The sequence below is a fragment of the Nonomuraea sp. NPDC001699 genome, from assembly GCF_053596455.1.
In genome coordinates, this window is sequence record NZ_JBSFGF010000015.1 from 170,693 (window position 1) to 219,438 (window position 48,746).

Below are 48,746 nucleotides of genomic sequence, written 5' to 3' on the forward strand. Positions count from 1 at the left end.
TCCGGCCAGGGCACGGTGTGCTCAGTGATCGGTGTGGGCATCGTCGGCCTTCCTGGTGAGGATGACGGCGTCAAGCGCGATCAGACCTTGTGGCGTGAGCCGCAGCGGATTGACCTCGATCTCGTCCAGGAGCGGATTGGCGGCCAGCAGGCCGCCGAGCCTGGAGACGATCGTGCCGAGGTCGTCGGGGTCGAGGACGGGGCCGCCGCGCCACCCGGCGAGCAGGGCCCGCCCGGCCAGCTCGGACGGCATGCGGGCGGCCTCGCCGGGGGACAGCGGGGCGAGCCTGACGGTGACGTCGGCCAGGGCTTCGGCCACCGTGCCGCCCAGCCCCACGAGCACCAGGGGGCCGAAGACGACGTCGCGTCGCGCGCCGACCACCAGGTCGATCCCGGCCGGCGCCATGGCCTCGACCAGGTAGCGGCGCGCGCCGGCCGCGTCCAGCGCGTCGAGCGCCGCGTCCAGGCCGGCGTGGGTGGACACGCCCAGGTGCACGCCGCCGATCTCCGTCTTGTGCAGGATCTCGGCGTCCAGCAGCTTCACGGCGACCGGCGTCCCGACGGAGTCGAACGCGGCGTGGGCCGCCGCCCGGTCCGCGCAGGCATGGCGTGGCATGGTCGCCACGCCCAGCCGTTCGAGCAGCTCCTTGCCCTCGTGCTCGTCGTACCGGGTGGCCAGGCCGGTCGGCGCCTTCCACGGGTCCTGGACGGCCGGGCGGGGCGTGCGCGCGCGGGCGTCCGCCAGCAGGGCCGCGGTGGCGGCGGCGACGCCGCGGGCGTCGTGGGCCACGGGGACGCCCGACTCGCGCAGGGCCCTGCGGTCGCGGTTGACGTCGTCGCCCGTTCCCGCCAGCCCGAGGACGACGGGGACGCCCGCGGTCCCGCCTTCCGTGACGGCGGCGATGACGTCAACCGCGACCGGCTCGTGCAGGACGTACCCGGCGATGACGTCGACGCCGGGGTCGGAGCCGGTGGCGGCGAGCACCGCTCCCAGCTCGGGCCCGGGGCGGCCGGTGTCGACCGGGTTGCGCTGGAAGGTCAGCGGCGGCAGCAGCCCGGCCAGGCTCCGGCGGGTGCCGGGAGTGAGCTCGGGCACCCGGATCCCGCGTCCTCGCAGGTCGTCGAGGAGCAGCAGCCCCGGACCCGCCTGGGCGGTGACGACACCGACCCCCGGGTCGGCGCAGGGCCGGGCCCGCGTCACTGCGAGCGCGCCGACGGCGTCGACGAGTTCGCGTTCGTCATCGACGAGGACCGCCCCCGCCTGGGCCAGTGCGGCGCGCGTGGTGCGCCAGGAGGTCGCGAGCGCCCCCGTGTGCGACGCGGCGAAGGCTCCGACATCGTGGCGGCCGACGACCAGGGCGACGACCGGCCGGGTCGCGGTGAGCCGGCGCACGCTCGCGACCAGCCGGGGCCCGTCCGCCACCGACTCCACGTGCAGGGCGACGGCGGTGGTTCGGGGATCGCCGGCGAGGTGGTCGAGGACGTCGGGGGCCGTGACGTCGGCCGCGTTCCCGAGGCCGACGGCGAGGCTGACGCCGTGCCCCGCCTCGGTCAGCGCGAACGCCAGGGCGTGGTTGACGCCGCCGCTGGCGGCCACGACGGCGACGGCGCCGGGCGCCACCCGGTGGGCGCCGGGGACGAAGCTGGCGGTCAGCCGCGCGTGGGGGGCCAGGAAGCCGCTGGTGTTCGGACCGAGGAGCCGAAGGCCCGAGTCCCGGGCGACGGCGGCGAGCCGACGCTGATGCTCGATCCCGGCGCCGCCCGCCTCGGCGAACCCGCCGCCGCACACGACGGCGGCCCGCACGCCCGCGGCGGCCGCCTCGCCGAGCACGTCGGCGCAGGCCGCGGCGGGGACGCAGAGCAGCGCGAGGTCGACGGGCCCCGCGCCGGCCGCGGCGCCGACGGACGGGTGCATGGTGGTGTCGCGCGGGTTCACCAGTGCCAGGAACCCGTCGAAACCGGACAGCGAACGGGCCATGGCGGCGCCGAGTTTGCCCGGGTCGCGGGAGGCGCCGACGACCGCGACGCCGCGCGGGGCGAACAGCGGGCCGAGGTCGTTCGCGCGATCGCCCCGCCCGGTTCCGAGGCCGTTCACGTGAGGACTCCGACCAGGTCCGCGCGGCCGGACAGCACCGTGGTCAGCGCCCGGTCCCGGTCAGGTTCCCGTTCGACCAGCAGTACGGGGAGTCCCGCGCGCATCCGTGCCTCCTCGCACAGCCGGGTACGGGTCAAGGCCGTGCCGCCGTGCACGGCGACCAGCGCCGGTCCGGCGGCGATGGAATCGCACAGACCAGGCAGGCCGGCCTCGGTGTCCGGGGCCCTCAGCAGAGCCCCCCACGCGCCGGGCAGCGGAGTCGCCGAAAGCGGCAGCTCGCTCTCCCCCCGGACGGCGGCCGGGACGCCGTCCGCGGCGGCCACGACGTCGAGCAGCCGGCCGGGCGCCGACCAGCCCGCGGAGTCGAAGCGCGTCTCCAGGGGAGCGGCGCCGTGCAGGTCCCGCCACCGGCGGTGGGCCCAGCCGGTGAACTGCGGCGCGCGTCTGGCCAGCCGCGCGTCGGAGATGCTGCGGGACATGAAGTGGTAGGCGAACTGCCACGGCTCAAGGGCGTCGTAGTAGCTGCCGAAGCTCTCCCACCAGGCGAGGCTGGGCCGCGCCGAGTCCTGGATGTGCCGGACCGGCGGCTGGGCCGCCCGCTCGTAGCTCGCGAGGGCCGTACCGAGGTCGCCGGGGTGTCCGGCCAGCGCCCGCGAGAGCGCGACGGCGTCCTCCATGGCCATCTTGGTGCCCGAGCCCACGGAGAAGTGCGCGGTGTGCGCGGCGTCGCCGAGCAGCACGACGGGCCGCGGGGTCAGGGTGTGCCAGTGACGGGTGCGGCGCGTGCGGAAGCCGGCCCAGCGGGAGTTGTTGGTGAGCAGCCGTCCGCCCTCGATCTGCTCGGCGAACAACCTCTCCAGGTACGCCTTGGAGCGCAGGTCGCTCGCCCCGGGCGGCAGGCTCTCGTCGAACGCGTCGAGACCGGCACGCCGCCAGGACGCCTCGTCGGTCTCCACGATGAACGTCGACATGGTGTCGGAGATCGGATACCCGTGCACCGCGAAGACGCCGTCGGGGCCGCGTTCGTGGATGAAGGTGAGCCCGTCGAAGAGGTGGTCGGTGCCGAACCAGATGAACTTGGCCGTGGCGGTCTCCACCTGCGAGCCGAGGCCGGGGCCGAGCGCCTCGCGGATCCGCGAGGAGGACCCGTCGGCGGCCACCACGAGGTCGTAGCCCGCCAGGTCGTCGAGCGTCACCTCGGAGGAGAACCGCAGGTCCGCCCCGACCGAGCGGGCCCGTTCCTGCAGCAGCAGGAGCAGCGTGCGCCGGACGACCGCGGCCATGCCGTTGCCGCCGCACCTGATCCGCTCGCCCTTCAGCCGCACCTCGATGTCGTCCCAGTGCCTGCCGTGCTCGGTCAGGGCCGCGCGCAGCACGGGGTCGGCCTCGTGGATCGCCTCCAGGGTCCGGTCGGAGAAGACGACCCCGAAGCCGAAGGTGTCGTCGGCGCGGTTGCGCTCGAAGACGGTTACTGCGGACGACGGGTCCGCCTGCCGGATCAGCGCGGCGAAGAACAGCCCGCCGGGCCCGCCGCCGACCACCGCGATGCGCATGGCCCCCTACTCCTTGGTCGTCAGGCCGAGGATCCGGCCGAGCGCGGCGCTCAGCGCCGCCTCCGGATCGTCCGCCGCGGTGGCGGACCGCCAGGCGACCATGTGGTCGGGACGGACCAGGAGAGCCCCGTCCTCAGCGACCTCGGAAAGGGCGCGGTAGTCGCCGTAGCTGTCCTCGAAGTCGCAGCCGCGGCCGATCGAATGGACGCGGACGGGCACGCCGAGGCGTTCGGCGACGCGTCCGGCCGCCTCCCGCCAGGCCGCGCCGTCGAGGCCGGTGAGCAGGGTGAACCGGCCCCGGCCGCACAGGTCGAAGGTGGAGACGCGCTGCTGGTCCTTGGTCAGCCACACGTGCGGCAGGTGGCGTCCCGGACGGGTGGAGGCGAAGTGGTAGATCTCCTCGTCCCGCGGCGCGGGCTGCTCGGGCGTGCCGTCGGGGACGATCGCGCCGGACGTGTAGTGCTGGTTGGTCTCGACGCCGTGCGTGTTGAAGCACATGATCGTGGCCCGCAGCGCGGCGTCGAACTCCTGCCGCCGCTGGGCGCCCTCGGCCGTCGGCCGCAGCAGGGCGTCGAGGGCGTCCCGCAGTTCCCGCGCGCCCGAGGCGGGCGGCAGGCGCAGCGCCATGAAGATCGGCGGCATCAGCCCGTCGCTGCGCTTGGCGCGCTGGACGATCTGCTTGGCGACCGGCAGCCGCTCGTCCCGGTAACTGTCGAGCAGCGACGGCCCGGCTTCGCCGCGCAACACCATCGCGAGCTTCCAGCACAGGTTGTAGCTGTCCTGGATGGAGGTGTTCGACCCCAGGCCGTTCATCGGCGAGTGCCGGTGCACGGCGTCGCCGACGCAGATGACCCGGCCCGCCATGTTGTCGGTGGCGTAGACGTCGTTGACCGCCCAGATGGAGATCGACTCGACCTTCACCGGCACCTGGTCGTCCCCGATCAGCTGGTGCGCGATGCGGACGCCGTCCTCCTCGGTGAGCGAGGGACGCCCGGCGTCGACGTCGTATCCCCACACACCGACCCATTTGGTCCACGGGCGCACCATGCGCAGCACACCGATGCCGTTGCCGTCGTGACCGACGCCCGGCTGAACGAACCAGTACATGTCACCCGGGCGGTGTTCGACGAAGCGGGTCAGGTCCGCCTCGAACACCACGTTGATCGAGCCGCCCAGCCCCATCCTGCCGACCAGCGGCAGGCCCGCCTGCGCGGCGACGGTCGAGTTGCCGCCGTCCGCGCCGATCAGGTACTTGCTGCGGATGCCGTACTCTTGGCCGGTCAGCCTGTCCCTGACCAGGGCGGTCACGCCGTCGTCGTCCTGCGTGAACGTCAGCAGCTCGGTGTTGAAACGCACGGACGACCCGCGCGAGGCGGCGGCGTTGACCAGGATCGGCTCCAGCACGTGCTGCGGCAGGTCGCACACGGAGGTCGGGCTGGCCAGGTCGTGTTCGGCCTTGAAGTGCGGATGGGTGTACCAGGTGCGCAGGCGGCCGAGCTCCTGCCCGGCGAGGCTGGTGGCGTACACGTGCTCGCCCATCAGGTGCTGCGGGGTCGCGTTCTTCGTCACCTCGCCTTCCAGCCCGAGGTCGCGCAGCACCTCGACGCCGCGCTGGTTGGTGATGTGCGCGCGAGGTGTGTTCGAGACGCCGGCGTACTTGTTGAGCACCACGTTGGCGATGCCGTACGTCGACAGCAGCGCCGCGGCCGTCGCGCCCGCCGGGCCGGCCCCGACGATCAGCACGTCCGTCTCCACGACGGGGGTGAGGGTTTCCATGTCAATGGCTCCTAGAAGGGTGACGTCAGTGCCGGTGGCCCCAGAGGTCGGGGCCGGGGATCTCGGTGACCTCCCAGGTCGCGTCGTCGATGAGGACGCCGCCGCTGCCGAACTCGGTGTGCACCCCGACGGGGGACTGCGCGTAGAAGGAGAACATCTGGTCGTTGCTGTGCCGGCCGAGCGTCATGGTGACCGGGACGTCGCGGTCGAGCACGAGGTCGTAGGTCCGGCCGACCTGGTCCATGTCGGGGACCTCCAGCATGAAGTGGTGCAGGAACGGCTGGTGGATGCCGAAGAACGGGCCGTCCACGAAGGCGATGCTGTGGTGACGCGGGTTCGTGTGCAGGAACGTGGCCTGGAACGGCACGCGCATCGTGTCGCTGATCTTGAAGCCGAGGACGTCGGTGTAGAAACGCTGCTGGGCCGCCACGTCCGGGCTGGCGAGCACGACATGGCCGAGGCCGAGGTCACCCGTGACGAACCGTTCGATGTCCCGCGCCGAGGTGAACTGCCCCTCGCCCGGCGAGGCCCCGTGGAACAGCTCGACCCGGTTGCCCGCGGGGTCGAGGAAGTGCGCCATGCCGGCCACGCGGCGGATCTCCAGCTCGCGCTGCGTCGCCTGGTGGGCCACGACGCCGTGGTCGCTCAGCTCGTCGAGCGCGGCGCTCAGCGCGTCGGCGTCGGCGATCTCCCAGCCGTAGTACGCGCCGCCGTCCTGCTCTCCCGCCTCGACGGTGACGCGGTGGTGCACGTCGTCGATGCGGAAGTGGGTGGCGCCGTCCTCTCCCGCGACGCGCTGCATGCCGAGGATGTCCGTGGCGTACGTGGTGAAGGCGTCCGGCTCGCGCGCGGACAGGCCGAGGTAGCCGAGCTGCTTGATGTCCATGCCTGTTGTCTCCTGGTCGTACGAGGTCAGAACGCGTCGGTGAGGAAGCCGCGCAGCAGCGCCGCGTACTGGGCGGCGCGCTCGATCTGCACCCAGTGGCCGCAGTGCGGGAAGATGTGCAGTTGCGCGTTGGGCAGGTGCTGCTGCAGGAAGACGCTGGAGTCGGGGGTGACGAAACGGTCCTCGCGGCCGTGCACGATGAGGAACGGGTGGGGCATCCGGCGCAGCGCCGACGGCGGCACGGCCATCTCGGCGGGCGAGGAGGAGAAGAAGCGCTCGAAGGAACGCCGCACCTCGGGCCGCATGACCTCCTTGTAGCGCGTCTCGGTGATCTCCGAGATCGACGTGCCCAGCGCGTCCTCGTCATGGACGAACCACTTGGTGAGGTTCTCCAGCGCGCTGATCGTCGGGTCCTTGTAGAAGGACACCATCCGCATGACCTCGGGCGTCGGCTGCGAGTGCCCGCCCGCGCTGCCCATCAGGGAAACGCGGGCGAAGCGCTCCGGCGCCGTCATCACCAGGTGCATGGCGAGCGCGCCGCCCATCGAGTTGCCGACCAGGTGCGCCCGCTCGATCCCGCGGACGTCCATCAGAGCGAGCACCTGCTCGACCCGCATGCGCATCCATCCGGTCAGGCTGCCCGGCATGTCCTCGGGATGGTCGGTGCGGCCGTAGCCGACGAGGTCGGGAGCCAGCACGTGATAGTCGTCGCTCAGGGCGGGGATGAAGCCGCTCCAGTTCGACACCGCGTTGGCGCCGGGGCCGCCGCCGTGCAGCAGAATTACGGTCTCGTGGGCCTCGTCGCCGCTTTCCAGGAAGAAAGTGGAATAGCCATGGGTTTCGACGGTGCGCTCGGTCACTAGAATGGGCTCCTTCCCGTCATGCACGGGCATTGCTCAGGATGCGCAGTGATCGGGTGAACGGCCGGGATCAGGCCCGCCAGGCGACGGCGGGCTTGGCCTTTTCACCTCTCGCATTGCTAACTTGTGCGCTGTCGCACCACCGTAGACAGACACCCTGTTGAAGCGCTTCGTACGATCTGTCGCTATTTGTTGGTGCCGATCCGACGTTGTGTCGCAGGAGAGGAGCAACCCCGGTGAGCCTTGATGACGCCGTCCAAGATCTGGCCGATCGCCTCGGCGTGGCGCTGGTGGTGCTCGACCACGAACTGAAGATCGCGGCGTTCAGCGTCCACGACACCGACGCCCGGCTCGCCCGGCTCGCGCGGTTGCTCGCGGGCTCGACGGCGCCGGTGACGAAGTCGCTGGTCAAGGAGCATCGGCTGCACCACGCCAAGCACGGCGTGCGGGTGACCCAGGACGACGGGGAGCTGGTCGTCCTGCCGTTGCGTCACGAGCAGCAACTGCTCGGCTACGTCTACTACGTCGAGGACCGGGAAACGCCGTGCGCCGACGACCTCGAAATCCTGGAATCCGCCGCGCCGGAAATGGGCGCGCTGCTCTCGTTGCGGGTCTCCGAGCGCAGGCACGGCAAGGAGAATTCGAAGCACCTTCTCGCGGCATTGCTCGGAGGATCGCCGGAGGCCCGCTCGAAGGCAGCCGAAACCCTCGTCCGGGACGATCTCATCGACGATGTCGAGAATTACTCGGTTCTCGTTCTCCAGGCTCCGGAATCGTCCTCGAAGTCGGTGACGCGACTTGCCGTCGAGGCGACCCTTGAATTCACCACGAGATCGACGACCGTGAAGATCGTCGGTGCCGTTCTCGGGGCCGAGGGAATCGTTCTCTTTCCGCGTCCGGTCAATCACGACAGGCTTGAACGCGCACTCGCCGGTCCCGATCTGGAAGAGGTCGTGGCGGGCGTGGGCGGCGTGAAGCCGTCCTTGACGGAGGCGGTGCACTCCTACCACGAGGCCCAGCTCGCCTCCCGCGCCTCCCGGCTGGATCGGCACCGTTACGGCAAGCGGGTCTTCTGGGAGGACCTCGGCATCGACCGCCTGTTCCTGCAACTGCCGCTCGACCGGCTGACGCCGAGCCAGCTCCCCACCGGAGTGCGACGCCTGCTGAACGCGCCCCACGGCGTCGAACTCGCGACGACCCTGGAGGGCTACCTCGACAGCGGCGGCGAGATCCAGGGCACGGCACGACGTCTGCGCATCCACCGCAGCACGCTCTACTACCGGCTCGACCGCATCCGCGAGGTCATCGACTGCGACATCACGGACGGGTCGGTCCGCCTGGAACTGCACGCCGGCCTCCGCATCGCCCGCCTCGCCGGCCTATGGCCACACAAGTGAGCTTCCGGCGCCCACCACGTCGACCGCAGGCCGGGCCGTGGGCGAGCGGGCGCTCAGTCCGTCGCTGTCCCGGCGCCCGCGGGGAGCGAGGAAGCGTGCGCGTGCACCCACCAGGCGAGCGGGAGTGCGATCAGCACCACCGCCTGGATCGCGAGCAACGCCGGAACGATGCCCCAGCGGTCTGCCACCAGGCCGGCTCCCAGGGCGACGAGCGCGTAGAGCACGCTGCCGAGCAGCGACGCGAGCGAACCCATCGTCGCGCGTTCCCGGTCGGTGAACTCGCGCTGCAGCAACGTCTGCTGGGCGATCGTCGACATGCCGTAGGCCGGGGACCCGAGCAGCACGGGCGAAAACACCGTCGGCTTGACCAGCGCCAGGAAGTTCGCCACGTTGTCGAACAGCTCACCGAACAGCAGAGTGCGGGCCGCGCCCACCTGGCCGATCACCCAGCCACTGACGCGGAAGCCGATGAAGGCCACGCCATGGCCGAAGGTGCGCCACAGGCCCAGCGCCCAGAGCGGCCACAGCCCCGTCACGAACACGGGCGACAACTGGGCCGCGCTCTCGCTGCTGTAACGAAGCGCCGACACCAGCGTCATCCGGCGGAGCACCGGGTTGCGTCGGATGCCGCGCAGAGCCGATCCGAGATGCGCCGGCACGCTCGACTCCCGCGGGCCGTGCACCCGCGGTTCCCGGACCCGCAGGGCGACGAGCACGCACAGCACCTGCGGCACGACCGACAAGACGACCACCACCCGCGGCGACCAGGTGCCGGCGACCACGCCGCCCAGGGCTGCCGCCAGTGCGAGCGCGATCTGGAACATCGAGTTCACCCGGCCCGAGTGCCGGGGGAACTCCTCCTCCCGGCCGGCTTCGAGCAACGTGTCGTAGAGCAGAGACTCGTTGTTGCCGCTCCACAGCGAGGTCGCCAGCCCCTCCAGCACCACGGCCGCAAGGAGGAGGCCGTAGCCGGAAGCGCCGGCGTACCCGAGGTGGGCGGCCGTCATGACGACGGCGCCGGCGATCATCGTGCCGCGTCGGCCGAGGCGGTCGGAGAGCACCCCGGTAGGCACTTCGAACGCCGCCGAAGACAGCATCTTCACCGCCAGGAGGCTGGCGGCGGCGGCGTACGAGCCGGTGACCTGCGCGAAGTAGATGACCATGATCGGCCCGTACATGCGGAAGTCGCCGAGGAAGTTGAACCAGCTCAGCAGGCGGACATTCCGGCTGACAGTCTGGTCAGCGGGGCTCGGAGCCGACGTCGACGGTTGAGGTTTCCTGCCGAGCAGGCGTTCGACCAGGACACGAACATGGAGCAGTGAAGAATGACGAGCGGACACAGCAGAACTCCCGGAAGGGCGAACGGAGACGCCGAACAGCGCCAAGGGTCGGTGACACGTGTCACTTCGCCCCGGTGACCGGGATGTGTGCTGACTTCGCTGCTACACGCGCGGCGTCACAAGGCCGCGACTGCGGTCACCAAGGGGCGAACGGAAGCTCCGGTCATCGTCGTGGACATCAGGCTCCTCAGTTCCCCAGGCGGACGGGATTCCGCATCGGCTCCGACCCTAGCGGCCGAAGGACCCACATGTCCGCTGAATTACGGTCACACGGCGGCCTCGCGCGGTGCATATCGATCTAGCAGGGAGTGCCGCCCGTTTCAACCTCAAACGGGCCCTGATCTCCCCTCCGAGCGGACGGGTGCTTCCGCCGTTCGCAGGAAGGCCGAACTCATCTCCGGTGAGGAGTTTCCGGACAGCGAGCCACCCTAGCGTGGCCGTCATGAACTACGCATTGCTCAGACGGGGCGTGGCCGCCGCGGTCGCGGTCGGACTTCTGGTCACCGGGCCCGCCGTACAGGCCGCGTCGAAGCCCGTCACTGTGGCCCTGCCCAAGCCGACAGGTCCGCGCGAGATCGGCACCGTCGCGCTGCACCTGCGCGACAGCTCCAGGGCCGACCCGTGGATCAAGACGCACGACCGGCGTGAGCTGATGGTCAGCCTGTGGTACCCCACCCGTCGTCCGGACGGCCACCCCGCCGCGCCCTGGCTGCCGCCTCGCGCCGCCGAGGCCTTCTACCGCACCAACGGCCTCTCGCCCGCGGCTGTCAGCCTGCCCTTGACCCATGGCCGAGAAGGGGCCCCGGTGGCGGGCCGAGAGCTGCCCGTCGTGCTGTTCTCGCCCGGCAACGGCGCCGACCGTTCCATGAACACCGCCACGGTCGAAGAACTGGCCAGCCGGGGCTACATGGTGGTCACGATCGATCACCCAGGCGATGCGGGAGAGGTGGAGTTCCCCGACGGCACGGTCACCGGCCGGGTCCTGAAGCCGGTCCCGGTGAGCCGGCTGGAGGAGAAGGCCGAAGAGGTCAAGGTACGGGTGGCTGACACGCGCTTCGTGCTGGACCAGCTCAAGGAACTGAACAAGGGGCAGAACCCCGATGCCGAAGGCCGGAAGCTGCCGAAGGGTCTGCGTGGCGCGTTCGACCTGAGCAGGGTCGGCATGTTCGGCCATTCCGCGGGAGGAGCGACGGCCGCCGCGACGATGCTGGAGGATCGGCGGGTCAAGGCGGTGCTGAACCTGGACGGCCCCGCACTCGGCAAGGTGGCCGCCAAGGGATTGACCAGGCCGTACATGCTGATGGAGGCCGAGATCTTCGACAAGCCCATCCGCGGGCAGAAGGCCTTCTGGTCCCGGCTGAAGGGCTGGCGGCTGCACGTGAAGACCAAGGGCGCCAAGCACAATTCCTACACCGACCTGCCGCTGGTGTACGAGCAGGCGGCGCCGGTGATCGGCCTGTCGAAGGAGCAGTTGCAGGCGGTGAACGGGACACTGTCGGCGGCGCGTTCCGTGGCCGTCACCCGCGCCTACACCACGGCCTTCTTCGACCTGCATCTACGGCGCAAGGGCAACCTGCTCGACAAGCGTTCCTCGCGGTTTCCCGAGGTGCGGGTGATCGCCCGTTAGGGCTCACACGACCATCTGGATGGATCACCCCGGGGGCGGTGGGTCATCAGGCGCTGGGCCAGCACTTTCGCATCTGCGGGCGATATGGAAGGATCCTTCTCCGCATCGATCATGCCGAAGGATCACGTATGTCCATCAAGGCGATCGTGTTCATTGCCTTCCTCTTTGTTGGTGCCGGGGTGCTTGCTGGGGTGATGCCCCTTACCGAAGGTGGCTCGGAGTGCGGTTCGGCCTTCATCTCGCCGTCCGATTCCGCCGGTCAGGACCATGTGAACGCGTGCGAGGACGTTCGCAATCTCGTTCAGATCCCGACCACGATTCTGCTGGCCGTCGGCGGTGTGTTGCTCCTCGCGGCCTTCTTCGTGGATGTGGGTCTGACGATGGAGAGACATCGAAGAGAAGAGCAGTGAGGCCGGCCTGGAGATCCGTACGGGCTCCGGCCGGAGAACCCCAGCGCAAGCTCTCGACGACCGCCTGCCATCGCTCCCGATCTCCCCAAACCAGGAGGTGATGGCCCCTGTGCCCGCTCGTGAGGTGAGGCGGCGGATACAGGACGCCGCCTCAGCCGAAGTCGTCCGATGGTGACGTCGCACCGTATGTCGTCCGGCCGGACAACGCGGGAGTGTCTCGAAGAACAGCGAGGAAGTTGGCCGTCATGGGCTGAACGCGATCACGGTTCCACACCACGGCGATCTGCCACTCCGCCACCGGATGAAGGACCGGGGTGACGGTGACCGGCGGGGGCGCGATGCGGCCGGCGCGGGCCGGGACGAACGCCGCGCCCACCCCGGCTGCCACGAGCGCCAGCACGGTCTGCAGGTCGTCCGCCTCCTGGACGACGTCGGGACGAACCGTGAGGGCCCCGCACAGCCGTTCGATCTGCCCGACCAGGCCCGGCCCTCTGTCCTTCCTCAGTTGCACGAACCGGTGACGAGCGACCCAGCGCGGCAGGTCTGACGCGTCCTGCGGCGGCGAAGTGTGCTCGCCGGTCGAGGCGAGGGCGAGGCGATCGGTGTCCAGCACCATGTGGGCCCAGGCGTCCCCCTCGGGAAGCCGGACGAAGCCCACATCGAGTTCCCCGGTCGCGAGCCGGTCGAACTGCTCCTGGGAGGACATGTCGTCCAGGGTGACGTGCGCGTCGGGATGGCGCCGACGGAAGGCGGCCACGGCGCGCGGGGCCAGATCGATGCTCGACAGCCCGAAGCCGACCGACAGGCGCCCGATCTCCCCGGCGGCCGCCCTGGTGATGCGCAGAACCAGGGCATCGGCGCGCCGCACCAGGTCCTGCGCCTCGGGCAGCAGGATCGCCCCCAGGTCGGTGAGCGTGGCACCGTGCCGCCCGCGGTGGAACAGCCGGCCTCCCACCCGTGCCTCCAGGGACTGGATCTGCTTGGTCAGCGTCGGCTGCGTCACCAGCAGCTTCTGCGCGGCCGAACCGTACCTGCCCAGCTCGGCCACCGTCAGGAAGGCGCGGAGCAGCATCAATTCCATTCCTGGAGTCTATAGAAAGCCATATGGAATTCATTGGACGCATGGAAGACGCGTATGGTCACCTGCTGTCGAAACGGCGACGTGGAGGAGTCAGCAGTGGAACAAGGTGACGTGGCGGTGCGCGGCGCGACCGTTCAGTTCGAGCCCCGGCCCGACGACAAGAGCTACAACCTGGCCAGGATCGAGCATTACGTGCGCGAGGCGACCGCCGCGGAAGTGCGGATCCTCGCCTTCCCGGAGATGTGCCTGCTGGGGTACTGGCACCTGCGCCGACACCCCGTCGACCGGCTCCGCGAGCTGGCCGAGCCGCTGGCCGGGCCGTCGATCTCGGTCGTCCGGCAGCTGGCGGCCGATCACGGCATGGCCATCGGGGCCGGCTTCCTGGAGATCGACGAGCAGGGTCGCCTGTTCAACAGCTACGCCGTGTGCATGCCGGACGGGAACGTCCACTGTCACCGCAAACTGCACGCCTTCGAACACGAGGCGATCAGCAGTGGCGATTCCTACACCGTCTTCGACACCCCCTGGGGCGTACGCGTGGGCGTGCTCATCTGCTGGGACAACAACCTGGTCGAGAACGTCCGGGCAAGTGCGCTGCTGGGTGCGTCGATCCTGCTGGCCCCCCACCAGACCGGCGGCACCGACTCACGCAGCCCCCACGGGATGCGGCCGATCCCCGCGCAGCTCTGGCACGATCGCCGCCGCGCCCCGGAGGCGATCGAGGCCGAGCTGCGCGGCCCCAGCGGACGCGGGTGGCTGATGCGCTGGCTGCCCGCCCGCGCCCATGACAACGGCCTGTTCATCCTGTTCAGCAACGGCATCGGCCAGGACGACGACGAGATCCGCACAGGCAATGCGATGGTCATCGACCCCTACGGCCGCATCCTCGGCGAGACCTGGAAGGCGGGGGACGACATGGTGATCGCCGACCTCGACCTCTCCCTGCTGCCGCTGTCGACGGGCCGGCGATGGCTCCAGGGACGACGCCCGGAACTCTACGACATCCTCACCCGCCGGTTCGGAGACGAACGCGAGCCTCGTGCCGCGCGATTCGCCACCGATTCGGTGCCACTCCACCGCGCCCCCACCGACCACGACGGGCCGGCCACCTGAGCCACCAGCGGGGCGACACCCGGTCATCGGCCGCGTTCGTCCTGGCGGTGGCGCTCCGGCAGCTCACGGGCGGCACGTAGAGAGGGTCGGAGGTGCCGTGCGCGGACATGGCCACGTTCGCAGCTCGCTCATTTCGCCATGGTCGAGCCGCTGCTCGCCGCCACCACCCCGGAGGGTTCACCCGGGTCACGCAACAAGACCACCGCGACAAGGGCGGTCAGCCAGAGCGACGCCGCGACACCGGAGCGACGCCGCCACGGCGGACCGGCGCCCCCAATGCTTTGCCAGCAAGGGCGCCCCAGCCGCACCCACCGCGTTCGCCGCGGCCGGCGGAGCGAGCGCCAGCCCCGCTTGGAGGGGAGTGAACCCGTCCACGAGCAGCGCCACGCCTGCGGCCCCTGCCAGCGCCGTCCCGGCGGACGGGTGGTCGCCCACCTGCTTCCGGCGTAGACCGCCAGCCCGAGGCCGGCGATCAGCGCGAAGGCCACGAGGGGCACGTTGACCAGGAAGACCGCGCCCCACCACCAGCGCGCCGCCGAGAACCGGCCCGACGGTGGCGCCCGCGCTGTGCGCCGCGGCGGCGGAGGCGACGCCGAACACGGCGAACCCGGCCGGCACCATCCGTTTCCTGCCGAGCCGGTCGCCCAGCGTTCCGCAGGTCACCAGGAGCGCCGCCACCGTGAGCGAGTAGACGTCGACGATCCACAACACCTCGGTCGCGCCGGGCATCAGCTCCTCGGTCAGGCTCGGCAGGGCGACGTTCAGCACGGTCAGATCGATGCCGACCAGGAACAGGCTCGCGCACATCACCGCGAGAACCGCCCACCCCTCCGAGGCATGCACCACGTTGCACGGACGCCTGGCGTGGGCGCTGCCTGGCGGACGTCATGACTCCTGTCATCTCCCGCTCGTGATTGCGGCATCTGACCCGAACGCCGCACCTCCGACAGGATCGAACCATGACGAAGAACGCGAAGAACACCACCCCGAACTGGATCGTCGGCCTGGCCGCGGGCGTCGCGCTGGGCATGGGCCTCGGCGTGACCCTCCACAACCTCCTCCTCGGGCTCGCGATGTCGGTCTGCCTCGGCGCGGCCCTGGCCTACGCGCTCCCCGCGAAGCGCACGCAGGACCAGCAGTAGGCGATCCCGCGCACCGGGAAGGCCGTCTCGGCCAGGTGACGCCACGAGCGACGGGCCCCGCGACCATGCGAGGGCCCTTCCGCTCTCTCCGGAGCCGTTCCCGTCTCCCGAACATCGCCGAGGCCCCCGCCCGGTCGGCGCGGCCGTCAGCGACCAGCATCTGAACGAGCTCACCCGCGCGCCGCCGCCCTCGGCCTGGGGACGCCGTCCGGAACGGCCCGCGGCGTCCGGCCAGCGCTCAGCCACAGGACGGTGAACACGGCGCAGGCCAGCGTCACGGCACCCGCCACGAGGAAGGCGCTGTTGAGGCCGGATTCGAAGGAGGCGCCGCCGGACTCCCGCGTGTGAACGATCGCCCCGAGCACCGCCACGCCGAGCACCGCGCCGATCTGCCGGGTGGTGCTGCTGACGCCCGAGGCCAGGCCGCCCTCCTGCGGGCTGACCGCCTGGATGGCGGCCCCGGTCAGCGGCGACATGGTGAGAGCGAACCCGACGCCGACGACCGCCAGCCGCCACCACACGTTCCCGTAGCCGGTGTCGGCGTGCACGAAGCCCAGCGCCAGCAGCCCCAGCCCGGCCAGCGCCAGGCCGAGGCCGGCGACGACGCGGAAGCCGTACCTGGCCGCGAACCGGCCCGCGTACGGGCTGACGATCACCATGGCCAGCGAGACGGGCAGGGTCCGCAGCCCGGCGACCAGGATCGAAGTGCCCTGGACGTAGACGAAGAACTGGGAGAAGAAGAACGACGACCCCATCAGCGCGAACCCGACCACGACCATCGCCGTGTTGGACACCGTGAACAGCCGCTGACGGAACAGCCGCAGCGGCAGCATCGGCGTCGACACACGACCCTCGACCACGACGAACGCGACCAGGAGCACCAGCCCGGCGGCGAAGCTGCCCAGGATCACCGGCGAGGTCCAGCCTCGGGAACCGCCCTCGATCAGGCCGTAGGTCACAACGCCCACGCCCGCGACGGACAGAACCGTGCCGGGGACGTCGATCGGCGGCGCGCTCGCGTTGCGGGATTCCCCCAGCACGCGCAGCCCGGCCAGCAGCAGGACCGCCCCGATGGGCACGTTGACCAGGAAGATGGCGGGCCAGCCGAAGGACTCCACCAGGATCCCGCCCGCCAGCGGTCCGGCGGCCAGGCCGATGCCGCTGAACCCGGCCCACAACCCGATCGCTCTGACGCGCTCCCCCGGGGCGGGATACGCGGCGGCGATCAGGGCCAGCGAGGCGGGGCTCAGCGCCGCGGCCCCGACGCCCTGCAGCACCCGCCCGGCGATCAGCCAGCCGATCGAGGGCGCCAGGGAACACACCACCGACGCGGCCGTGAACACCACCACCCCGGCCAGGAACACCCGCCTGCGGCCGAACCGGTCGGCGAACACGCCGCCCGACAGCAGCAGCATGGCGACCAGCAGCACGTAGGCGTCGACGATCCACTGCAGGCCGGTCAGCCCGGTGTGGAGCCGCTGCTGCATGTCGGGCAGGGCGGCGCCGACGATCGTGTTGTCGAGCAGCACCATGAACTGACCTGCGCAGGTCAGGGTCAGCAACGCTTTCACGCAAATCCTTCCTCAGAGCAGTTGATTCTCGCGCTGTGAACGCGGTCAAGGGTGTGCGGAATCTTCTCCAAGCTCGGCCATCGGTTAGCGCCCGCTTCGCCGACCTGGACGCTCCGCGATCAAAAAGTCGATTCCATGAATGTGCACCCTAATGGCACGCCACAAGCGCTCAAAAAACCGAAAAAACTGCCTCTGGGATATCTTTTCCCAGGTCAGATGGGGTGTCGGCGGTGAAGCCACAGAATGGCGCTCCGCACAATGAGATAGATGTCTCTCTGCTCGTCGGTGCGTAGCCATATCGAGCGAGATTTGTCCAGTAGTGAAATCTGCGGGCTTAGAAACGGGCCACTAAGAGGAGAGGCCGGCTTTTGGGCCCTCCCTGATGGCCGAACGGCGCATCAGGACCCGCCGCCAGGTCGGCCGCGACGCCGTCGCCGCCATGGCCGCGATGGTGCCGAGAGCACCCTGCCGTCTCTAAGGCGATCATCGGCTGGGCTGCCAACTCCGGGGCAGCGGTTGATCGGCCGTTCCGCCTCCAGTTCCGTCCACGGAAATGTGGCCGTCCTCCGGTGCGCCGGAGGACGGCTGCGGCAGCCGTGCCGGATCCAGTACCGGCGAGATGCCCCAGGAGGTCAGCCGTTCCACGCTGAGGGTGAAGGCGGGGTGGGCGGCCGGCGCCACGTTCGGCCACGGCATCGCGACCAGCGGCAGCCCCAGGCCGATCGCTTCGTTCAGCAGCCCGAGTGCCGGCGTGTCGGAGATCCCGCCCGCCCATTTGTGGATCGTCGCCGGGACCACCGCCATCGCGTCGGCCGGTGGCAGCACGTCCGCTCCTCCGGCCGTTTGCAGTCCTGCCGGACCGGATGGCCCGTCAACCGTGGTGCTGGGCGGCGGTTAGCGCCGCTGCGTCCGGCCTGCAACCGACCTGGCCGCGCCGATCGACCCCGGACGCCCCCTGGCGGACCTAGCCGAAGACCACCTCCTTGTAGTTGCCCACCTTGCGCTTGGTGTACAGGTAGGTGCCGCCGGCGGGTACGTTGCGCTCCTCGACGACCCCGGACGTGTTGAGCTCGGCCAGCGCCTGCAGCTGCTTGGAGGTGTCGCCGCTCTGGGTGCCGAACCCGATGGGCAGGAACGGGTGGCGCCAGCCCTGCTGGGAGGCGGCGTCGGTCACGGTCTCGCCTTCGCGCTGCGCGGGCCGGAAGCTGTAGGGGATCTCGTAGTGGTCGAGGACCACCTTGCAGAAGTCGCAGACGGGCGCGCAGCACTTCAGGTACTTGATGGACGACAACTTCTTCTCGCCCACCGCGGCCAGGATGCACATCTCGGCGTGGTTGCTGACGTTGTCGCAGAACGGGCCGGCGATGCACACCAGCCGGTCGGTGTTGAGGCCCCGGGACTCGATCTCGCTGACGATGGCGTCCGGGCCCTCGCCGGTGACGCCGCCGAGGCCGTTGGACTTGGTGAACCAGAGGTTGTCGTCGACGATGGCGAGCGTGTAGTTGGTGGTCTTGCCGAACTTCTTGCCGGCGATCCACTCGACCAGGGAGTCGATGTCGGACTTCTGCAGTGTCATGGGGCCCTCCTCCTCGTGACTGTCCACTCGGGTCGGAGGGCGTACGGGCGCGGAAAATACCCCGGGAAGCGATCCCCCACCCGCACCCCGCCTCCGAGGACTTCTCCCGCGTGCCGGCTCAGGTGCCCGGGGCTTTCGTGTTCCTGGGCGCGCGCCCGGCGCGCCTGAGCCGCGACGAGGCGGAGGAGAACCACTCGCCACGCGCCGAGTTCGACGACGTGGTGCTGAACGACGGCGCGCGGCTCCTTGCCGAACTCGCGGTACGGCGACTGAACGCGTACGCGATGAATGCGGCGATGCATTTGCAGGCGACGCATGTCGCGGGGTCGGCTCCGGTGCATGCGGGCGGCCCCCGGAGTGGTTCTCCAGGGGCCGCGAGGGCGGGCGGCGCCAGGGGCTACGGCGTGATTTCGCGCACGAGCCTGGTGGTCCAGCCGCACCAGACGAGGCCCGGCAGGAACGCCCCGCCGGCCTCGTCCAGGTGATCCTCGACGTAGGGGATCGTCGCGTCGCAGACCTCGATGAACTGGTCGAAGAAGTCGATGGTGTCGGCGTTCAGGTGGTAGCTCCAGCGCGGGTTGAAGTCGGTCTGGCGCTTGAGGATGCGTCCGACGACGTGCGGCCGGTCCATGGTCTCGCCGTTCACCAGGTCGCGAGCGTGTTGGATCTTCGCGGGGTCGGTGAGCTTGACGATGAACTCCTCGCGGGTGATGTCGGTCATCACGAAGTAGGCCGCGTCCGCCGCCTGGGCGGGGGCGGGGGCGGTGACGCCGAGGGCCGCGACGGCGACGAGAGCTGTGAGGGTCTTGGTCAGGATGCTGCGCATGGGGTCCCTTCACCAGGTGTGACTGCGTTGCGTAGCGAGTCGCAACGTTAAGTAATCACATGGCTTGCCGCGCAGCACCTGACGTCACCGTGACAACGCAGTCACCCCGGCCGACATGAGCGCCCCGTTCAGCCCCGGCGCACCGGTCCGTCAGTGACGGACTGGCAGGTGGTGCTCTCGCTGGTCGCGGCGGGCAAGGGCGTCTCGCCGGCCGGCGTCTGGGCGGCCGAGTACCACGTCCGGCCCGGCCTGGTCTTCGTGCCGTTCCACGACGCACCGCCGATCGAGTCGGGGCTGGTGTGGCCCACCGCCAGGCAGACTCCCCTGGTCGAGGCGTTCGCCCAGGCAGTCGCGGCGGTCGAGGTCAATGCCTGAGGTGATCAGGGACGTCCGGGGCCGGGCCGCAGTGGCCGACGGAGTAGGTTCTCTCCCGTGACTGACATTCGACTTCTCGCTCCAGCGGAACTGCCCCTGTGCCGGCGGCTCGAAAGTGATCGCGAGTGGTCCACCGACGAGGCCAAATGGCGGCTGATGTTCGAGGTGGGCGAGGTGTACGCCATCGACGCGGCCGACGGCGACGGCCTGGCCGGGTGCGTGGTGGTGACCCGCCACGGCGACGCGCTGGCCGACGTCGGCATGATGCTGGTCGCCGCCAGGTACGGCAGGCAGGGGCTCGGCACGCGGCTGATGGAGCACGCCCTGGAAGTCGCCGGGGACCGCGTCGTGGAGCTGACCGCGACCCGGTTCGGGCGCCCCGTTTACGAGCGGCTGGGCTTCCGGCCCACCGGCAGCCTGACGATCACCATGGGCCCGATGGAGGGGGCGTCGTCGTCCGGGGTTCGCGTGGCGACACCGGAGGACCACGCCGCGCTCCTCGCCCTGGACGCCGAGGTCACCGGCGCCGACCGGAGCAAGGCGCTGACCGCGCTGCTGGCCACGGCCGAGCGCACGGTCGTCACCGACGGCGGCTTCGCCGTGGCCTGGAACGCCGGCCCTCACCGCGTCATCGGCCCCGTCGTCTCACCCTCGGAGGAGGCGGCCCGCGAGCTGATCCTGGCCGCCGCCCACGGCTCCGACCGCGACGTGCGGATCGACCTGCTGGACGCCTACCCGGGCCTGCGCCCGTGGCTCACCAAGCTGGGGCCCACGGAGGGACCCGCGGCCCTGCCGACGATGGTCCACGGCGCCCGCCGCCACCCGGGCGACCGTGGGCGATACGTCGCGCCCATCCTCATCTCGATGGGCTGACCGGCCGCCGCCCGCAGCGGGGGAGGAGTCGGCACGTTCGTACAAGTGCCGCCGTGATCCACCGGAGCATCCTGGGGACGGACGACCGTTCCCGGGAGAGGGTCACGATGCTCAATTTGTCGATCGTTCTGGAAGACAGCGCCCGCAACGCGCCGGACCGTACCGCCCTGGTCCTCGGTGACCTGCGCCTGTCGTACGCCGTGGTGGACTCCGTCGCGAACCAGGTGGCCAACCTGCTGGTGACGCGGGGGATCGGCAGGGGCGACAAGGTGGCGCTGCTCTGCCCGAACCTCCCCTACTTCCCGTTCGTCTACTTCGGCATTCTCAAGGCCGGGGCGACCGTGGTCCCGCTCAGCGTGCTGCTGCAGCCGCGCGAGATCACCTACCACCTGACCGACAGCGACGCCAAGGCGCTCTTCTGCTTCGAGGGCACTGATGAGCTGCCGACGGGGGCGCGCGGGCGGGAGGGGTTCGACGGCACGCAGGGCTGTGAGCACTTCTTCGTCCTGCCCGCCACGCCGCTGGCCGCCGAGTCGGAGCACGGCGAGTCGTTCTGGGCGGCGCTGGACGGCATGCCCGGGAAGTTCGAGACGGTTCGAACCGGGCCGGAGGACGTCGCGGCCGTCCTCTACACCTCCGGCACCACCGGCCCGCCCAAGGGCGCCGAGCTCACCCACGCGAACCTGCTGATCAACGCCGTCGTCAGCGACCAGATGTTCCCCGCCGATCCCGAGGGTGACGTCTCGCTCGCCGTACTGCCGCTCTTCCACTCCTTCGGCCAGACCTCCGTCATGAACGTGAGCCTGCGCCGCCGCGCCACCCTGGTGCTCCTGCCACGCTTCGAGCCCGGCCAGGCCCTGGAGCTCATGCGCCGGGAGAAGGTGACCATGTTCGCCGGGGTGCCCACCATGTACTGGGCGATGTTGTCGAAGATCCACGCGGAGGGGGCCGAGGTGCCCCCGACGCTGCGGGTGGCGGTGTCGGGGGCGGCCGCCTGCCCGGTCGAGGTGCTCAAGGATTTCGAGGCCACGTTCGGCATCCCGATCCTGGAGGGTTACGGCCTGTCGGAGACGTCGCCCGCGGCCTGCTTCAACCAGCTCAGCCGGCCCACCAAGCCCGGCACCATCGGCTTCCCCCTCTGGGGGGTGGAGATGCGGCTGGTGGACGGCGACTGGAACACCGTCCAGGGCGAGGGGCCCGGCGAGATCGCCATCCGCGGTCACAACGTCATGAAGGGCTACCACGGGCGACCCGAGGAGACCGCGGAGGTCCTGCGGGACGGCTGGTTCCGCACCGGCGACATCGCCACCCGCGACCAGGACGGCTACTACGCCGTCGTCGACCGCACCAAGGACCTGATCATTCGGGGTGGGTTCAACGTCTACCCGCGCGAGCTGGAGGAGGTGCTGATGACGCACCCGGCGGTCTCGCTGGTGGCGGTGGTCGGCGTGCCGCACGGCTCGTACGGGGAGGAGGTCAAGGCGTACGTCGTCCCGTCGGCCGGTGCGACGGCGAGTGAGGACGAGCTCGTCGCCTGGTGCCGGGAGAACATGGCGGCCTACAAGTACCCGCGGACCATCGAGTTCCGTGAGAGCCTGCCGATGACCGCGACCGGCAAGATCCTCAAGCGCGAGTTGCGCCAGGCGCTCGCCCGGGGGTCAGGGCAGCCAGTCGATCGCGGCGGCGAGCTCGGAGGGCACGCTGCCGAAGGTGCGCCGGAAGGCCCGGGTGAAGTGCGGGCCGTCGGCGAACCCGGCCGCGTGCGCGGCCGCCGTCAACGTCTCCCCGGCGGCCACCCGGTCGATGGCCCGCCGCAGGCGCAGCCACCGCACGTACGGCCGTAGCGGGAGCCCCACGTGCGCGCTGAACAGGTGCGCGAGCCGGCTCGGCGACAGGTGGACCGCGTCCGCGACCGCCCGCAGCCTTACCGGCCCTCCTGCCAGGAGCGCGGGGATGACGGCGATCGCCGCCTCCACCGCCGGGTGCGGCGGGACGCCGCCGGGGCCGCCGGGGCCGACGAGGCCGCCGGAGCCGCTCCATGCCTCGACGGCGCGCAGCGCGCCGGCTGCCTCGGCCGAGCGCGCGTGACCGACCGGCGGCTCGGTGAACATGAGCGGCCGTGTTCCCGCGCGGCTCGCCGGCTGCGAGCTCACGGGCTCGATCGGCGGAAGGCCGTGTCCGGCCCGGGTGGCGGACGGCGACCAGGACGAAGCCCCCGGCCCGGCGCCGGCGCGCGCGAGCAGGGACCTGCCCGGCGAACTGCGCGGATCCAGGTGGGCGAGCAGGGCGTCGCGCGCCCCGGTCAGCACCGTGTGGCCGGTGTCGGGCGGGACGACGGCGACGCGCGTGGTCAGCTGTTCGCCGTGGGCGTCGGCCAAGGTGACCGGCTCGGCGGCGATGATGAGCTGGACCGCGTGGTGCGCGTGCAGGTCGTTGCCGCCGATCGCGCCGCCGTACAGCATGAGGCCGGGCCGCAGGAGACACCAGCCGCGCCAGGCACGCGACATCACTCCGCCCTCCTTCTCAGGGGGTGGGCCCGCTGCGCCCGGCCGGTCCCCGAAGCCGGCCGGCGTCCACCCGGCCTGCTCCATCATCTCCCTGACGGGCTCCGCAGCCGGCTTGATGTCATGGATCAGGCCCCATCAGCCAAGGTGTCTCCTCCCGGTCGGCCTCCGCCTCCGGACCGCCGGCGGTGCGAGAGCGCGCCGGTCACGGCCTCGGCCGGCTCTACGCGCGGCTGCGTACTGCGGCAATCCGCTACATTCTCCGCAGCAGGGTCCTGTCCCAAGCGCGATGGCCAACGTCGGGAGAATCTGTGCTGACGTCTGCGGCGGAACACGTGTCCCTATCCATCCTCGACTTCGACGAGCCCGCCGCTCGGGACCACGTCACCAAGTGCGCGGCCTGCAAGCACTCCCTGCGCGCCGCGGAGTCCCGTGCTCTCGGCGTGGGCCCCGACTGCGCGTCCAAGCTCCTGGTTCAAGCAGGCAGCTCCGGACGGACGGCTCTTTGAGCGACCACCGATGTGAGCGCCCCGCCGACGCACACGCCGGCGGGCAGCCGTGGCGGTGCCTCGAATGCGGGCTGTCGTGGGAGCCGCTCCCCTTGTCGCCGGTCAGCCGCCCCCGGCGAAGGCTCGCAGTCACCAAGAACGGCGTCATCATCGCTGGTCTGGTGGTTGTGGGCGCGCTCGGCCCATGGAGGTCGCGCCGAGAGGTGATCGTCAGTGACCGTCACTGCCCCACGAGGCCGGTCGCAGCGGCGATCCGCCCCAGGATCTGGCGTAGGGCCGTCACCTCGGCGGGGTCGATGGCGCTCAGCAGGTCCTCGTCGTTCTGCCGCGCCAGCGAGAGCGTCTGGTGCCGCAGGTCCTGGCCGGTCGGTGTCAGCTCGATGAGCTGACGCCGACGGTCTGCGGTGTCCCGTACTCGTCGTACGGCGCCGAGCTTCTCCAGTTCGTCGAGCATGTCGACGACCACACTGGCGGTCACCCCGACGGCCTTGGCCAGCTCCAGTTGCGCCCGGGGCCCGCCCGCCAGGAGTTCGAGGACGGCACAGTGCCGCGGACGCAGGCCGAGCGGGGCCAGGCGATCCGCGAACTGCCCGTTCGCCTGCTGGCCCAGCTTGCCCAGCAAGAACCCCACCGTGTCGGTCAACGACCCTTCCGCTGTCACAGCATCAATGCTAGCGTGCCCATATGATTCGGCAACCGAATGATATGGCTACCTCACTAAATGCGCGTCGATTCGGCGCGCTCGTCGCCGTCCTCAACGTGATCGCCTCCGGCTACTTCGCGGTCACCAGCCTGGTGGACCCGGGCGCGCTGGTGCCCGGAGGCGATCAGGCCGCCCCCAGGACCTATGCCGCCTACATGGTGGTCCGCAGCGTGGTGCTGCTCGGCGGAATGGCCTGGTTGCTGGCCCTGCGCGCGTGGCGTGCCCTTGCCCTGCTGCTCGCGTTCAACGGCGCGGTCCAGCTCGGCGACACGGCGATCGGCGCGGCTCACCACCAGGTCCCTCAGACGATCGGCCCCCTGGTGTTCGCCGTCGCCCTGCTGATGGCCGCTTGGCTGCTCGCCGGCCGCAATCCGGCCCGGGGACGAGTTCAACCGGCCTCACAGTGAGACCGGCCGCCATCCGCCTCGTCCGCCCAGAGAAATCGACCAGACAGCCCACAGGCGCGCAGCGACCCCCCGGACTGGTGGGTCCCCAAGAGCTGAGAGTCCCGTTACCGATCACGTGCCTGATCGGTAACGGGATGTCGAAGGCGGTTACTACTTCAGCACGTCCACGGCGACAGGTGACTGGTTGCCCTGTGCGTCGACCGCGACGACCTCCGCGCGATACTTCACGCCGTCGCGCGTGACCGGGACCGGAATGTCCATGGAGCCGGCGGCGGGCACCACGTCGAAGCGGTTGGCGACCCTGGTGCTGAGCACCTCGTCGCCGTTGTCGGCCCGGGTGACGCGCACCTTGTAGTGGTACACCAACTCGTCGTCCGCGGCCTGCTCGACGCGCAGCGCCAACTGGCCGTCCTTGCCGGTCTGCGCCGACAGGGGGTGCGACGACGTCCAGCGCGGGGCCGTGCGGTTGCGGTTGGCGTCGGTGTAGGTGAAGTTCTCCACGACCTGGGCATCGCTACCGGCCGTCTTGATCTCCCAGGGCTTGCCGGCCAACGTCCCGTCGCTCTGGAACGGCGGCTTCCAGTTCGCCGACCATTTCCCGCCGGTGTACATGTCGTGGAGGTCGGCGTTCAGGTTGATGCGGTTGATGACCGTACGGCCCGGGTAGATCTCGACGGCCAGCCCCTGGGCGGTGGGGGTCTCGAAGCGATTGGCCAGTCGCCCTTCCGCGTCGAGCATCTGGTAACCGTGGTCGATTTCGATGTACGACGAACTGGAGTCGTTGACCGCGGTGAAGTTCTTCTGGTGGATCGAGCGCGGGTCGTTCAGGTTCAGATGCGAATGGCCCGAGAAGTAGATGGCGCGCGGGAACTTCGACAGATCCTCGGCCAGGCGCGGGTTGCTGGTCTGCTGGCCGTCCATGACGGTTCCCGGAACCGGCCGGTGCCCCCCGACGATGATGGGCAGGTCCCGGTAGGCGGGGTTCGCGGAGATCTGGCCGAGCTGATCGCGCAGCCAGGCGGCCTGGGCGGGGGAGTAGTCCTCGGTGTTGACCGTGACGATCGGGATCCCCTTGACGTCGGTGCGGTAGTAACCGGCACCGGAGTCCGGGAACCACTCCTTGGGGTAGCCCGCACGGACTTCGGCCAGGGTCGCGTCATGGTTTCCGTACGCCATGAGCACCTGGGTCGCGTTCATGCCCTTGCGTTCGAGGTTCTCCTTGAAGATGCGGGCGGTCAGCTGGTGATCCTTGCCGCGTCCGTCCCAGTTGTCGTTGATCATGTCGCCGTTGGAGAGGATGGCGTCCGGGGTGCCCAGGACTCCGGCGAAGGTGTCGAAGTAGGACGACCAACGGTGGCGATCGGCCTCGTAGTCGCCGATGTGCACGTCAGAGACGATCATCATGCGGGCGATCGGCTGCTCACCCTCGCGGATGAGGTACTCCTCGGACTTGAAGGCGCCGGCCTGGTTGCCCTTGAAGGCGCGTGCCGTCAGGTTCGTGTCCGCGGTGATGCGGATCGGCTTGCCGGCGTACGTCGGGCTGCTCTTCGTGGGAATGCTGCCGTCGGTGGTGTAGCGGATCGTCTCACCCTGCTTGGCCTTGAGCTCGACGGACACCGCCTGCTCGTGACGGCCGCCGTCGACGCTGAACGCCGGGGCCGGTGGCGTCCCGCCCGGGACGGCTGAGGCGGCTTGTGCCAGCGGGAAGAGTCCCATACCGAGGCCAACCGAGACTGCTGCGATGTGGCGCCAGGTTGCCGATTCCCGGCGACCGGTGAAGTTGGCATGTGGCATGTGGTTGCCCCGATCTCGTCACGACGCACTCGGCGCTGTGACGTGTGCTTCAAAAGTTAACGACTTGAACCTGGAGCACCAAGATGTACGGAAGCGCCGACCTGCATGAAGTTCCTACGACGTCGAAGGTAAGAAGTGACCGTTCGGCCGCTCGACGCACGCGCCGGCCGGCGGCTCTCGCCCGGGACGGGCTCCAGCCGCCGGCCGCTTCACCTGTCAGGCGGTCGTGAAGGAGATCCACACGTCCGGCGGGACGTCCGGCCGGTGCGGGACCGCGTGGCGTTCCTCCGTCCACGCCTCGCCGGCGATCGTGGTGGCCACGCGCCTCCAGAACGCCACGGCCGCCGTGTTGGAGTCCTGGAAGGCGATCTTCCACGGGCCGGGATGCCGGGAGATCACGTCCCGCACGACCGTCATCCCGATCCCGGACCGGCGTGCGCCGCGTACGACGAAGAAGCTGTTCAGCACCCGCTCCGGGCCGGACAGCGCGCGTACGAAGGAGAACCCGATCGGGTGGTCGTCGCTGGTGAACAGGTAGGACGCCCAGTCGTCGTCCTGGAACGCGGCCCGCAGCCGGTCGCTGTGATAGGTGGCGTCGGCGGCGGGCAGCCCGCCCTGGAACTCCGACATGTCGTGGCGGAACATGAGCCAGAGTCGTTCGATGGTGGGGAAGTCCGCAGCGCTCGCAGGCCGCACGCTTGCTTGAAAAGTGGTCATACAAGCACTTTCCGGCCGAAATCAACATCAGGCCGGAAAGGTAACAATACCAGAGGTTGATCATCAACGGCGCACGGTGCGATGCGTTACAGCTGCGGCGGCCACAGTTTTCCCACTCGTCGGTCGCGATCGAGTGACTCCTCCGCAGGGATCATCCCGCGCATGCTTCTGATCACGACCCCCTGTTCCACGGACCGACAGGAGATCATCATGCCCGGAGCACCCACGGTGGCGATCGCGCGCGGAGCGGCCGCGTGCCTGCTCCTCTTATCGGCCGCCCTGATGTCGGCGAACCCCGCCGGGGCGAGCACCTCGGCGGTGGCGTGCGGGGACGTCCTGACGACGAACACCACGCTCACCGACGACCTGACCTGTCCGGGCGGCGCCCTGACCATCGGGGCCGACGACGTCGACCTGGACCTCAACGGGCACACGATCACCGGCTCGGGCACCGGCAACGGGCTGCTGGTCGCCGGCCGGCGGGGCACCACGGTCCGCAACGGCACGATCGCCGGCTTCGCCTACGGGATCTACGTCGACTTCGGCGGCACCGTCCTCACCGCCACCGACGTACGGCTGCTCGCCCCCGTCGACGTCTGGCGGGGCACGGTCACCTTCACCGGCACCCGCCGGGACGCCTGCCTGCTGTCCGGCATCAGGCTGATCGACGGGCTGCTCACGGCCGACCGGTGCACGGTGACCGGGCAGACCGTCCTGGTGCGCAGCTCCGGCTCGACGATCCGCGACAGCGCCCTGACCGGCGGAAGCCTCACCGTCAGCGCCACAGACCGGAGCGTCTTCACCGGCAACGTCTTCGACGCCTTCCCCATGGGCCTGTCGAACGACAGCCGCCGCAACCTCGTGAAGACCAACGTCTTCAAGAACTCGCCCACCGCGGGCCTCGGCGCCAACGAGACCTTCCTGCCGCAGGACGCGAACACCATCGAGTACAACGTGTTCACCGGCAACGACATCGGCCTGCACTCCAGCTCCATGCTGAAGCACCTCATCGTCCGCAAGAACGTGTTCAACGGCAACAAGACCGTCGGCATCTTCGTGGAGAACCCGTGGGGGACAAACCGGGCCGGTCCTGATCCCGTCTCCGACAACGTGTTCGTCGGCAACGGCCACAACCCCAGTGGACTCGTCGACCGCCTGGGGCAGATGGTCCAGGGCGGCATCCACCTGACGTCGCGCGCGGCTCTCACCCCGCCGGTCACCTTGAGGAACAACGTCGGCACCGGCAACGCCGGCCATCTGATCTGGGCGCCCCCGGGCACGGTCGCCGACGGCGGCGGCAACCAGGGACCCTGCGGCCCCACCCCCAACCCCGACCTGACCTGCTGGTGACGCCCTCGGCGGTCAGGCGACCGTCACGCCGCCTTCGGCGGAGTCGGTGGAGCGGCTGAGCTCCGCCCAGGCGTCGAAGTCGTCCTGGACGCGTCGGCGCCCGGCGCTGACCAGGCGCAGCGCGTCCGAGCCGAGCAGAAGGTGCACGGGCGGCTCCTCCACGTCCAGGAGGGTGAGGATGGCGTCGCCCGCACGATCCGGGTCGCCGATGCCCTGCCCCGCGAGGGCCTGGCGGCGGGTCCGGATCGGGTCGAACAGCGCGTCGTAGTCGGCGATGCTGCGGGGTGCGCGGACCAGTGACCTGCCTGCCCAGTCGGTCTTGAACGCGCCGGGCGCCACGGCGGTGACCCGCACGCCGAACTGGGCGACCTCTTGTGCCAGGGTGCCGGTGATGCCTTCCAGCGCGTGTTTGCTGCCTTCGTAGAACGCCAGTCCGGGGAAGGTGGTGTGCCCGCCCATCGAGGTGATGACGAAGATGTGGCCGCCGCGCCGTTCCCGCATGCCGGGCAGGACCGCTTTCATGGTCGCCACCGTCCCGAACACGTTGACCTCGAACTGCCGGCGCAGATCGGCCATCGACGACTCCTCGAAGGTGCCTTCGAGCCCGTAGCCGGCGTTGGCCACGAGCACGTCGATCGGGCCCAGTTCCGCTTCGGCGGCCCGGACCGTGGGGTCGATCCGGTCCGCGTCGGACAGGTCGAGGATGAAGGCGCGGGCGCGGTCGGGGTCCAGCGCCCGGAAGGCGGCCGCGTGCCGCTCGGTGCGTACGGTGCCCGCGACCCGGTGACCGGCCGCCAGGGCTCGCCGGGCGACGGCCAGTCCGAGGCCGGTGCTGACGCCGGTGATGAGGAATGTCTTGCTCACTACGGATGTCCTTTCGTGGACGCCGGGCGTGCGTGCGCACGGCGGCATCGACCCCACAGGTTGGGCGGGGTCGTGTCCGGGTGGTTTCAGTGGTGGTCAGGACCCGGCGGCGGCGTCCCGAGCGGTGACGGGTTCGCTGCCCCAGCTGGCCAGCAGCCGCAGGCGCTCCTCGGACGGCGAGCCGGACGGCGCGCAGTAGACGACGAGCGACTGGCCCGGGTCGGCGACCGAGGTGAAGATCTCGTACTGCAGTTCCAGGTCACCGGCGACCGGGTGACGGAGGCGTTTGAGACCGGTGCTGCGTTCCTGGACGCGGTGTTCCGACCACCACGCCGGGAACTCGGGCGAACGCATCATCAGCTCACCGATCAGGTTGGCGATGTGCTGGTTCCGCGGCTGGGCGGCGGCGGCCAGCCGCAACCCGTGCACGTAGTCGCGGGCGACGCGTTCCCAGTCGCACCACACCAGGCGGGCACGCGGATCCAGCAGCGTCCAGCGCGCCATGCTGCGTTCCCGGCGTGGCAGCTCGGCCACGTCGGGGAACAGCGACGCCCACAACCTGTTCCCGCCGACGACGGTGAGGTTCCGGTCGGTGACGAAGGCGGAAGCCGTCTCCATCGACTCCAGCACCTGCCGCAGCGCCGGTCGTAGCCGTGACGAGTGCTCGGCCCGGTCCTTGCGCCCGGCCGCGGCGCCCGCGAGGGCGAACAGGTGCCGCCGCTCGATGTCGTCGAACCGCAGCGCGTCGCCCAGGGCATGCAGCACCTGTTCGGACGGCTGCCGGGCGCGGCCTTGCTCCAGACGGGTGTAGTACTCGGTGCTCACCCCGGCCAGTTGCGCGACCTCCCCGCGCCGCAGACCGGCGACCCGGCGACCGGCGTCGAACTCGACCGGCAGGCCGATCTCGTCCGGCGTGAGTCCGGCACGGCGGGCCCGCAGGAAGTCGCCCAAGTCGTTGTCGCCCATGCCCCAAGTCTGCTTCCTCGCCCGCCCGGCCACCAAGGGCGTAGCAGGCCCTGCCAGTACTACACACGTCCGTGGTCAAGCGCCGCTCGCCGCCTGCCCGCGGCGCCGGCGTCGGCCGCGCCGCCCCTCCTTGTGCGGAACGGGCGGACCCGGCCCGCCTTTTCCTGCGCGGAGGCGGTGCGCGAGACGGTGTACGTCGAGACGCCGATGGACAGCGGTCGCGACGGCCGCCGCGACCGGGTCGCCGCGGCCGTGATGCGCCCCGCGGAGACCCTGAACGGGATGAGGGTCGCCACGATCCTGAAGGCGACGCCGTACTCGGGCCGGGAGTGTTCAACGACTGGTACGACGAGTACTTCGTGCCACGGGGTTAAGCCGCGGTGGAGGTCGAGGCGCAGGGCACGGGCGCCTTGGAAGGATGCCCGACGACCGGTGGCCGTGAGGACGTCCTCAGCGCGACCGCGGCCGTCGACCGGCTCAACGGAGGGACCGACGCGAACGGCGCGCGGTGGCCGTCGACTGGAGCACCGGCGCCGTGGGCATGATCGGCCTGTCCTGCGACGGCACTCTCGCCGAAGCGGTCGCCGCCCGAGGGGAGGGGCTCAGGACCATCGTTCCCGAAGGAGCGATCTCCAGCTGGTACGACTACGCGCGGGATCAGGGGATCGCCTATCCCGATTCCCGGCCGGTTCGCATGTGGTTCGGTCCGGCCGATTCGTCGGCTGTGGGCACCCTCGGAGACACGCCCGCCACGAGCGCGACCCAGACCTTCACCGCCGACCCCACGCGGTACGCAGCGGAAATGATCGCCAACCCGTCGGCCGGCGCACCTTACCGGCTCGCCTACCTCGCGGCCCCCTGGCTCTCGCCCCGAGGGTCAAGCCGACCAAGCTGCCGATCGTCACGCGCGGTTCCATCGACGTCAAGAACCGTGACTCCGTGACCCGCCCGAAGGCCGTCGCCCCGGCCAGGCGTACACCGTGAGCCGGCGCCTGCACGCCACGGACCACGTCTTCCCGGCCGGCCATCGCATCGGGATCGTGCTCGTCGCGAACGACAAGGACCACGTCATTACCGACCCCGTCGCCAGGTCCGTGACCGTCGACCTCGGCCCGAGCAACGTGATGCTCCCCTTGGCGAACTGACCTCGCACCGCTGGGGACCCGGCGCCCGGCAGCGGTGCCCCCTCACTCGCAGAAGAGCTCCACCCCAAGTCGCCCCACGCCCACCGGCGTCTGAATCCGTCGGGCACCGAGGTCGCAGCGGTCGGTCAGGACGACGTTCCCGATCCCCTTCACGGAAGTGGGTCGGGGACGTCGTCGCCCGTGAAGAGGGTCAGGGCGTCGCGGTCGGGGGCGAGGGTTTCCGACAGGCGCTCGGCCTGGCGGTCGATCATGCGCTCCAGCGTCTTCTCCGCATGCCTTGCGTTGCCGAAGGAGTCTGTGCGGGGATACTGCCGGTACGCCTCCAGCAGCCGCTCCAGCGCCTCGGGCGCGCAGCGATAGCCCTCGGCCTCCGCCTTGCGGCGCACGATCTCCACCATCTCCTCATCGTCATAGGAGGTGAAGGGGACGGTCGCGCCGAAACGGTGGCGCAGGCCCGGGTTCGCGTCGAGGAAGTGCTCCATCTCCTGCGGATAACCTGCGACGATCAGCACGGTGTCGTCCCGGTGCTCCTCCATCAGAGTCAGCAGCGTGGACAGGGCCTCGGGGCCGAAGTCGTTCTGCGTCGCGCTCTGAGGCATGAGCGAATGCGCCTCGTCGATGAACAGCACCCCGCCGACCGCGCGCTTGAACGCCTGCCGGGTCAGCGGCGCGGTCTTCCCCACGTACGGCGCGATCAGGTCGGCCCGCGTCACGACGGTGACCTGGCCTTGCGGGAGCACGCCAAGGGCCGCCAGGATCCGTCCGTACAGGCCGGCGACCGTGGTCTTGCCCGTGCCGGGCGGGCCGGTGAAGACCAGGTGGCGCACCGGGACCGTGGTCGGCAGTCCGGCCTCGGCCCGCCGACGGGTGTTCTCCATGCGCATCACCAGGCGCTTGACCTCACTCTTCACCTCGGACAGCCCGATCATCGCGTCGAGCTGCGCCAGCGCCTCGGCGAGCGCCGCCTCGTCCCGGCGGCGTCCACCGCCGCGCACCTCCGCGGGCAGGTCCTCGGGGAGCAGCGTGTCCAGATCCGCCCCGCCCGCCGCGGCTCGCGCCGCCAGGTTGTCCGCCATCTTCTCCAGCAGGTTCCGGGCGGCACGCCCGTTGGAGAAGGTCGGCCCGACGAGCTGCTGCTGGAAGTGGGACGCGAGCAGCGGCAGAGTCTCCTGGGGCAGCTCGTACCCCTCGTCCCTGGCCAGCTTGGCGGTGATCTCCACCAGTTCCGCCGGCGAGTAGTGCGGGAAGGAAATGGTGCGGCTGAACCGGTCGCGCAGCCCCGGGTTGCTGTCGAGGAAGCGTTCCATCTCGGCGGGATAACCCGCCACAATCATGATCACTTCATCCCGGTGCGCCTCCATCAGCGTGAGCAGCTCGCCGATCGCCTCGCCACCGAAGTCGCGGCCCGAATCCTCCGGCACGAGCGTGTAGGCCTCGTCGATGAACAACACCCCGCCGAGGGCCCGTTCAAAGGCCTTCCGGGTGCGCGGCGCGGTCTCACCGATGTGCTCGCCGACAAGGTCGGCTCGTTTCGCCTCCACCAGATGACCGCTCTTCAGTGCCCCGAGCTCGGCGGCGATCCTGCCCCAGAGCTGGGCGACGGTGGTCTTGCCCGTACCGGGTGGACCCACGAAGACCAGGTGCTGCTGCGCGCTGCGTACAGGTCGCCCTGCCTGTCGGCGCCGCATGTCCAGGCGCAGCCGGTCGGCGAGCCGTCGCACCTGGGCCTTGGCCTGTTCCAGGCCGATGAGCGCCTCCAGTGCCGCCATCGCGGACCCGGCCGGGCTCTCGACGTCCGGTCTGCCGCTGGTGGACTCGCCGATCTCGGCAGGACCGGCGTGTGCGGGAGCAGCGGTCGCGACGACGGCGGGTTCTTCCCCCACGGCGGTGGCGGGCCCGAACTCCCCGTCGTGGTCGACCAGCCGTACTCCGGGACGATGGGCGCCGATCAGGTCACCGCCTGCGTTGTCCCGTACAGTGCATCCGTCCAGGAGCACGCTTTCATCCGTACGGATGATCACACCGCTCCCGGTGCTGCCGGTCACCTTCGTCTTCCGCAGGGTCGCCGCCGCCCCCTCCGCAAGTTCGGCGCCGGTGGCGCAGCTCTGTAAGGTGACGTCCTCCAGCCGCACCCGCCCGCCATGGACGTGGAAGCCGGCTCCGCCGGCGGCGACCGCACGACACCGGGTGAAACTGCCGTTGTCGACCGTGTACGCGTGACGGCCCGCCCGCTCGACAACCGAGTCCCGGACGGTGATCGAACCGCCCCCGCCGGCCTCCACCCCGAACACTTGCGGGTCCGTGATGCGCAGGCCCGCGAAGACACCACTCGAAGAGTTCACCACCAGCCCCGACTGGCAGTTCGCGATGCGCGCGTCCTCCACAGTGGGGTCGCCGCCTTCGCCGACATAGATCGCGGGGTAGGTCGCGCCCTCGATGGCGATGTCGCTGTAGGAGCCCCCCGAGGCGTCGATCTTCAGTCCGTTGCCCGCGACATCGCGGATCCTCACCCGGCGGGCCACCGGTCCGGCGGCCTCCGTCATCCAGAAGCTCGGTTCCGTCCCGCCGCTGATGTCGACATCCTCATACGTGCCGCCGGCGCCCTTGATCAGCAGGCCGCTGCCCCTCGCCTCGATGATCAGGTCACGCAGCACGGGGTCGCTGCCGCCGGCCACCCCCACCGCCGCTGTCGTCCCCCGGCCGGTCGCCGAGAACCGAAGAGAGCTGTAGGTTCCCCGAGAACGTTCCAGGATGGCCAGCCCGTTGCCGGCCACTCTCCGTACCGAACAGTTGGTGATCTCGGGTGCTGCCCCTCCGGTGACGAAGATCGCCGGATCGGCGGTCACCTCGTTCTCCCCGCCGTCGATGGTGCAGTTCTCGATGACGGGCCGGCCCCCGTTGATGAAGATCGCGTTGCTCCGGGAGCGATGAATCGTGCAGTCGCGCAGCGTGGGCCTGGCGTTGCCCAGGATCGATATGGCGGAGGCCCGGCTGTCATCCCTGATGTCCACGGACTCGAACGTGCCTGACGCGTCGGTGATCTGCAGTCCGACGCCGTTCATGCGGAGGTTCCGGAAGACCGGGGAGCTCCTGTCGGAGACCGACACCCCGAACTGCGTCCCGGCTCCCGGGTCGGAGATCCGGCAGTCCGAATACGTTCCCGTGGAGTCGCCCTCGATGAGGAGGCCGGTCGCCGAAGCCCGCTCGATGTCGCACCTCTCGACCGTGGGGGCGCTTGTCTCCTTCACCACCACGGCCGGGCAGTTCTCCGGGCCCCCTATGATCCGGCAGCGCACGATCGTGGGGTTGCTTCCGCGCACCACGATGGCGTTTCCGGTCGAGTTCGCCATTTCGCAGTCGCGGATGGCGGCGTCCGTGCCGTTGACGAAGGCGAAGCCCAAGGTCTCCTGAATTCGGCTTTCCTTGATTTCTCCCCGAGCGCCGTCGAAGACGATGGCGTGCCCACCGGTTCCGGCAATTGTGACATCTGACGCGACAAGGCGAGAGTCGGGCACGGCGAACAGTCCGTATTCGTGGCAGTCGTGGACGCGGCTGCGGCGAATACGGGCCATACCACCCTGATTCACGTAAACGCCACCGCATGAGGACGCCGAAACGGAGCAATCCTCAAGCAACGCCCGGCCGCCGTCGCCCACCACGACTGCGGCCCAGTCGGTCGCCGTCCCGTGGAACGCGATCCCGCGCACAATGACCTCTTCGGGAGAGGTGACCAGAAGTGCCGCCTGGGGGGATACCACGCGTACGGTGCCCGCATCGGCCGCTCTGAGCACCACGAAACGATTCAAATGCACCATTTCTCGGTACTCTCCGGGCAGCACCGTCACCACGTCGGACGCACGTGAAGCGCGTATTGCGTCCCCAATTGTCCAGAACTGACCCTGGCCATGTGCCGAGACCACCAAATCGCCCAACGCGCACCCCGTACCCACCAACCGAATACGTTTCCCACGCAGTCTAGAGTTGGTGATCTGCCATGTCTTGACCTGAATGGCCATGCTCCCACGAATGACCCCCGGGAACAGCGGCAACGGCACTTCGGAGGGAAGCTCGCCCGCATGGAACATGACAAGGTGGCGGAGCGCCTGCGCGAGCTGCTCACCGCGACAGCCGAGCAGTCGGCGGCCGTGGCGCTGGTGTGGCAGGAGATCGAGCGTCAGGCGGACTGGAGCGAGACGGCGACCCGGCTCCTGACCCAGGCTCAGCAGTTCGACAGCCCCCTGCTGACGGCGTCCGCCGCGGGCGTGCTGCTCTGCCTGCTGCGAGAGCCCGATCGCAGCACGGAAACGGAGCTGGCGGCACAGGTGTCCGCCCTGGGAGCGTGCCGCCCGGTGCCCGCGGACTGCCTTTCGGTGTCCGAGGCGTGCAACCGGCTCGTGACCGGCGGCGCCACACTGGCTCTGGCGGACTGCGCCGTCGAGCTCCTCCAGGACTGCCTCTCCCGGCTCCCGGCGGACTCCGCCGAACGCCCGGCACTGCTGGCGGTGCAGGCGAACGCCTGGCGGTTGCGATATCTCAGGAACGGCGCCGAGACTGACCTGAGCCGAGCAGTGGCAGCTGTGGACGAGGCCCACGCACTCGCCGGGCCCGAGCACCCCCTGCATGCCAGGATCCGGCACAGCCGCGCCACCGTGCACGACCTCGTGGGCGGTCCGGACAGGATCGGCAGCAGGCATCGCGCCTCCGCCGAGGACGGCGACACTGATCCGGGCACCCGAGGTCGCGCTCTGCTCAGCACCATCACCGAACTTCTGGCCCGCTTCCGCAAGAGCCAGGACACCGGAGCGCTGGACGAGGCGCTGGCACTGGCCGGGCAGGCGCTGGATCCCGCCTTCCAGAACGCCGGCGAGCGATGGTTTCTGCTGATGCGTGCCGCTCAGCCGTACGCGGTCAAGGGCTGGCACACCAAAGACGCGGAGCTGCTGGCCAGATCGATCGAGCTCCTGCGCGAAGCGCTCGACCTCCTGCCGGCCGGCCACGCGCTGGCCGTGGGCCTGCTGAACGAGCTCGGCTCCAGTCTGCACCTGCGGGCCCTGGTCCGTGACGACGAAGGCGAGCTGGCCACGGCGCTCTCCTTACTGCGCCGCTCGGTCGAACGCACACCCCACGCATCCGCCGACTACGCGTCCTTCTCGTCGAACTTCGCCATGGGCCTGTGGACGCTGTGGAAGCGCGGGCGAAGCCCGGCCGTCCTCGCCGAGGCGGTCCGCGTCGCGACGGACGCCCGCGACTCGGCCGCGGCCAACCCCACCTCCCGCCAGCACCTCGGACATCTGGAAGGGCTCGTGGGCACGCTGACCGGGCTGTGGGTTCAGCACTACCCCGCCACGGCCGGCCGGCATGAGCAGGCGAGGGCCGGGCTGGCCGCAGCCATGCGGTTGGGAGGGGAGACGGTCAACAGCGTGCTGACGGGCAGCATGAGCGTCGCTCTGGCCGCCGCCGCGGAAGACTGGTCGCTCGCGACCGATCTGAGCGCACAGGTCATCGAGTTGCTGCCGCACGTGGCCTCGCCCGCGCTGAGCCTCAGGGACCGTGAGCGCGGCCTGGCCGGGCTCACCACCGATCTGGCCCGTGACGCCTGTGCCTGCGCCTTGACCACGGGCTCCCCGCAACGGGCCCTGGAACTGCTCGAACAGGGCCGGGCCACACTCATCGACCAGGCTCTCGCCGGACGCCAGAACCACGACCTCGACCTCATCCGGCCATACGCCCCGGCCGAGGCCGTCCGGATGGCAGAGTTGCGCGAGCAGCTCGCGGAAACGGGGGAGGCCCGTCATGGAGCCGCGACCGACCGCCGCCACACGCTGGCCGACGAGATGCTCAGGCTGACGCGGACGATCCGATCTCTGCCAGGGCTGGAGCGCTATCTTCTGCCCCCTCGGCTTGCCGACGTGCGCACGCGTCTCGGGTCCGACCCGCTGGTGGTGATCAATGTCAGCCGCCATCGATGCGACGCTCTCATCGTCACCGGCTCACGCGATGTCACCGTGGTTCCCCTGCCTGATCTGACCCTGGAAGAGGCCGGCGAGCACGCGGCGGGGTTCACGGCAGCGGTCACCAGGCTGTCCGACCGCCCAGGGCCGCGCGAGCGCAAACAGCTCACAGGCGCCCTGCGGGAAACGCTCGCCTGGTTGTGGGAGGTGGTGTCCGAGCCGGTACTCACGGCTTTGGGCGTCACCTCCGCCACCGACGATCCGCCGCGGGTGCATTGGTCGCCGACCGGGCCGCTCGTCTTCCTGCCGCTGCACGCGGCCGAGCGCGATGGCAACTGCGTGCTGGACCGAGTCGTCTCCTCCTACGTTCCGACACTGCGGCTGCTCCCCGCCCGACGGGAACCTCCGGCCACCGGCCCCTCTCTCATCGTCTCGGTGCCGCGCTCCACGCTGCTGCCGGGCCGGCCGCTCGACGAAGCAGCCCACGAAGTCGAAGCGCTGGTTCGGGCCTTCCCCGAGTCGGTACTGCTGGAGCACGACGACGCCGACGCCGGCAGCGTGCTCGCGGCACTCGGCCGCAGCCGGCGCGTGCACTTCGCCTGCCACGGGGAGACCGACGCGCACCATCCATCGAACAGCCATCTCGTCCTGCAGAACGAGAGACTCACCGTTTCGGACCTGATGCGGCAGCGGCTGGACAGCCTGGACCTCGCGGTGCTGTCCGCGTGTCACACAGCGCGTGGCAGTGAGCACATGCCGGACGAGATGTTGCACCTGACCTCCGCCCTGCAGATCGCCGGCGTGCGTCACACGGTCGGCACGCTCTGGCAGGCGGGAGACAAGTCCGCCAGGCGGTTCACCGAGCTCTTCTACCAGAATCTGCAGGGGGGACACCCGGTCGCCGCCGCCGTCCACGCGGCTGCGCGCACCCTACGGGGCGAGTCGACCACCCCGGCTGCGTGGGCGCCGTTCATTCACGTCGGCTCCTGACCGGGGGTGCGCTCGGCGCGGCTGGACGAGAGCGTGGTGAGGGTGGACGGACCTTGTGCAGGTAGGGCGCCAGCAGGATGCCGAGCTCAGCCGGGGTCGCCGCGCCCGACGGTGCGATGCCCAGCGACCTGGCCACCGGTCTCAGCCCGATGTCCACGGCGGCCTCCACCAGCGCCGCCAGGTTGGCAGTGCGCTCTCGCGCGAGGAACCACCCGGTCGCGTACACCACCGCCCCGCCTACGGCGGCCGGCCACCACACGATGCCCAGCAACAGGTAGGCGAGCCCCCAAGCGCTGGTCAGTACGGCCGAGTCGAGCGCCGACGCAGCGTCGCGCAGCCCGCCGCGCACCTGGGCGGACAGGACCAGCCACAGGCGGGGCCAGAAGAGAGTCAGATCCAGAGCGTAGAAATCGGACACCCGCTGTTCGGCCGACCGCATGCGCGCACCGATCGCGGAATGCGCGGCCAGCCGCTTCCACCTGGGGTTGAACCAGAGGCTGAGCAGCAACCTGGCCAAGCCCTGAGCCAGAACCCCGGCAAGCGCCGCGCCCAGCAGCACTCCGGCGGCTTCCGCGGCGAGAATGCCGGGCCGCGTCCGGGCCAGCTCGTCCAGCAGGTCGGCGCTCGCATGCGCAAGATGGTTCCAGTCGACCGCGTGCTCCTGCCTCAGGCGGAACGCGATGACCAGGAACACGCCGTACAGGAAGCCGGGCAGCGCGAGTCGCGCGAGCCAGCGTTCGGCCAGTTTGCCGCCGAGACCGGCCAGGAAGCTGGTCATGCGCGCGGCACCCACTTCTCAGGCATCGTCCGATTCTGGATCGCGCACGAGAGCACCGGCCTCCCGGGGTCATCCATGTCGCACGGCACTATCCGCGAGCAGACACCGTTGGGGCAGACGGCCTTCAGCACAGCACCTTGATCACCCCGCAGCCCGGGAGGGAGGCCGTAGCCGCCACGGGTGGGCTCGACGTCCTGCCCCATCTTGACCAACAGCCCGGTGAGCCGGTCGGTGCAATCCTCTCCGCGCAGGATCCCGTCGAGGCAGGACTCGAACTCCTCGGACAGGTCATGCTCGACGGCTTCTTCGCGAAGTTCTTCCAGAAACTCACAACACCATGCGATCAGCTCGCCCATCGAATTCTCTTCCCTCGTTTCCTGCGCGAACCCAACCGAGCCTTCTCACCCTGGCGACGCTGGTCACAAGGGAGGTATGCCTAGAGCGACAGCGGGGTGACGGGAGGCTCCCGGTCGGGCCGAGAAGATCCTCGTTGCTGTCTTACCGTGCCTCGATTCCGCTGTCCAACCACACCTCGACCCGTCTGGCCCACCTCATCCGCACACAGCGGGGGCTGGTCACCCGGTTCGAGGACGTCAGGGCGGCGACAGCAGGGGAGCCGCGGGAGGTGGTGGTGGCGGCGGAGGAGACGCCGGCGTACCTGACGGGACCTGTGCGCGGCCGAGCGGGCCGATCCGGCCGACGACCTGATCAGCGCCATGGTCCGGGTGCACGACGAGGACGGTCCAGCTGATCGGCCACGGCATCCACTACTGCCGGGGCGCACCGCCGGCCCGCGTCGAGGGCGAGATCGCCTTGGGGTAAACCCACTTCCTACGGGCGTCCCGCCGCCTGCCGATCAGTCACGGTACGCGGACCGCTTCCGGAACTCGCCGATCGCCTCGGCCACGTCGGCGTAGTGGTCGCGGATGAAGAAGTGGCCCCCGGAGAAGGCGCGCAGCTCGAAGCCGGCGCTGGTGTGCAGACTCCACGCCTGCACCTCCGCCAGGCTCGTCAGGGGGTCGTCATCGGCGGAGAACGCCACGACGGGGCAGGACAGCGGGGCCTCTCCGCCGAACCGGTAGGTCTCGATCGCGCGGTAGTCGGAGCGGATCACGGGGAGTACGAGGGGGCGCAGTTCCATGTCATCCAGCACCGCGGCGGCGCTGCCGTCCAGCATCTTCACGTGTTCGACCAGTGCCTGGTCGTCGAGCAGGTGCGTCATCTCGAAGCGGGCCCGGCTCGGGGCGCGTTGCCCCGACGCGAACAGCGCCACGGGGCCGCGGGCGCCCAGAGCCACGGCGGTCTGGAACGCCACGAGGGCCCCCATGCTGTGCCCGAAGAAGAGCCGCGGCCGGTCGTCGGCCTCGGCATCCAGAGCGTCGGCGACCTGGCCGGCCAGTGTCCGCAGGTCCTTGACCAACGCCTCGTGGCGGCGTTCCTGCCTGCCGGGGTACTGCACCGCGAGCACCTCGGCCGAGGGCGAAAGGACGGCCGACAAGGCGTGGTAGAAGCTGGACGAGCCGCCGGCGTGCGGAAAGCAGACCACCTGCAGGTCGCCTTCCGGCGACGGATGGAAGCGGTGGAGCCAGGGATTCGCTCGGGTCACTGCGTCCCTCCTTCGTGACGACCGTGCTCTTTTCGCAAAAGAAGCCGGGACGATGAAACGGCGAATCATCTCTCGCGAGAATGCCGATCATACCCACTCGCCACAGTCCGCTCCCGGCGAACCCGGGACGGGTAGGGGGATGTCCTGCTGAGCACAGCCTTTGCCGAGCACTGTGGAAGCGCCTTTACGGGAGGGATAGGGGAGAGACGCCGCATCCAGATGCTTGTAGCGAAAGCCGCTAGGGGGGACGTAAGGGTTGGGGTGTGAAAAACGCCCATATAGCGTGCCGGTTGAGCAGGCAGGAAGCCAGCCTTTCGAAAGGGAAGCGCCGTTTTCCGTAATGGCCGTCCATCGATGGTCACGGTGACGGGAGAGGTGTGTCCCGACGTCGCCCGAGAGCCGGCGCGTGCTCCCTTTCGCTGGTCGAGGCAGACGTCACGGGAGACACGATGAGAGAGATCAGCAAGGTCGGCATCGTCGGAGGCGGCGTCATGGGCTCGGGCATCGCCGAGGTGTGCGCCCGCCGGGGGCTCGACGTGCGCGTCGCGGTCTCCGCCGAGACGTCGCTCGCACCCGCCCGGCGGCGCCTGGTCGCATGGCTCGACCGGGGCCTGCGCAAGGGCGGGATCACCGAGGCCGAGCGGGACGCGGCCTTGGGGCGCGTGTCGTTCGTCGCCGATCTCGGCGAACTCGCCGACCGGCACCTCGTCTTCGAGTCCGTGCCGGAACGTGAGTCGATCAAGCTTGAGGTGCTGGGCGCGCTGGACAAGATCCTCGACGACCAGGACGCGATCCTCGCCTCGAACACCTCCTCGATCCCGATCATCAGGCTCGCACGGGCCACCGGCCGGCCGAGCCAGGTGATCGGGGTGCACTTCTTCAACCCGGCTCCCGTCCTTCCCCTGGTGGAGCTGATCGGATCGTTGCTGACGGCGGAGGCGACGTTCGCGCGGGTGGAGTCGTTCGTCGCCGGGACGCTCGGCAAGGACGTGATCCGGTCGCCGGACCGCGCCGGATTCGTGGTGAACGCGCTGCTCATCCCCTACCTGCTGTCGGCTGTGCGCATGGTGGAAAGCGGGTTCGCCCCCGCCGAAGTGGTCGACAAGGGCATGACGCTGGGCTGCTCCCACCCGATGGGCCCGCTGAGGCTGGCCGACCTGATCGGCCTGGACGTCGTGGCCTCCATCGCCGAGGCCCTGTACGAGGAGTTCAAGGAACCGCTCTACACGCCCCCGCCGCTCCTGCTGCGCATGGTCGACGGCGGCCTGCTGGGCAAGAAGGTCGGCCGGGGCTTCTACGACTATCCGTGATCCTGACCGGAGGACTGGTGGACTTCAGCGACAGCGCCAAGGGCGGCACCGCGATGATCTTCCCGGGGATGGGCCCGGTCCGGTTCGCGGACGTCGCCGAGTTCATGCGGGGCGATCCCGCCGCGCGCAGACTGATCGCCCTGGCCGACGACGTCGTCGGCTACCCGCTGACGGACCGGTTCCACCGGTCGGAGGGCGACTACTCGGAGGCGGCCCAGGTGGCGTTCATGGTCAACTGCCTGGCCCTCGCCGACTGGGCGGAGCGCACCCTGGGCGTGACGCCGGCGGTGTGCGCCGGACCGAGCTTCGGCGGGAAGGCGGCCGCGGCGTACTCCGGCGCCCTGTCCTTCGAGGACGCCGTCCGCATGACGGCGGGCCTCGCCCGCTGCACCGAGGAGTACTTCGGCCGGGCCCATCAGGACATCGTCACCTGCTCGTTCGTCAGGACCCTGGAGCCCAGGCTCCAGGAGGTGCTGGCCGAGCTCGACGAACGCGGCGAATGGCACGACCTCTCCTGCACCGTCGACCACGACTTCTTCATGCTCTCCCTGAGGGAGCGGCAGGTGGAGTGGCTGGAGCAGCGGGTGCGCGCGGCCGGCGGGCTGCCGCTGTACACGATGCGCCCGCCGATGCACTCGGCCGCGTTCGAGCCGCTGCGACGCCTGGCCGAGGAGCGGGTCATGGGGGAGCTGTGCTTCGCCGACCCGAGGCTGCCGGTGGTGGACGACCACGACGGGACCCTGCTGACCACCGGGGAAGGTGTGCGGACGATGCTGCTGGACGGCTTCGTCAGGCCCCTCCGCTGGCCGGAGGTGGTGGCCGCGCTGCGGCGGCTGGAGATCGCCAAGGTGTGTGTCGCCGGTCCGGACGCGCTGTTCGGCCGGGTGGCGATCACCAGGGAGAGCTTCGAGGTGACGCCGGTGACCCCGAGGACGGCGATGACGCCGCCCCGGGCCCCGGTCGCCTAGACCGGCCCGGCCTGTCAGTGGCCGGGCGACCGGTCGGACAGCCCGCTCAGCACGCCCCACAGCGTGCCCGGAGTGCGAAAGGTGTCCAGGGCCAGCGCCTCGTCCTGGAACCGTACGTCGAATGCGCTTTCCAGAGCGGCCAGCAGGTCGACTATGCCGAGCGAGTCCAGGCCGAAGGCCATCAGGTCGAGGTCCTCCTGAACCTTCTCGTCGGGTGCGAGAAAGGGCAGGCGCATTCGCAGAATGGTCTCGAACTGATCGTTCCACATTATGTGCGAACCCTTTCTTGTCGGCGGATTCGGAGCGTAGGTCTATTGTGACGATATAGGCCGTCTGCGGCAAAGTCCAGAAAACATAAGTGAATGCCAGGCAAGGAGGAAAGAATGGCAGGGGAATCCGTCTCGGCCCTCTACGGACTTTTTCTGGACGGCCTGCGGAAGTCGCCGGGCCGGACCGCGTTCCGGGTCGGCGACGACAGCGCGACGTACGAGCGGCTGCACGAGCTGGCCCTGTCGTGGGGCGGGGCGCTGCTGCGGACGCCCTCCCCGCGGCCCACTGCCGTGGGAGTGCTCGCCGGCAAGGGGACCGTCTGCTACGCGGGCATCCTCGCCGGCCTCGCCGCAGGGGTCACCGTCGTGCCGCTGCGCCCGGACTTCCCGGCCGCGCGCACCAGGCAGATGATCGAGGCCGCCCGGGTGTCCACGCTGATCGTCGACGAACGCGGGGGAGAGGTCGCCGCCACCCTTCGGGCAGAGGGCCTGGAGGTGCAGGTCCTCGCGGTCGGCGCGAGCCGCGCCCTGCCGGAACCTCGGCCGGTCCGCGCCGACGACATCGCCTACGTGCTGTTCACCTCCGGCTCCACGGGCGTTCCCAAGGGAGTGCCGATCACCCACGGGAACACCGGCCACTACTTCCGGTTCCTGGCCGGGCGGTACGACTTCACCTGCGACGACGTCTTCTCGCAGACCTTCGACCTGACCTTCGACTGCGCCATGTTCGACCTGTTCTGCGCCTGGGGAGCGGGCGCGACCTCGGTGGCCGTGCCCCCGGTCGCCTACCGGGACCTGCCGTCGTTCCTGGCGGAGCAGGGCGTCACGGTGTGGTTCTCCACCCCGAGCGCGATCTGGACGGTCCGGCGGACCGGCGGCCTTCGCGCGGCCGCCATGCCGCACCTGCGCTGGAGCTTCTTCGCCGGAGAGGCACTGAGGTGCGCCGACGCCGCCGACTGGCAGCGTGCCGCCCCCGCCTCCGTCGTGGAGAACCTGTACGGCCCGACCGAGCTGACCGTCACCATCGCCGGCCACCGCTGGTCCCAGGAGACCTCGCCCGGGCTGGGCGTCAACGGCCTGTCGCCGATCGGGTCCGTGAACCCCGGGCACGACCACCTGCTGATCGAGGACGGACGGCTCGCGGACACCGAGGGAGAGTTGTGGATCACCGGGCCGCAGCTGACTCCCGGCTACCTCGACCCCGACCACGACAAGGGACGATTCGTCGAGCGTGACGACCGCGTCTGGTACAACACCGGCGACCGGGTCCGGCGGGCTGCCAACGGCGAGCTGGTCTACCTCGGGCGGGCCGACAGCCAGGTCCAGGTGCAGGGCTGGCGGGTCGAGCCGGCCGAGATCGACCACGCCGTGCGCGGCTGCGAGGGCGTCGAGAACGCGGTGACGGTGAGCACCACGGCCGGGAACGCCACCGAGCTCGTCGTGTTCTACACCGGGCGACCCACGTCGATCTCCCGCTTCGCCGCCCAGCTCCGCAGGACGCTTCCGACGGGTCTCATTCCCCGTCACTACCGCCATCTGGACGAGCTGCCGTTGAACCCCAACGGGAAGGTCGACCGGGCGGGGCTGCGGGACAGGGCCGCGGAACTGGTCGCGGGGACGACGGTGGCCCCTGGCGACCTTTGAGACCTTGACGCTTCGTTCCGGAAACGCGGTCAGTCCTCGCGGAAGCGGTTGATCTGGTCGATGTGGCGGGCGCGGAACTCGGGATCGTCGACGCCGAGGCCGGGACGCGGCGCCAGGCACAGCACCCCCACCTTGCCGCTGTGGGTGTTCTCGTGGACGCGACGGGCCGCCGCCCCGACCTCGTGCAGGCCGTACACGGCGGACAGTGTGGGGTGGACCGCCCCCTTGGCGATGAGCCGGTTCGCCTCCCACGCCTCACGGTAGTTCGCGAAGTGGGTCCCGATGATCCGCTTCAGGGCCATCCACAGGTAGCGGTTGTCGTACTGGTGCTGGTAGCCGGAGGTGGAGGCACAGGTGACGATCGTGCCGCCGCGGCGCGCCACGTACACGCTGGCGCCCATCGTCTCCCGGCCGGGATGCTCGAAGACCACGTCGGGGTCGTCGCCGCCGGTGAGGTCGCGGATCCGCGAGCCGAAACGCTTCCACTCCGTGGTGTCGGGGGTCTCCGGGTCCTTCCAGAACCGGTAGCCTTCCGCGTTCCGGTTGATGATCAGCTCCGCCCCTTGGGCGCGGACGAGCTCCGCCTTCGTCTCACTGGACACCACGCACACGGGGATCGCCCCGGCGCGCAGGACGAGCTGCGTCGCGTACGAACCGAGCCCGCCCGCGGCGCCCCAGATGAGCACCACGTCGCCGAGCTTGATCTGCCCCCCGTTGCGTGAGATGAGCTGACGGTAGGCCGTGGAGTGGACGAGGCCGGAGCAGGCCGCCTCCTCCCAGGTCAGGTGGGCGGGCTTGGGCATGAGCTGGTTCGCCTTGACCAGGCTGAGCTGCGCGAGGCCGCCGTAGTTGGTCTCGTAGCCCCAGATGCGCTGGTCGGGGTCGAGCATGCTGTCGTCGTGGCCGTCGGCCGAGGAGAGCTCGACCGACAGGCAGTGCGCCACGACCTTGTCGCCGGCCTGCCAGCGATGCACCCCCGGACCGGTCTTCAGCACGACTCCGGACATGTCCGAGCCGAGCACGTGGAAGGGCTGGTTGTGGCCGCTGGCGGAGGGGACCGACTTGGCGTACCGCTTCAGGAAGCCGAAGGTGGGCATCGGCTCGAAGATCGCACTCCAGACCGTGTTGTAGTTGATGCTGCTGGCCATCACCGCGACGAGCGCCTCGCCGGGGCCCGGTTCCGGCGTGGGGATGTCCCAGATGGTCAGGGACTTGGCGGGATCGCGGTTCTCCGTGGGGGTCCCGTCGAAGAGGTTGACGTCGTCGCGGAGCACGACCGCGCCCCGGTAGCTCTCCGGTATCGGGAGATGCCGGACCTGTTCGGCGTCGAATTCCCCCGACACCAGGACGTCTCTGATCTCGTCCATCGATTCTCCTTGGGTGGGTTGTGGCTGGGAGGTGGTGCCCGGATCAGGACGGGCCGAGCTGATCGTCCAGCGTGGCGAAGAGCTCTTCGTCCGTGAGGTCGTCGAGGTCCTGCTCCTCGGGCAGGTCGGACGCCTCTTCGGCCGCCAGCAGGATGGCCCGGCACCGCTTGCCGATCTCGGACCTGTCCTCGGGGGACATGCTCTGCTCCCGCAGCAGCCGCTCCAGCTCCTCCAACTGGACGAGGACGGAACCGGACGTGCTCGGCGCCTCGGGAAGAAGCCTGTTCAGGATGAAGCGGGCGAGGGCCGTCGGGGTGGGATGGTCGAAGACCAGCGTGACCGGCAACTCCAGCCCGGTGGCCTGGTTCAGCTGGTTGCGCAGCTCGACGGCGGTCAGCGAGTCGAACCCCAGCTCGTTGAAGACCCGGTCCGGCTCGACGGAGTCGTCCGAGACGTGTCCCAGGACCGTCGCGGCCGCCGACCGCACCAGTGACACCACCACGCGCTCCCGCTTGGCCGCGGGCAGGCCCTCCAGGGAGGCCGCCAGCCCCCTGTTCTCCTCGTCGTCCTCGCGGGTGGACGGACCGTCGAGCGCCTGACCGAACTCGGGCACGCCGCTCATCAGCGGGCGGGGCCGGGCCAGCGAGAAGACGGGCGCGAAGCGTTCCCAGTCGATGTCGGCCACCACCAGGTGGGCGGCGCCACCGCCCACGACCTGGCCGATCGCGATCGCGGCGGCGTCGGGCGCCATCGCCCTCAACCCGCTGCGGCCGAGCCGCTCTCCGGCGGCCTCCATCATTCCGCCGCCGCCCCAGCCGCCCCAGGCGATGGAGGAGCCGGCCAGCCCTCGGCCACGTCGACGCAGGGCCAGCCCGTCGAGGAAGGCGTTGGCGGCGGCGTAGGGAGCCTGTCCGCTCGACCCCCAGACGGCCGCGCCCGACGAGAACATCATGAACGCCTCCAGAGGGCGGTCACCCAGGAGCTCGTCCAGGATCACGGCTCCGCCGACCTTGGCCCGTCCGAAACGGGCGAAGTCGTCCAGGGAGATGTCGGCCACCAGCACGTCGTCGTGTCCGATGCCGGCCGCGTGCATCACCGCGGTCAGCGGGGCACCGCCGGGCAGCGAGCCGAGGAGGTCTCGCACGGCTGCGCGGTCGGTGACGTCGCAGGCCGTGACCGTGACCGCGGCCCCCAGGCCCGTCAACTCCGCTTCCAGCTCGGGGACGCCCTCGGCGTCGCGGCCGCGCCGGCTCACCAGCACCAGGTGGTCGGCGCCCTCCCGGGCGAGCCACCGGGCGACGTTCGCGCCGACCCCGCCGGTTCCCCCGGTGATCACGACGGTTCCGTGCGGCTTCCACCCCTGCGTCGGCTCTTCCTCGCCGTACGGGGATCGCACCATGCGGCGTGCGTGCAGGACGCCCGCCCGGATCGCGACCTGGTCCTCGCCCGTCGTTCCCGCCAGCGCATCGTGCAGCAGCGCGACGTCCGCCGCGCCGGGCGTGTGCGGCAGGTCGACGAGCCCGCCCCAGGTGTCCGGATGGTCCACCGCGAGCACCGCGCCCAACCCCCAGACGGAGGTCTGGAACGGGTTCACGGACTCGCGGGCCTCGTCGACGGCCACCGCACCCGCGGTGGCGAGCCAGAGCGGCGCGGTCACGTCGGCGTCAGCCAGCGCCTGCACCAGCGTGAGGACGGACGCGGTGCCGCGGGACAAGGTCGGGTGGGCCGCGCTCGGTTCGTCGTCGAGCGGAAGAAGGCACAGCACGCCGGACACGGGAGGTTCCGCGCGAAGGGTGTCCGCGAGCGTCGCGCGGTCCTCATCGCCGACCACAAGGGTGCGAACCTGGACGCCGTTCTCCGGCAGGCCGGCGAGGACGTCGCGGACGATCGGCAGGTCCTGCCTCGGTACGGCCACCAGCCACGTCGCGTCCCTCGGCTTCTCCTGGGCGGGGGCGGTGGTCGTGCGCCAGGTCACCTTGTAGCGCCAGGTGTCGAGCTTGGACCTCTTGCGTTCCTCGTCCCGCAGTGACGTCAGGGCTGGCAGGACGGCCTTCAAAGAATCGGTGTCGACGTTCAGCCGGGTGGCCAGGTCGTCGGTGTCCGCCGACGCCACCTTCTCCCAGAAGCCGTCGTCCGCCGTGGAGACCGGTTTGCGGGTGCTCTTCGGGAGGAGCCAGTAGCGCTGGTGTTGGAAGGGGTAGGTGGGGAGGTTGGTCGGGGTGTTGGTGGGGGTGTTGGTTGGGGTGGGGGTGGGGGTGAGGAGGGTGTTCCAGGTGATGGGGGTGGTGGTGTGGGTGTGGATGGTGGCTAGGGCGTGGAGGAGGGTGGGGGTTTCGGGTTGGTTTTTGTGGAGGGTGTTGATGGTGGTGGGTGGGGGGGTGTTGGTGGTGGGGGTGGGGAGGTT

General features: G+C 70.2%; 41 protein-coding genes and 3 pseudogenes (1 of these 44 cut by a window edge). 17 read left to right on the forward strand and 27 right to left on the reverse strand.

Annotated elements, in window-relative coordinates; all coding sequences use genetic code 11:
• The 6 genes in view from ACWCSU_RS35595 to ACWCSU_RS35620 are tightly spaced (at most 26 nt apart) and all read right to left on the reverse strand, a layout consistent with a single transcriptional unit that may run on beyond the window.
• Nucleotides 1-41 carry the 5' end (the start) of a (2,3-dihydroxybenzoyl)adenylate synthase gene (locus ACWCSU_RS35595; protein WP_449940955.1) on the reverse strand. The gene continues 1,651 nt to the left of window position 1, outside the view, so 41 of the gene's 1,692 nt are visible here — the first part of the coding sequence; it begins with the start codon at nt 39-41; its stop codon lies beyond the left edge, outside the window.
• Nucleotides 22-2,094 carry an acetate--CoA ligase family protein gene (locus ACWCSU_RS35600; protein WP_449940958.1) on the reverse strand — a complete coding sequence of 691 codons (2,073 nt, stop codon included), beginning with the start codon at nt 2,092-2,094 and terminating at the stop codon, nt 22-24. Before ACWCSU_RS35600 ends, ACWCSU_RS35595 begins: the two co-directional genes overlap by 20 nt.
• Complete coding sequence (locus ACWCSU_RS35605) at nt 2,091-3,647, reverse strand: FAD-dependent monooxygenase (RefSeq protein WP_449940960.1); 1,557 nt, start codon at nt 3,645-3,647, stop codon at nt 2,091-2,093. Before ACWCSU_RS35605 ends, ACWCSU_RS35600 begins: the two co-directional genes overlap by 4 nt.
• A 6-nt stretch (nt 3,648-3,653) precedes the next feature.
• A complete protein-coding gene (locus ACWCSU_RS35610) occupies nt 3,654-5,423 on the reverse strand; it encodes an FAD-dependent oxidoreductase (protein WP_449940963.1) in 1,770 nt (589 codons plus the stop codon).
• 25 nt (nt 5,424-5,448) lie between these two features.
• Complete coding sequence (locus ACWCSU_RS35615; protein ID WP_357701576.1) at nt 5,449-6,309, reverse strand: VOC family protein; 861 nt, start codon at nt 6,307-6,309, stop codon at nt 5,449-5,451.
• 26 nt (nt 6,310-6,335) lie between these two features.
• On the reverse strand, nt 6,336-7,169 hold the full coding sequence (locus ACWCSU_RS35620) for an alpha/beta fold hydrolase (protein ID WP_397355925.1): 834 nt from the start codon (nt 7,167-7,169) through the stop codon (nt 6,336-6,338).
• Nucleotides 7,170-7,450: 281 nt separating this feature from the next.
• On the opposite strand from ACWCSU_RS35620, the gene ACWCSU_RS35625 reads away from it, so the two are divergent.
• Nucleotides 7,451-8,566, forward strand: coding sequence for a PucR family transcriptional regulator (locus ACWCSU_RS35625; RefSeq protein ID WP_449940968.1), 1,116 nt, complete (start codon nt 7,451-7,453; stop codon nt 8,564-8,566).
• Between the two features lie 53 nt (nt 8,567-8,619).
• Here the strand turns inward: ACWCSU_RS35625 and ACWCSU_RS35630 are convergent, their stop codons facing one another.
• Nucleotides 8,620-9,951: an MFS transporter gene (locus ACWCSU_RS35630; RefSeq protein ID WP_449940971.1), complete on the reverse strand. Its 1,332-nt coding sequence runs from the start codon at nt 9,949-9,951 to the stop codon at nt 8,620-8,622.
• Nucleotides 9,952-10,348: 397 nt separating this feature from the next.
• Here ACWCSU_RS35630 and ACWCSU_RS35635 point away from each other — a divergent pair, with 397 nt between their 5' ends.
• The gene (locus tag ACWCSU_RS35635) at nt 10,349-11,533 is read left to right on the forward strand and encodes an alpha/beta hydrolase family protein (RefSeq protein WP_357701584.1); all 1,185 of its coding nucleotides are present in this window, start codon (nt 10,349-10,351) and stop codon (nt 11,531-11,533) included.
• A 128-nt stretch (nt 11,534-11,661) separates the two neighbouring features.
• Nucleotides 11,662-11,943, forward strand: coding sequence for a hypothetical protein (locus ACWCSU_RS35640; protein WP_357701586.1), 282 nt, complete (start codon nt 11,662-11,664; stop codon nt 11,941-11,943).
• Nucleotides 11,944-12,094: 151 nt separating this feature from the next.
• Here ACWCSU_RS35640 and ACWCSU_RS35645 read toward each other — a convergent pair whose 3' ends face one another.
• Entirely contained in the window at nt 12,095-13,024 is a 930-nt protein-coding gene (locus ACWCSU_RS35645; RefSeq protein WP_449940975.1) for a LysR substrate-binding domain-containing protein, read from the reverse strand.
• A 96-nt stretch (nt 13,025-13,120) separates the two neighbouring features.
• Between ACWCSU_RS35645 and ACWCSU_RS35650 the strand changes: the two genes are divergently transcribed.
• Nucleotides 13,121-14,137: a nitrilase family protein gene (locus ACWCSU_RS35650; protein WP_357701590.1), complete on the forward strand. Its 1,017-nt coding sequence runs from the start codon at nt 13,121-13,123 to the stop codon at nt 14,135-14,137.
• A gap of 186 nt (nt 14,138-14,323) precedes the next feature.
• Here the strand turns inward: ACWCSU_RS35650 and ACWCSU_RS35655 are convergent, their stop codons facing one another.
• On the reverse strand, nt 14,324-14,983 hold the full coding sequence (locus tag ACWCSU_RS35655; RefSeq protein WP_449940978.1) for an MFS transporter: 660 nt from the start codon (nt 14,981-14,983) through the stop codon (nt 14,324-14,326).
• 113 nt (nt 14,984-15,096) lie between these two features.
• Between ACWCSU_RS35655 and ACWCSU_RS35660 the strand changes: the two genes are divergently transcribed.
• Nucleotides 15,097-15,279 (forward strand): hypothetical protein, encoded by a 183-nt coding sequence (locus tag ACWCSU_RS35660; protein WP_357701594.1) that lies wholly within the window; start codon nt 15,097-15,099, stop codon nt 15,277-15,279.
• A 170-nt stretch (nt 15,280-15,449) separates the two neighbouring features.
• On the opposite strand, the gene ACWCSU_RS35665 is transcribed toward ACWCSU_RS35660, so the two are convergent.
• The 4 genes from ACWCSU_RS35665 to ACWCSU_RS35680 form a co-directional block, all read right to left on the reverse strand.
• Nucleotides 15,450-16,850 (reverse strand): MFS transporter, encoded by a 1,401-nt coding sequence (locus ACWCSU_RS35665; protein WP_449940980.1) that lies wholly within the window; start codon nt 16,848-16,850, stop codon nt 15,450-15,452.
• Between the two features lie 483 nt (nt 16,851-17,333).
• Complete coding sequence (locus ACWCSU_RS35670) at nt 17,334-17,675, reverse strand: hypothetical protein (RefSeq protein WP_449940983.1); 342 nt, start codon at nt 17,673-17,675, stop codon at nt 17,334-17,336.
• 139 nt (nt 17,676-17,814) lie between these two features.
• Entirely contained in the window at nt 17,815-18,426 is a 612-nt protein-coding gene (locus ACWCSU_RS35675; protein WP_449940984.1) for a hypothetical protein, read from the reverse strand.
• A 397-nt stretch (nt 18,427-18,823) separates the two neighbouring features.
• Entirely contained in the window at nt 18,824-19,252 is a 429-nt protein-coding gene (locus ACWCSU_RS35680) for a BP74-related protein (RefSeq protein WP_449940987.1), read from the reverse strand.
• A 129-nt stretch (nt 19,253-19,381) separates the two neighbouring features.
• Between ACWCSU_RS35680 and ACWCSU_RS35685 the strand changes: the two are divergent.
• The 3 genes and pseudogenes from ACWCSU_RS35685 to ACWCSU_RS35695 all read left to right on the forward strand — a co-directional run.
• A pseudogene (locus ACWCSU_RS35685) lies at nt 19,382-19,627 on the forward strand (LysR substrate-binding domain-containing protein); the annotation flags it as partial.
• 57 nt (nt 19,628-19,684) lie between these two features.
• Nucleotides 19,685-20,500, forward strand: coding sequence for a GNAT family N-acetyltransferase (locus tag ACWCSU_RS35690; protein ID WP_449940989.1), 816 nt, complete (start codon nt 19,685-19,687; stop codon nt 20,498-20,500).
• 107 nt (nt 20,501-20,607) lie between these two features.
• Entirely contained in the window at nt 20,608-22,344 is a 1,737-nt protein-coding gene (locus ACWCSU_RS35695; protein WP_449941043.1) for a long-chain-fatty-acid--CoA ligase, read from the forward strand.
• Here the strand turns inward: ACWCSU_RS35695 and ACWCSU_RS35700 are convergent.
• Nucleotides 22,243-23,094, reverse strand: a pseudogene (locus ACWCSU_RS35700) (helix-turn-helix domain-containing protein); the annotation flags it as partial. The gene ACWCSU_RS35695 and the pseudogene ACWCSU_RS35700 sit on opposite strands and share 102 nt — an antisense overlap.
• Nucleotides 23,095-23,339: 245 nt before the next feature.
• On the opposite strand from ACWCSU_RS35700, the gene ACWCSU_RS35705 reads away from it, so the two are divergent.
• Nucleotides 23,340-23,513, forward strand: a complete 174-nt coding sequence (locus ACWCSU_RS35705; protein WP_357701610.1) for a DUF6011 domain-containing protein — start codon at nt 23,340-23,342, stop codon at nt 23,511-23,513.
• A 220-nt stretch (nt 23,514-23,733) separates the two neighbouring features.
• Here the strand turns inward: ACWCSU_RS35705 and ACWCSU_RS35710 are convergent, their stop codons facing one another.
• Entirely contained in the window at nt 23,734-24,174 is a 441-nt protein-coding gene (locus ACWCSU_RS35710; protein ID WP_449940991.1) for a MarR family winged helix-turn-helix transcriptional regulator, read from the reverse strand.
• 44 nt (nt 24,175-24,218) lie between these two features.
• On the opposite strand from ACWCSU_RS35710, the gene ACWCSU_RS35715 reads away from it, so the two are divergent.
• A complete protein-coding gene (locus tag ACWCSU_RS35715; RefSeq protein ID WP_449940994.1) occupies nt 24,219-24,623 on the forward strand; it encodes a hypothetical protein in 405 nt (134 codons plus the stop codon).
• A 150-nt stretch (nt 24,624-24,773) separates the two neighbouring features.
• Here ACWCSU_RS35715 and ACWCSU_RS35720 read toward each other — a convergent pair whose 3' ends face one another.
• Together ACWCSU_RS35720 and ACWCSU_RS35725 are read right to left on the reverse strand one after the other, a co-directional pair.
• On the reverse strand, nt 24,774-26,339 hold the full coding sequence (locus ACWCSU_RS35720) for a chitobiase/beta-hexosaminidase C-terminal domain-containing protein (RefSeq protein WP_449940996.1): 1,566 nt from the start codon (nt 26,337-26,339) through the stop codon (nt 24,774-24,776).
• 294 nt (nt 26,340-26,633) lie between these two features.
• Nucleotides 26,634-27,062, reverse strand: a complete 429-nt coding sequence (locus tag ACWCSU_RS35725) for a GNAT family N-acetyltransferase (protein ID WP_449940997.1) — start codon at nt 27,060-27,062, stop codon at nt 26,634-26,636.
• Between the two features lie 282 nt (nt 27,063-27,344).
• On the opposite strand from ACWCSU_RS35725, the gene ACWCSU_RS35730 reads away from it, so the two are divergent.
• Nucleotides 27,345-28,484 carry a right-handed parallel beta-helix repeat-containing protein gene (locus tag ACWCSU_RS35730; RefSeq protein ID WP_449941000.1) on the forward strand — a complete coding sequence of 380 codons (1,140 nt, stop codon included), beginning with the start codon at nt 27,345-27,347 and terminating at the stop codon, nt 28,482-28,484.
• 12 nt (nt 28,485-28,496) lie between these two features.
• On the opposite strand, the gene ACWCSU_RS35735 is transcribed toward ACWCSU_RS35730, so the two are convergent.
• The 3 genes from ACWCSU_RS35735 to ACWCSU_RS35745 form a co-directional block, all read right to left on the reverse strand.
• Nucleotides 28,497-29,348, reverse strand: coding sequence for an oxidoreductase (locus ACWCSU_RS35735; RefSeq protein ID WP_449941002.1), 852 nt, complete (start codon nt 29,346-29,348; stop codon nt 28,497-28,499).
• Nucleotides 29,349-29,444: 96 nt separating this feature from the next.
• A complete protein-coding gene (locus ACWCSU_RS35740; protein WP_449941005.1) occupies nt 29,445-30,314 on the reverse strand; it encodes a helix-turn-helix transcriptional regulator in 870 nt (289 codons plus the stop codon).
• 59 nt (nt 30,315-30,373) lie between these two features.
• Nucleotides 30,374-30,610: a hypothetical protein gene (locus tag ACWCSU_RS35745; protein ID WP_449941008.1), complete on the reverse strand. Its 237-nt coding sequence runs from the start codon at nt 30,608-30,610 to the stop codon at nt 30,374-30,376.
• A 212-nt stretch (nt 30,611-30,822) separates the two neighbouring features.
• On the opposite strand from ACWCSU_RS35745, the gene ACWCSU_RS35750 reads away from it, so the two are divergent.
• The gene (locus ACWCSU_RS35750; protein ID WP_449941011.1) at nt 30,823-31,257 is read left to right on the forward strand and encodes a CocE/NonD family hydrolase; all 435 of its coding nucleotides are present in this window, start codon (nt 30,823-30,825) and stop codon (nt 31,255-31,257) included.
• Between the two features lie 28 nt (nt 31,258-31,285).
• Nucleotides 31,286-31,459: pseudogene (locus ACWCSU_RS35755) on the forward strand (CocE/NonD family hydrolase C-terminal non-catalytic domain-containing protein); the annotation flags it as partial.
• Nucleotides 31,460-31,608: 149 nt separating this feature from the next.
• Here the strand turns inward: ACWCSU_RS35755 and ACWCSU_RS35760 are convergent.
• A complete protein-coding gene (locus tag ACWCSU_RS35760) occupies nt 31,609-35,307 on the reverse strand; it encodes a right-handed parallel beta-helix repeat-containing protein (RefSeq protein WP_449941013.1) in 3,699 nt (1,232 codons plus the stop codon).
• Nucleotides 35,308-35,535: 228 nt separating this feature from the next.
• Between ACWCSU_RS35760 and ACWCSU_RS35765 the strand changes: the two genes are divergently transcribed.
• Complete coding sequence (locus ACWCSU_RS35765) at nt 35,536-38,400, forward strand: CHAT domain-containing protein (protein WP_449941016.1); 2,865 nt, start codon at nt 35,536-35,538, stop codon at nt 38,398-38,400.
• Here the strand turns inward: ACWCSU_RS35765 and ACWCSU_RS35770 are convergent.
• The 3 genes from ACWCSU_RS35770 to ACWCSU_RS35780 form a co-directional block, all read right to left on the reverse strand.
• Nucleotides 38,381-39,178 carry a hypothetical protein gene (locus tag ACWCSU_RS35770; RefSeq protein WP_357701630.1) on the reverse strand — a complete coding sequence of 266 codons (798 nt, stop codon included), beginning with the start codon at nt 39,176-39,178 and terminating at the stop codon, nt 38,381-38,383. The genes ACWCSU_RS35765 and ACWCSU_RS35770 overlap by 20 nt on opposite strands.
• The gene (locus ACWCSU_RS35775) at nt 39,175-39,534 is read right to left on the reverse strand and encodes a hypothetical protein (RefSeq protein ID WP_449941020.1); all 360 of its coding nucleotides are present in this window, start codon (nt 39,532-39,534) and stop codon (nt 39,175-39,177) included. The genes ACWCSU_RS35770 and ACWCSU_RS35775 overlap by 4 nt, the downstream gene beginning before the upstream one ends.
• Nucleotides 39,535-40,034: 500 nt before the next feature.
• Nucleotides 40,035-40,784, reverse strand: a complete 750-nt coding sequence (locus ACWCSU_RS35780) for a thioesterase II family protein (protein ID WP_449941023.1) — start codon at nt 40,782-40,784, stop codon at nt 40,035-40,037.
• Between the two features lie 449 nt (nt 40,785-41,233).
• Here ACWCSU_RS35780 and ACWCSU_RS35785 point away from each other — a divergent pair, with 449 nt between their 5' ends.
• Both ACWCSU_RS35785 and ACWCSU_RS35790 read left to right on the forward strand, forming a co-directional pair.
• Entirely contained in the window at nt 41,234-42,094 is an 861-nt protein-coding gene (locus ACWCSU_RS35785) for a 3-hydroxybutyryl-CoA dehydrogenase (protein ID WP_357701635.1), read from the forward strand.
• Entirely contained in the window at nt 42,091-43,062 is a 972-nt protein-coding gene (locus ACWCSU_RS35790) for an ACP S-malonyltransferase (protein ID WP_449941027.1), read from the forward strand. The genes ACWCSU_RS35785 and ACWCSU_RS35790 overlap by 4 nt, the downstream gene beginning before the upstream one ends.
• Nucleotides 43,063-43,076: 14 nt before the next feature.
• Here ACWCSU_RS35790 and ACWCSU_RS35795 read toward each other — a convergent pair whose 3' ends face one another.
• The gene (locus tag ACWCSU_RS35795) at nt 43,077-43,298 is read right to left on the reverse strand and encodes a phosphopantetheine-binding protein (protein WP_364103788.1); all 222 of its coding nucleotides are present in this window, start codon (nt 43,296-43,298) and stop codon (nt 43,077-43,079) included.
• Nucleotides 43,299-43,445: 147 nt separating this feature from the next.
• Between ACWCSU_RS35795 and ACWCSU_RS35800 the strand changes: the two genes are divergently transcribed.
• Entirely contained in the window at nt 43,446-44,975 is a 1,530-nt protein-coding gene (locus tag ACWCSU_RS35800) for an AMP-binding protein (RefSeq protein ID WP_449941029.1), read from the forward strand.
• A gap of 29 nt (nt 44,976-45,004) precedes the next feature.
• Here ACWCSU_RS35800 and ccrA read toward each other — a convergent pair whose 3' ends face one another.
• Both ccrA and ACWCSU_RS35810 read right to left on the reverse strand, forming a co-directional pair.
• Complete coding sequence (gene ccrA, locus ACWCSU_RS35805; RefSeq protein WP_449941032.1) at nt 45,005-46,342, reverse strand: crotonyl-CoA carboxylase/reductase; 1,338 nt, start codon at nt 46,340-46,342, stop codon at nt 45,005-45,007.
• A gap of 43 nt (nt 46,343-46,385) precedes the next feature.
• Nucleotides 46,386-48,746, reverse strand: a 2,361-nt coding sequence (locus ACWCSU_RS35810) for an SDR family NAD(P)-dependent oxidoreductase (protein ID WP_449941035.1), incomplete at its 5' end; no start/stop codon positions are given.

What these genes read in the sequence shown, in the direction of transcription:
- ACWCSU_RS35605 (WP_449940960.1), bottom strand. Translation starts at nt 3,647, where the DNA reads ATGCGCATCGCGGTGGTCGGCGGCGGGCCCGGCGGGCTGTTCTTCGCC.
- ACWCSU_RS35610 (WP_449940963.1), bottom strand. Translation starts at nt 5,423, where the DNA reads ATGGAAACCCTCACCCCCGTCGTGGAGACGGACGTGCTGATCGTCGGG.
- ACWCSU_RS35615 (WP_357701576.1), bottom strand. Translation starts at nt 6,309, where the DNA reads ATGGACATCAAGCAGCTCGGCTACCTCGGCCTGTCCGCGCGCGAGCCG.
- ACWCSU_RS35635 (WP_357701584.1), top strand. Translation starts at nt 10,349, where the DNA reads ATGAACTACGCATTGCTCAGACGGGGCGTGGCCGCCGCGGTCGCGGTC.
- ACWCSU_RS35640 (WP_357701586.1), top strand. Translation starts at nt 11,662, where the DNA reads ATGTCCATCAAGGCGATCGTGTTCATTGCCTTCCTCTTTGTTGGTGCC.
- ACWCSU_RS35645 (WP_449940975.1), bottom strand. Translation starts at nt 13,024, where the DNA reads ATGGAATTGATGCTGCTCCGCGCCTTCCTGACGGTGGCCGAGCTGGGC.
- ACWCSU_RS35660 (WP_357701594.1), top strand. Translation starts at nt 15,097, where the DNA reads ATGACGAAGAACGCGAAGAACACCACCCCGAACTGGATCGTCGGCCTG.
- ACWCSU_RS35675 (WP_449940984.1), bottom strand. Translation starts at nt 18,426, where the DNA reads ATGACACTGCAGAAGTCCGACATCGACTCCCTGGTCGAGTGGATCGCC.
- ACWCSU_RS35680 (WP_449940987.1), bottom strand. Translation starts at nt 19,252, where the DNA reads ATGCGCAGCATCCTGACCAAGACCCTCACAGCTCTCGTCGCCGTCGCG.
- ACWCSU_RS35695 (WP_449941043.1), top strand. Translation starts at nt 20,608, where the DNA reads ATGCTCAATTTGTCGATCGTTCTGGAAGACAGCGCCCGCAACGCGCCG.
- ACWCSU_RS35715 (WP_449940994.1), top strand. Translation starts at nt 24,219, where the DNA reads ATGGCTACCTCACTAAATGCGCGTCGATTCGGCGCGCTCGTCGCCGTC.
- ACWCSU_RS35720 (WP_449940996.1), bottom strand. Translation starts at nt 26,339, where the DNA reads ATGGGACTCTTCCCGCTGGCACAAGCCGCCTCAGCCGTCCCGGGCGGG.
- ACWCSU_RS35725 (WP_449940997.1), bottom strand. Translation starts at nt 27,062, where the DNA reads ATGTTCCGCCACGACATGTCGGAGTTCCAGGGCGGGCTGCCCGCCGCC.
- ACWCSU_RS35730 (WP_449941000.1), top strand. Translation starts at nt 27,345, where the DNA reads ATGCCCGGAGCACCCACGGTGGCGATCGCGCGCGGAGCGGCCGCGTGC.
- ACWCSU_RS35740 (WP_449941005.1), bottom strand. Translation starts at nt 30,314, where the DNA reads ATGGGCGACAACGACTTGGGCGACTTCCTGCGGGCCCGCCGTGCCGGA.
- ACWCSU_RS35765 (WP_449941016.1), top strand. Translation starts at nt 35,536, where the DNA reads ATGGAACATGACAAGGTGGCGGAGCGCCTGCGCGAGCTGCTCACCGCG.
- ACWCSU_RS35770 (WP_357701630.1), bottom strand. Translation starts at nt 39,178, where the DNA reads ATGACCAGCTTCCTGGCCGGTCTCGGCGGCAAACTGGCCGAACGCTGG.
- ACWCSU_RS35775 (WP_449941020.1), bottom strand. Translation starts at nt 39,534, where the DNA reads ATGGGCGAGCTGATCGCATGGTGTTGTGAGTTTCTGGAAGAACTTCGC.
- ACWCSU_RS35785 (WP_357701635.1), top strand. Translation starts at nt 41,234, where the DNA reads ATGAGAGAGATCAGCAAGGTCGGCATCGTCGGAGGCGGCGTCATGGGC.
- ACWCSU_RS35795 (WP_364103788.1), bottom strand. Translation starts at nt 43,298, where the DNA reads ATGCGCCTGCCCTTTCTCGCACCCGACGAGAAGGTTCAGGAGGACCTC.
- ACWCSU_RS35800 (WP_449941029.1), top strand. Translation starts at nt 43,446, where the DNA reads ATGGCAGGGGAATCCGTCTCGGCCCTCTACGGACTTTTTCTGGACGGC.
- ccrA (WP_449941032.1), bottom strand. Translation starts at nt 46,342, where the DNA reads ATGGACGAGATCAGAGACGTCCTGGTGTCGGGGGAATTCGACGCCGAA.